Annotated in this window: 48 protein-coding genes and 2 pseudogenes; 29 read left to right on the forward strand and 21 right to left on the reverse strand. The window is 64.0% G+C overall.

The window, feature by feature from the left end; genetic code table 11:
• The 5 genes from N430_RS17110 to N430_RS17130 all read left to right on the forward strand — a co-directional run.
• Positions 1-960 (forward strand): type VI secretion system Vgr family protein (locus N430_RS17110; protein ID WP_116583647.1); only part of this gene is annotated, 960 nt, incomplete at its 5' end.
• Positions 957-1886, forward strand: a complete 930-nt coding sequence (locus N430_RS17115; protein ID WP_110637988.1) for a DUF4123 domain-containing protein — start codon at positions 957-959, stop codon at positions 1884-1886. The genes N430_RS17110 and N430_RS17115, both read left to right, overlap by 4 nt.
• Positions 1879-4857 (forward strand): T6SS effector BTH_I2691 family protein, encoded by a 2979-nt coding sequence (locus tag N430_RS17120; RefSeq protein ID WP_110637989.1) that lies wholly within the window; start codon positions 1879-1881, stop codon positions 4855-4857. Before N430_RS17115 ends, N430_RS17120 begins: the two co-directional genes overlap by 8 nt.
• Positions 4858-4861: 4 nt before the next feature.
• A complete protein-coding gene (locus N430_RS17125; RefSeq protein ID WP_110637990.1) occupies positions 4862-5755 on the forward strand; it encodes a DUF6708 domain-containing protein in 894 nt (297 codons plus the stop codon).
• Between the two features lie 143 nt (positions 5756-5898).
• Complete coding sequence (locus N430_RS17130; protein WP_116583648.1) at positions 5899-6093, forward strand: hypothetical protein; 195 nt, start codon at positions 5899-5901, stop codon at positions 6091-6093.
• A 13-nt stretch (positions 6094-6106) separates the two neighbouring features.
• On the opposite strand, the gene tenA is transcribed toward N430_RS17130, so the two are convergent.
• Positions 6107-6766, reverse strand: coding sequence for a thiaminase II (gene tenA / locus N430_RS17135; RefSeq protein ID WP_110637991.1), 660 nt, complete (start codon positions 6764-6766; stop codon positions 6107-6109).
• Between the two features lie 2 nt (positions 6767-6768).
• Complete coding sequence (locus tag N430_RS17140) at positions 6769-7416, reverse strand: TenA family protein (RefSeq protein WP_110638133.1); 648 nt, start codon at positions 7414-7416, stop codon at positions 6769-6771.
• A 541-nt stretch (positions 7417-7957) separates the two neighbouring features.
• Between N430_RS17140 and N430_RS17150 the strand changes: the two genes are divergently transcribed.
• The 4 genes from N430_RS17150 to N430_RS17165 all read left to right on the forward strand — a co-directional run bounded on the left by N430_RS17150 (position 7958) and on the right by N430_RS17165 (position 15677).
• Positions 7958-11350, forward strand: a complete 3393-nt coding sequence (locus N430_RS17150; RefSeq protein ID WP_110637992.1) for an Ig-like domain-containing protein — start codon at positions 7958-7960, stop codon at positions 11348-11350.
• Positions 11351-11413: 63 nt separating this feature from the next.
• Entirely contained in the window at positions 11414-12409 is a 996-nt protein-coding gene (locus tag N430_RS17155; RefSeq protein ID WP_110637993.1) for an SCO family protein, read from the forward strand.
• Positions 12410-12489: 80 nt separating this feature from the next.
• On the forward strand, positions 12490-14817 hold the full coding sequence (locus N430_RS17160) for a bifunctional diguanylate cyclase/phosphodiesterase (RefSeq protein WP_110637994.1): 2328 nt from the start codon (positions 12490-12492) through the stop codon (positions 14815-14817).
• Positions 14805-15677, forward strand: a complete 873-nt coding sequence (locus N430_RS17165; protein WP_110637995.1) for a phosphate/phosphite/phosphonate ABC transporter substrate-binding protein — start codon at positions 14805-14807, stop codon at positions 15675-15677. The genes N430_RS17160 and N430_RS17165 overlap by 13 nt, the downstream gene beginning before the upstream one ends.
• Positions 15678-15799: 122 nt before the next feature.
• Here N430_RS17165 and N430_RS29735 read toward each other — a convergent pair whose 3' ends face one another.
• Complete coding sequence (locus tag N430_RS29735) at positions 15800-16909, reverse strand: SMP-30/gluconolactonase/LRE family protein (protein ID WP_256592143.1); 1110 nt, start codon at positions 16907-16909, stop codon at positions 15800-15802.
• 3 nt (positions 16910-16912) lie between these two features.
• A pseudogene (locus tag N430_RS29740) lies at positions 16913-17524 on the reverse strand (SDR family NAD(P)-dependent oxidoreductase); the annotation flags it as partial.
• A gap of 126 nt (positions 17525-17650) precedes the next feature.
• Here N430_RS29740 and N430_RS17175 point away from each other — a divergent pair.
• Positions 17651-18667 carry a LysR substrate-binding domain-containing protein gene (locus N430_RS17175; protein ID WP_110637997.1) on the forward strand — a complete coding sequence of 339 codons (1017 nt, stop codon included), beginning with the start codon at positions 17651-17653 and terminating at the stop codon, positions 18665-18667.
• On the opposite strand, the gene N430_RS17180 is transcribed toward N430_RS17175, so the two are convergent.
• Together N430_RS17180 and N430_RS17185 are read right to left on the reverse strand one after the other, a co-directional pair.
• Positions 18605-19747, reverse strand: a complete 1143-nt coding sequence (locus tag N430_RS17180; protein WP_110637998.1) for a glycerate kinase — start codon at positions 19745-19747, stop codon at positions 18605-18607. The genes N430_RS17175 and N430_RS17180 overlap by 63 nt on opposite strands.
• Before the next feature lie 112 nt (positions 19748-19859).
• Complete coding sequence (locus N430_RS17185; protein ID WP_110637999.1) at positions 19860-20957, reverse strand: sugar diacid recognition domain-containing protein; 1098 nt, start codon at positions 20955-20957, stop codon at positions 19860-19862.
• Positions 20958-21120: 163 nt separating this feature from the next.
• Here N430_RS17185 and N430_RS17190 point away from each other — a divergent pair, with 163 nt between their 5' ends.
• From N430_RS17190 to N430_RS17205, 4 genes are all read left to right on the forward strand, one after another.
• The gene (locus N430_RS17190; protein ID WP_110638000.1) at positions 21121-22449 is read left to right on the forward strand and encodes an MFS transporter; all 1329 of its coding nucleotides are present in this window, start codon (positions 21121-21123) and stop codon (positions 22447-22449) included.
• A gap of 452 nt (positions 22450-22901) precedes the next feature.
• Positions 22902-24422, forward strand: coding sequence for an FAD-dependent oxidoreductase (locus N430_RS17195; RefSeq protein ID WP_110638001.1), 1521 nt, complete (start codon positions 22902-22904; stop codon positions 24420-24422).
• Between the two features lie 80 nt (positions 24423-24502).
• Complete coding sequence (locus N430_RS17200) at positions 24503-25513, forward strand: aldo/keto reductase (RefSeq protein WP_110638002.1); 1011 nt, start codon at positions 24503-24505, stop codon at positions 25511-25513.
• 217 nt (positions 25514-25730) lie between these two features.
• Positions 25731-26828, forward strand: a complete 1098-nt coding sequence (locus N430_RS17205; RefSeq protein ID WP_110638003.1) for an alkene reductase — start codon at positions 25731-25733, stop codon at positions 26826-26828.
• A 147-nt stretch (positions 26829-26975) separates the two neighbouring features.
• Here N430_RS17205 and N430_RS17210 read toward each other — a convergent pair whose 3' ends face one another.
• The 13 genes from N430_RS17210 to benA all read right to left on the reverse strand — a co-directional run bounded on the left by N430_RS17210 (position 26976) and on the right by benA (position 40719).
• Positions 26976-27956 (reverse strand): LLM class flavin-dependent oxidoreductase, encoded by a 981-nt coding sequence (locus N430_RS17210; RefSeq protein ID WP_110638004.1) that lies wholly within the window; start codon positions 27954-27956, stop codon positions 26976-26978.
• Positions 27957-28055: 99 nt separating this feature from the next.
• Entirely contained in the window at positions 28056-28967 is a 912-nt protein-coding gene (locus N430_RS17215; RefSeq protein ID WP_110638005.1) for a LysR family transcriptional regulator, read from the reverse strand.
• Between the two features lie 69 nt (positions 28968-29036).
• Positions 29037-30092, reverse strand: coding sequence for a metal-dependent hydrolase (locus N430_RS17220; protein WP_110638006.1), 1056 nt, complete (start codon positions 30090-30092; stop codon positions 29037-29039).
• 94 nt (positions 30093-30186) lie between these two features.
• Entirely contained in the window at positions 30187-31437 is a 1251-nt protein-coding gene (locus tag N430_RS17225) for an OprD family porin (protein ID WP_110638007.1), read from the reverse strand.
• A 54-nt stretch (positions 31438-31491) separates the two neighbouring features.
• Complete coding sequence (locus N430_RS17230) at positions 31492-32691, reverse strand: benzoate/H(+) symporter BenE family transporter (RefSeq protein ID WP_110638008.1); 1200 nt, start codon at positions 32689-32691, stop codon at positions 31492-31494.
• 160 nt (positions 32692-32851) lie between these two features.
• Positions 32852-33766 (reverse strand): catechol 1,2-dioxygenase, encoded by a 915-nt coding sequence (gene catA, locus N430_RS17235; RefSeq protein WP_110638009.1) that lies wholly within the window; start codon positions 33764-33766, stop codon positions 32852-32854.
• Positions 33767-33804: 38 nt separating this feature from the next.
• Positions 33805-34095, reverse strand: a complete 291-nt coding sequence (gene catC, locus N430_RS17240) for a muconolactone Delta-isomerase (RefSeq protein ID WP_003256111.1) — start codon at positions 34093-34095, stop codon at positions 33805-33807.
• Between the two features lie 162 nt (positions 34096-34257).
• A complete protein-coding gene (locus N430_RS17245) occupies positions 34258-35379 on the reverse strand; it encodes a muconate cycloisomerase family protein (protein ID WP_116583649.1) in 1122 nt (373 codons plus the stop codon).
• A gap of 29 nt (positions 35380-35408) precedes the next feature.
• Positions 35409-36731 carry an aromatic acid/H+ symport family MFS transporter gene (locus tag N430_RS17250; RefSeq protein WP_110638012.1) on the reverse strand — a complete coding sequence of 441 codons (1323 nt, stop codon included), beginning with the start codon at positions 36729-36731 and terminating at the stop codon, positions 35409-35411.
• A gap of 79 nt (positions 36732-36810) precedes the next feature.
• The gene (locus N430_RS17255) at positions 36811-37572 is read right to left on the reverse strand and encodes a 1,6-dihydroxycyclohexa-2,4-diene-1-carboxylate dehydrogenase (protein WP_110638013.1); all 762 of its coding nucleotides are present in this window, start codon (positions 37570-37572) and stop codon (positions 36811-36813) included.
• Positions 37573-37782: 210 nt separating this feature from the next.
• On the reverse strand, positions 37783-38796 hold the full coding sequence (gene benC, locus N430_RS17260; protein ID WP_110638014.1) for a benzoate 1,2-dioxygenase electron transfer component BenC: 1014 nt from the start codon (positions 38794-38796) through the stop codon (positions 37783-37785).
• A 70-nt stretch (positions 38797-38866) separates the two neighbouring features.
• Positions 38867-39352: a benzoate 1,2-dioxygenase small subunit gene (gene benB / locus N430_RS17265; protein WP_110638015.1), complete on the reverse strand. Its 486-nt coding sequence runs from the start codon at positions 39350-39352 to the stop codon at positions 38867-38869.
• On the reverse strand, positions 39349-40719 hold the full coding sequence (benA, locus tag N430_RS17270) for a benzoate 1,2-dioxygenase large subunit (RefSeq protein WP_110638134.1): 1371 nt from the start codon (positions 40717-40719) through the stop codon (positions 39349-39351). The genes benB and benA overlap by 4 nt, the downstream gene beginning before the upstream one ends.
• 632 nt (positions 40720-41351) lie before the next feature.
• Here benA and N430_RS17275 point away from each other — a divergent pair.
• The 12 genes and pseudogenes from N430_RS17275 to N430_RS17330 all read left to right on the forward strand — a co-directional run bounded on the left by N430_RS17275 (position 41352) and on the right by N430_RS17330 (position 54086).
• Positions 41352-42413 (forward strand): 3-deoxy-7-phosphoheptulonate synthase, encoded by a 1062-nt coding sequence (locus N430_RS17275; protein WP_110638016.1) that lies wholly within the window; start codon positions 41352-41354, stop codon positions 42411-42413.
• A gap of 81 nt (positions 42414-42494) precedes the next feature.
• Complete coding sequence (locus N430_RS17280) at positions 42495-42776, forward strand: peptidylprolyl isomerase (protein ID WP_110638017.1); 282 nt, start codon at positions 42495-42497, stop codon at positions 42774-42776.
• 13 nt (positions 42777-42789) lie between these two features.
• Entirely contained in the window at positions 42790-44715 is a 1926-nt protein-coding gene (locus tag N430_RS17285) for an extracellular solute-binding protein (RefSeq protein WP_110638018.1), read from the forward strand.
• Complete coding sequence (locus N430_RS17290) at positions 44712-45770, forward strand: microcin C ABC transporter permease YejB (RefSeq protein WP_110638019.1); 1059 nt, start codon at positions 44712-44714, stop codon at positions 45768-45770. Before N430_RS17285 ends, N430_RS17290 begins: the two co-directional genes overlap by 4 nt.
• A complete protein-coding gene (locus N430_RS17295) occupies positions 45770-46786 on the forward strand; it encodes an ABC transporter permease (RefSeq protein ID WP_110638020.1) in 1017 nt (338 codons plus the stop codon). The genes N430_RS17290 and N430_RS17295 overlap by 1 nt, the downstream gene beginning before the upstream one ends.
• 17 nt (positions 46787-46803) lie before the next feature.
• Entirely contained in the window at positions 46804-48186 is a 1383-nt protein-coding gene (locus tag N430_RS17300; protein ID WP_110638021.1) for a sigma-54-dependent Fis family transcriptional regulator, read from the forward strand.
• Between the two features lie 270 nt (positions 48187-48456).
• Complete coding sequence (locus N430_RS17305; RefSeq protein ID WP_110638022.1) at positions 48457-49848, forward strand: GntP family permease; 1392 nt, start codon at positions 48457-48459, stop codon at positions 49846-49848.
• A gap of 11 nt (positions 49849-49859) precedes the next feature.
• Positions 49860-50630 carry a 3-hydroxybutyrate dehydrogenase gene (gene hbdH / locus N430_RS17310; protein WP_110638023.1) on the forward strand — a complete coding sequence of 257 codons (771 nt, stop codon included), beginning with the start codon at positions 49860-49862 and terminating at the stop codon, positions 50628-50630.
• 55 nt (positions 50631-50685) lie between these two features.
• A complete protein-coding gene (gene eco, locus N430_RS17315) occupies positions 50686-51165 on the forward strand; it encodes a serine protease inhibitor ecotin (protein WP_054884559.1) in 480 nt (159 codons plus the stop codon).
• 31 nt (positions 51166-51196) lie between these two features.
• Positions 51197-51298: pseudogene (locus N430_RS30005) on the forward strand (hypothetical protein); the annotation flags it as partial.
• A 36-nt stretch (positions 51299-51334) separates the two neighbouring features.
• On the forward strand, positions 51335-51610 hold the full coding sequence (locus N430_RS17325; RefSeq protein ID WP_008095636.1) for a peptidylprolyl isomerase: 276 nt from the start codon (positions 51335-51337) through the stop codon (positions 51608-51610).
• Between the two features lie 133 nt (positions 51611-51743).
• Entirely contained in the window at positions 51744-54086 is a 2343-nt protein-coding gene (locus N430_RS17330; protein WP_110638025.1) for an autotransporter outer membrane beta-barrel domain-containing protein, read from the forward strand.
• On the opposite strand, the gene N430_RS17335 is transcribed toward N430_RS17330, so the two are convergent.
• Complete coding sequence (locus N430_RS17335) at positions 54083-54706, reverse strand: LysE family translocator (protein ID WP_103447468.1); 624 nt, start codon at positions 54704-54706, stop codon at positions 54083-54085. The two genes, N430_RS17330 and N430_RS17335, sit on opposite strands and share 4 nt — an antisense overlap.
• 131 nt (positions 54707-54837) lie before the next feature.
• Here N430_RS17335 and N430_RS17340 point away from each other — a divergent pair, with 131 nt between their 5' ends.
• Together N430_RS17340 and N430_RS17345 are read left to right on the forward strand one after the other, a co-directional pair.
• Positions 54838-55656: an AraC family transcriptional regulator gene (locus N430_RS17340; protein ID WP_110638026.1), complete on the forward strand. Its 819-nt coding sequence runs from the start codon at positions 54838-54840 to the stop codon at positions 55654-55656.
• A 61-nt stretch (positions 55657-55717) separates the two neighbouring features.
• On the forward strand, positions 55718-56332 hold the full coding sequence (locus N430_RS17345; RefSeq protein ID WP_110638027.1) for a LysE family translocator: 615 nt from the start codon (positions 55718-55720) through the stop codon (positions 56330-56332).
• On the opposite strand, the gene N430_RS17350 is transcribed toward N430_RS17345, so the two are convergent.
• On the reverse strand, positions 56310-57005 hold the full coding sequence (locus N430_RS17350; protein ID WP_110638028.1) for a metallophosphoesterase: 696 nt from the start codon (positions 57003-57005) through the stop codon (positions 56310-56312). The genes N430_RS17345 and N430_RS17350 overlap by 23 nt on opposite strands.
• A gap of 74 nt (positions 57006-57079) precedes the next feature.
• Between N430_RS17350 and N430_RS17355 the strand changes: the two genes are divergently transcribed.
• Positions 57080-57595: a DUF3016 domain-containing protein gene (locus N430_RS17355; RefSeq protein ID WP_110638029.1), complete on the forward strand. Its 516-nt coding sequence runs from the start codon at positions 57080-57082 to the stop codon at positions 57593-57595.
• Positions 57596-57671 lie beyond the last annotated feature (76 nt).

The following is a 57671-nucleotide window of genomic DNA, read 5'->3' on the forward strand; positions in this document are numbered from 1 at the left end:
GAGATCTTTTGCGACCAGTGGGGCCGGGTCAAGGTCAGCTTTCCCTGGGACCGGGAGAGCAAAAGCAACGAGTTCAGTTCCTGCTGGGTACGCGTGTCACAAGGCTGGGCTGGCGGCAGCTGGGGATCGATGGCCATCCCACGCATCGGCCAGGAGGTGATCGTCCAGTACCTCAACGGCGACCCTGATCAGCCGATCATCACCGGCCGCACCTACTGCGGTAACCAGCTGCCGCCATACGACCTGCCGGAACACAAGACCCGCATGACCATCAAGAGCCAGACCCACAAGGGTGATGGCTACAACGAGCTGCGTTTCGAGGATGAACTGGGGCGGCAGGAAGTGTTCATCCATGCCGAGCGGGACCAGAACAATGTGGTCAAGCACGATGAGAGCACGCAGATAGGCAACGACCGGGCCGAGCAGATTGGCCGCGATGAAACGATTTCGATTGGCCATGACCGCTGCGAAACCGTCGGTAACGATGAGCGCGTCACCGTTGGTCAGGACCACTTCCTCAATGTTGGCCGCACCCAAAGGATCAATATTGCCAAGGACCGTTTCGAAACCGTCGGCAACCATCGCCATGACAAGATCACCGCCAACTATCAGGTCCAGGTTGGCGGCAATCTCGAGCAACAGATCGAAGGGCATGCGGAACTGGAGGCACGAACGGAAATCCGCAGGCGCACCCGGCTTTATAGCCTGCGGGCGGCTGAAACCTTGGTTATCCAAGGCCCTGGTGGCTCCATTCGTATCGATGAGTCCGGCATCACGCTGGACAGCCCGACGATACGCCTCAACGGAGCGGTGCACCAATCAATGGGGGGCTCCACTCATTCCTTCACCATCAATGGCGCACCTGTCAGCGGGGCCCCTCTGGATCGGCAGTGCGGGCGACGTCCCGACGGATCGTGCTCGCTGTCTGACTGCAACTGCATAGGAGCACCTGACGCATGACGGGTTCATCTTCCGCGCCTATGCCCGACATCCACTTTGCCAGTGGCTTCCGCTTTCTCTTGCTGCTCAGTCGAGAGCTGGAGCATTCAGCCGTCCGCCCTGCGTCCATTTCACCGCAAGGTGAAGTAGTGCCTCCTTACGCGCCGTCAGTGCTGGAGCTGATCGAGACCGTCACCGATCGCCCCCCTCACTCCTGGCCCTGGAAACGCAGCGTCATGGATGAGGAATACGAGTTCGGCCCATTGCTGGTGGACGTCAGCGATTCGCCAGAACTGCTTCGTCATGCCGTCACTGCCTGGATGCCCATTGGCGGCGCTATCGCCGTGGATGCAGAGGTCAGCGTCGATGAGCTTTCCGACCATTTCCACAGCCTGGTGCAATTCACCATGCCGGATCTGGGGGTGGCCACCCACCACATCACGCCCAATCACCTGAGTGCCTGGCTGGAGGCATTGGATCAGGCCAATCAAGCAGCGTGGCTGGGCCCGGTGTCGCGTTTGGCGTGGCGAGTCGACTGGGGGCCTGTCCATGAGTGGAAGACACTTGAAAACACTCCGACCACAGCGCGTTCGAGGTCTGCCCTTCTGTTGTCGCTGCAAGAGCACGAGCTTGGCCGGCTGCAAGCGGGCTTGCACGAACACTTCGTGCTCAGTCTTGCCCACGAACTGCTGACCACGCCCGCTCATACCGATCGCACGCTGGCGGAGATCCGTGAATGGATCGAAGCCCTGCTACCGCAACTGGATGCACTCAACTTCAGCGACGAGACCGTTGCCGGTGATTTCATTCGCCTGGTCGCAGAGCACAGGTGGCTGATGAGTGATGCGCGGGCCGAGGCTATCTACACCAACCTCGAAGAGTCACCGCAAGGCCGCCTTCGCGAGCTGCAAGCACTCATTCACAGCAAGGAAAACGCCCATGACTGACGCCTCCGTGAGCCGCGCCGCATCGCCCCCTGCCTGCAGTGCACGGGTAGCGATCCTGCCAGTGCGCTACGCCATCGTGCCACGTACCGGCGCTGCCCCGCCCTGCCGCTACAGCGATTCCGGCTTCGACCTGGAGCAAGGCTTCCCTCCACTGCAGCACTCCGCTTACACCCTGCGCGCTTTGCGCCCAGGCTACGTCTACGTGTTTATGAAAGGCAGCCAGGGCGAAAAGCTGGTCATCCACGAGTACGACGGTGAGGGCCAGTACAAGGAATTACGCTACCGATGCCTGGAGCACTATCAGCGGCGCGACCGCTACTTGTCCGGCCGGGCGGTGGGCTGGGTCTGGGCCGACACCGGCGAGGCCTGCGCCAAGGAAGTCTGGATCGCCTATAGCCCGCACCTGTGGACCAACGCTGTGACCGCGCGCATCACCGGTTCGCTGGCCATGCGCAGACGGCACATGCGCCAGCTGAACATGGCCGAGCTGATTGACGGCAACCAGGTGCACTCCACCCAGGCCCATGTGCTGCCGGTCAGCGCCCTGCAAACCTGGGTCGAGGACTTTAAGCCGGACGCCCAACGCATGTCGCTGAGCTGGAGCAGCCAGCCACGCACCTCGGCGCTGTTCGCGGGCAGCCTGCACGCCGTTGCACGCCATTACCCCTACACCCAACCAAAGATTCCCGCCGTGGTGGTGCTCAGCGATGCCGAAGGCCTGGCGCTGGACCTGAGCCTGTCGGTGTCGGCCTACCAGCACCAGATGCGCGATTTGATGCCTTCCGAACAGCTGCCCCACACAAGACCGGCGCAGGGTACCGAGCAAGCCGATGTGCCGATGTGCTACCAGCTGGATGCCGAACGCCTCAGCCCACAGAGCCGCGACTTCCACCACCGCAACCTGGTGGCCACGTTGCTAAACAAGACCCTGGAAAGCATGTACCCGGCCGACAACCCGTCCTTGGGCACGGCAGCCCTGAGGATACGCCCGGACAGCCGACCGAAACCGCCTTACGAGGAACGCTTCCGGGTGCTCACCCACCCAGACTATTCCGAGCAGGGCCATCGACTGGGACAGCGCATCGATACCGCCAAGTACCTTAAGTTTCTGGAGGAACGCGACGAACTGGAGTACCGCATCAGCCAGATGCGTGAACTGGCCTTGCAAGCCAGCAACGATCACGACGCCTGGCTGGCCACCGCCGAAGCCGGCCATCTGGACGATCCGTACAGTCTGGCAGCCGCGCTGGCCTGCTATGACCGCGACGATCTCAGCTCCGCACGCGGGCTGGAAATGTCTCTGGCCCTGCTGATTCACCCGATGGGCCAACCCGTACCCGGGACTGAAGAGCAGGACCTGCGGTTGCAGCGCCTGGAGCGCTGGCTGGACCAGCACGACAGCCCGCTGTACGAAGCGTTGGCGCCGTTCAACCCGTTTCGCGACAAGGCCGACTCGATCGGCACCTTGTTCGGTGCCACCGACAACGTCATCGAAGGTCTGGCTGGCCGATTTCCGGCTTATGCCGGTATCACTGACCTCACGGCTCAATCGGTCAGCACCGTGGTGCTCAAGCGCATGCACGGGAAGACGCGCTGGGATGCCAGCAACAGCCTACGTCAGCAGGTGCAGGCTGCCGCGCGCGAAGCCAATGCCGAAAAAGCGTTGGGGCTGCTGGCGGCGCGGTACAACATCACCGACAAGCTGATTTTGGAGAACCCCTTCAGCCAGGAAGTAGAGAAATACCTGAAAAGCGGGATGGCGCAAGTTGAAGAAATGAAGCAATTGCGCGTCACGGGCAGTAGGAAAGTGATGCTGGAGATGACCACCACTTCTCGGGTAAAGCCAACGCTAATCGGGCTACTCACTTCTGGCGGGGGAGCTGGTTTAAATGCGGTGATGCTGTGGTTCAACATATTCGCATTGAAAGCGGCATACAAAAACTTACAGGATAATGACGAACAAGAATATGTAACAGGGTTTACAGCATCAGTTTTTGGAGTAATCGGCGCTGCGACAGCGACACTAGTGAGCACACGCGCGACACAGAAAGCAATGATATTAAAGCTGGGACCTACTACTCCTGGAATGGCATTTGGTAATGGCGTTTTAAAATTCCTGAGCAGCAATACGTTTGCTAGATTATCTGGATATCCAGCCATTTTACTGGGTTTCGCCTCAGACGTACAAAAATACAGAAGACAAAAAATAAATGGAAACGCGGATGCAGGGATATACACCTTAATGGGGGGATCCTCTGTTGCACTGGGCTCAATTCTGGCATTAGAGGGCGCGCTTGCCATCGCCGGCCCAACAATCTTTATTCCCTTTGCTGGCTGGGGAGCGGCCGCAGTTGTGCTGCTTGGCACCGCGTTGATTGCAGGCGGGATGTACTTCCACCATAAAGCGCATGAAAAATTACACAGCCCGATAGAATTTTGGGCTGTCAGAAGTGTTTTTGGAACTCGTCAAAATGATGGAGAGTCGAGACTGGATGTGCCTTTAGATCATGAAAAAAAACTACCAAGCTTCCGGAGCGAAAACAAAGAAATCAAAGCGTGGTACGCAGCCTTCTATCTGCCACGTCTTCTCTCAAAGAATGACTCAATGAAATTGAACCTGAATGAAATGGATAGTGGCACTTTTAAAGTATGGTCCCCGCCCGATTGGAGGGCAACACTTCACGGCGACATGCCCGGCCACGCCACCCGCTTTGAATTTACTGTGCTCCTACCCGGCTTCGCTCTTGGCCATAGTAGCTGGCAATCAACTGCAAGCATGCTCAGCAGTAATAATACTAGAACCCCCAACGCCATAACACCAACTTGCCACCTCACGCCAGCGGGGCTTGTCCTGAATTACAAAAAAACATGCAGTTCGCACTTCGGAGCAATGTTGGAAATAAGCTATCTCCCAGGCACCGGCATAGACGAAGAAGCCATGTCTACAACAAGCTTTATACTGGAAGGCTAGTAATATGGCGACACTATGGTTATTCACCCCTAATAGCGACTCGAAACACCCGCCAAAAATTGGTGGTCAGGTCACACAAATCGACCAACAGGTACTAACATTGAAAAACCCCTGGGTGACGGACTCCGTATTTATGGGCAAGCTCTATTTAGCCATGACACTAGCCCTCGGCGCCCTGCTCTATCCAGACATTTTAGACGATGAATTTCGGAAAGACATGTTTACCGACATACACTCAATTTTAATTTTTTGGCTGTGCCCTTTCATCTTCTCGCCTTTTTTGATCTACCGTATTTTCTATATCAAGAAGCTGTCCGCAGTTTATTTCAATCGATCAACCAAGAAAATTTATTATAAGCGCATAGGAAGACTATTCGTTTTCGACTGGCATAATGTCTGCGGCGGTGTTTTTAAACGAACCGAATTTGGCGGTTCATCCTTCAGCACCAGCTACGCCTTGGCCTTCGCCCCCCGTCGAGAGGATGGCACTCTCCACCAGCAAGACTGCCTCTGGACCGACAGCAACGAACCTACCGAACCCGACATAAGATATGTCGCCGAAGTCTGGGAATACCTACGCCATTTCATGGATCACGGCCCCGACAAACTCCCTCCTCCAGGCGAACCCAACTGGTGGCACAGGCCGTTACACGCCATATGCCTCACACCAGCAGAGGCCTGGAACCATTACGCCCCTTGGCGCACCGGCGAGCCCGGAGAAATGCAAGGCAAAAAAAACTGGCAACTACCTTTCTGGGCAGTGCTCTTTCCCTACAACCTGTCAGTAGCCATCTGCTGGTACATCATCTGCCGCGTATTCAACGTTCGCGCAGCACCGCCACCGCCAGAGGCGTTCGAACAAGCCCCGATTCAACCCAGCAAGCGAAAACGCAAATGAGCACCGGCTGAGCAAAGCTTGGGCTGCCTGCAGCAGCCCAATCACTCAAAACATTGACCCAGATCGCTAGACTTCGCCTTTATCCCCTGACAAAGTAGGGAAAATCTCACGGACGAGAGCCCATAATCATGCAAGGCGATTCCATGGCAATCGATTCCGTTCTGATCCGCATCCTCCGTGCTTTCACCTCATTCAACCAACGCCTGTTCCTGCGCCGCCTGAACAAGGAAGAGGTCAACCTCATCGACCACTACCGCACCCTGCCCGAACGCGATCGAATCGCCGTACGGTACATGTGCACGGCAATTCACAAAACCTCAATGAAACAGCCCGACTGAAGCCAACCGGCACTCAGTCAACGCCATCCAGCCCCATCTGCCAGAAATCAGCCTCCAGCCGCGAAGCCTGGCCAAAAATCTGTGCCAGCTCCACAAACCGCTGCTCGGTCATGCTCCGTGCCGCCAGTTCATCCAGATGCTTGCGCGCCGCCGCGGCCACGCCCTGGTAGCCCTCGCCGGCATACTCGCCTATCCATTCCCGGTACGGGTGGTCGCTCAGGTCACCAATGCGTTCCGCCAGCGTGCGGCCGATCTCGGCGTAGCCGATCACGCACGGCGCCAACGCCACATGCAGTTCAAGCAGGTCACCGGCCGCGCCGCAGTCGAGCACGTAACGGGTGTACGCCACGGTCGCCTGGTGCTCGGGGGCTGCCTGGATATCGGCCTGCGACAACCCCCAGCGTGCGCACAGGCGCAGGTGCAGTTCGGTCTCGTCGAGAATCGCCGCCAGGCCCGCCTGGGCGGCGCGGATGTCCGCCGGCAGGCGGCTCTTGTAGGCGGCCAGGGCCCAGGCGCGGGCGAACTGGATGAGGAACAGGTAGTCCTGGATCAGGTAGGTGCGGAAGGCTTCTTCCGACAGCGTGCCCTCGCCCATCTGCCGCACGAAGTCGTGATCGACATAGCTGTTCCACTGGCCGGCAGTGGCAGCCTTCAAACGCTCGAAAATATCCATGCTTACGCCTCCTCGGTGTAAATGGCGTCGAAGAAGGCAAGCTCCAGTTCAACGGTACGTGCGTAGAAGTCACTGGCCAGTGCGGCCTCCTGGGGGCCGACACGGTCCAGTTCGGACTTCAGGAACGCAACGAAATCGCAGAACGCCGGGTTGTCGTGCAGGGTGATCCATTCGGCATGGACGAAGTTGGCCGGCAACGGCTTGGGTGCCTTGAGGGCCCAGTCCAGGTACAGGCCTTCGGCAACGTTCAGCACGGCCAGCGCGGCGGCGTAGGAACGGGTGGCGGCAGCCTCGCGCATGATGGCCTTGAAACCGGCGGTAGGTGCGGTGTCTGCGGGCTCGGTGCGCTGCGCCGGGCTGACGTCCAAGGCTTCGAACGCACGCAGGAAATAGGTGTTCTCGTCGCTGGAGATCATCCCCGTGAAGCGGCCGAAACGCAGGCGGGCTTCATAGGTATCAGCGGTGGCGATGGCGGCGCCGAGCAGGGTCAGGAAGCTATCGAGAAAGCGGTGGTCCTGGACCAGGTAGCGGACCATGATCGGGTCGGCGACGCTGCCTGCGCAGAGTTCGGTGACGAAACGGTGGCCAACGGCGGCCGACCAGGTCGGTTGGTTCTGGCGTTGCAGGGTTTCATGGAAGCGTTCGGTCATGGTGTGGCCTCGCAGTGAGGCCGGCAAAGGCAGGTCCGGCAGTCCCATCCCTCCGCCGGCATTATCCGGATCAGGTTCTAGGCTTTGTACGAAAAGTGCCTGCGCGACGATCATGCTGCGTTGAAAACAGGCTCGGAATGCTCATTTGCAACCAGCAAACTCCGCTTCCTCGCCTGTTTTCGCCTTGCCTGATCGCCGCTCGGCGACTTTTCGTACAAACCCTAAGGGTCACCGCGCTGCAGCTGTCAGCGGTTTCTCAGCCCGTTGCCGGGCTCCCCTTGGTGGGCAACATGTATACAGCCCCCATCACCAATTGTCACCCACTCCATCACCGGAGTTGGGCCCCAACCCTGCCCAGTTTCGGGGGCCTACACCCGGTCCTTGACACCCCATTATTTAGCGCACCTCAGGCGCCACAAGGAGTTGTTTAACAAAGTATTACCGAAACATCTGTTGGCACAGCCGTTGCTCAGGCCCTTAAAACCCGGCAATACGCCATTGATGGCCCATAGCCATTTAGCCGCGAGCGAGGCACCAGGCAATGAAAACCCCTGCCGTGATCCACCCCAACAGCCACGCCTTCAAACTGTCTGCCGTGACCTTGCTGATGCTCAGCCTTGGGCTGACCTCAGCCATGGCCTCCTCGCTGGATGATGTCAGCCAGCCGCCGCCGACGGACCCGTCGCATTACGATGACCAGCCGGCCGACCCCGGCCCGGCGCTGCTCAACCTGTTCAACCTGCCTGAAGCCAACGAAGGCTCGCTGGAAGAGCCGAACGGGGTATTCGGCGATCGCTCGAGCAATCGCGTCGACAACGTGTTGCCGCCCGCCCTGCAGACGTCACGCAATTACCCTACCAATGGCAAGCCGAGCCCGTTGTTCGGGGCGCAGCCATTTACCCAGCAATTGCTGCTGTTCGAGGAATTCGGCCCGGAAAAACTCGATCCCAACCTGCCGCCCCCTTCGCTGACCTTCCCGGTCCCTACCCTGGGCCCGGAACCTGCTCAAGACCCTAACGTGGTCGCCCGCAGCAGCCCCAACGGCAATGCCCTGGAGGCCTTCCTCAAGCAACCGGGCCTATACCCGTACCCGACCCAGTACGCCAACACCCTCGACCGCAACCCCTGGAAGGCGCAGATCGAGCTATTCCTCAACCGCAACTCGGTAGGCTCGCCAGCGGAAGGCCGGCCACCAGGAAAGGGCTGGTCGCACCAGCGCTGGAACGAGTTCTACCCCCAGGCGGCGTTCAAGACTGCACAGGCAGGTGCGCGCATCAACCAGGGGCTGCGTGACCGCAAGCAATTGCACAACTATGCCGTGGGCGAGTTCGCACCGGGTGGGCTGTATTACCAGACCTCGGACATCCCAACCACCCTCGGCACCACCAAGGGCATCGACACCCGCTTCCACCCGAACTTCCCGCTGCAGAACCACAAGTCGCTGTGGACCTTCGACGGCACCTTCCCGCCGAAGCTGCTGATGGTTCGCTATGGCCAGCCGGTGCTGATGCGCCACTACAACGCGCTGCCGATCGACCCGGCAGCCAACGCCGGCTTTGGCCTGCACACCATTTCCACCCACGAGCACAACGGTCACTCGCCGGCCGAGAGCGATGGCTTCGCCAACGCCTACTTCTTCCCTGGCCAGTACTATGACTACCGCTGGCCGATCCAGCTGGCCGGCTACGACACCATCAACACCCGTGCCGAAGACCCGCGCGCCGCCTTCCCTTGCTCGCCGGGTGAAACCCTGTTCGTCAACGACGCCAACCCGGGGCTGAAAACCTGCGAGAACGGCAGCATCAAGATTCGTGGCGACTGGCACGAAACCATGAGTACCCACTGGTTCCACGACCACATGATGGATTTCACGGCGCAGAACGTCTACAAGGGCAACGCCGTGATGATGAACTACTACAGCGCCATCGACCGTGGCAACGAAGCGCTGCAGGACGGCGTCAACCTGCGCTTCCCCAGCGGCTCGGCGATGCCGTGGGGCAACCGCGACTACGACGTCAACCTGGTGATCGCCGACAAGGCCTGGGATCAGAACGGCCAGCTGTGGTTCAACCCGTTCAACACCGACGGCTTCCTCGGCGACCAGGTGCTGGTCAACTGGCAGTACCAGCCCAAGCTCAAGGTCCGCGCCCGCGCCTACCGCTTCCGTATCCTCAATGGCTCGGTGTCGCGCTACTTCAAGTTTGCCGTGGTGCGCGAAATCGCTGGCAACGGTGGTGAGTTCAAGGGGCCGTCCGGCTCCAATGTGTCGTACGCCCGGGTGCCGTTCCACATGATCGCCAACGACGGCAACATCATGGAACACGCCGTGCCGTTCGACGGCACCATGGACCTCAACGGCGACGGCAAGACCGACGACAACAACGGCATCCTGCCGCTGCAAGGCATCGCCGAGCGCTACGACATCATCATCAACTTCGCCAAGAACGGCATCAAGGTTGGCGACAAGCTGTACATCGTCAACATCATGGAGCATGAAACCGGCAAGGGCCCGAAACAGCCGATCTCGCTGGCCGACGTGCTGTCCGAGAAATACAAGGCGGTGATCAAGCAGACCAGCAACGGGCCGGAGTGGGACAAGGGCGACCCGGTGGTGGGCAAGGTCATGCAACTGGTCGTGCAGGCCTACAGCGGCCAGGACGTCAGCATGGACCCGACTGCCTATGAGCCGGCCAAACCGGGCAAGGCCGAAGGCCTGAAGATGATCCCGCTGGTGATCGATCGCAATGCCGTGGCCGACCAGGCCAAGATCAAGGCCGCGCGCCACCGCGAGTTCACCTTCGGCCGCTCCGACGGCACCGACACCACCCCCTGGACCATCAAGACCGACGGTGGCTTCGGCTACAGCATGGACCCGCGGCGCATCTCCGCAGCACCGCAACTGGCCAATGAAGCGAGCCAAGGCGGCTTCAGCGGCGACGGCACCCTGGAAGTGTGGAAGATCAAGAACGGCGGCAGCGGCTGGAGCCACCCGGTGCATGTGCACTTCGAGGAAGGCGTGATCCTCAGCCGCGACGGCAAGGCGCCACCAGAGTGGGAAAAATGGGCACGCAAGGACGTCTACCGCATCGGCCCGGACGCCGACTCCTCGTCGGAAGTTGAAATGGCCATTCACTTCCGTGAATTCGCCGGTACCTACATGGAGCACTGCCACAACACCCAGCACGAAGACAACTCGATGCTGCTGCGCTGGGACATCGAGCACCCGGGCCAATTCCAGGTGATGCCGACACCGCTGCCGGGTTGGGATGGTGTGCAATACATGGCGTCGGTAGGCCTGCCAACCTTCCGCACCGCCAGCAATAACAACACCGACACCGCCAACAAGCCACCGGTGGCCAACAACGACAGCGCCGCGACCACGGCCGGCAAGCCGATCGTGATCAACGTGCTGGCCAACGACACCGACCCAGAAGGCAACCTGCCGCTGACCGTCAAGGGCCTTAACCAGCCTGATTCCGGCAAGGGTACGGTCAGCACCGATGGCACTACCGTGACCTACACGCCACCGGCCACGGTCGACACCCCGTTCACCGCCAGCTTTGCCTACACGGCGCGTGATGCCAAGGGTGCCGAGTCGCTGAACCCGGCCACGGTCAGTGTCGCGGTGGGCCCTGCCGTGGTAGCGGACCAGATCGAGGTCAGCAGCGCCGTCGTGCAGGTACGCAGCAACAACCGCTACACCTGGGACATCTCCGGCACTACGTCGGTGGCCAGCGGCAACAGCATCAGCGTGACCGCAGCCACCACCAGTGGCCCGCTGAACCTGGGCGCGGCGACGCTGTCTGCGGCATCCAGCGGGGCCCGCTGGCGGTTGTCGGTGACCACCACCGGTAGCGGCCCGGCTTCACCGGCGACGATCACCGTGAAGTCGGCACTGGGCCAGAGCGTGACGGCGCCAATCAGCATCAAGTGACTGTTCCATCGAAAAGGGGCCGCTTTGCGGCCCCAACTGCATCACCACTGGAGGAATGACATCATGGCCCTGTCATGGCGTGTTCTGCTCGCACTCACCCTGTTCGCTGCCGGCACTCACTACTGGCCGATCAAGCCCGCTGAATCGGCGCAGTCGGCCCCCTCGGCCGAGGCTGCCACGCCGTGGGGCGCCAGCTACTTCCCCAACACCCCATTGGTCACCCAGGACGGCAAGCAGGTGCGGTTCTTCGACGACCTGATCAAGGACAAGGTGGTGGCGATCAACTTCATCTTCACCGGCTGCTCCGACTCCTGCCCGGTGGAAACCGCGCGCCTGCGCCAGGTGCAGAAGATCCTCGGTGACCGGGTGGGCAAGGATATCTTCCTGTACTCCATCAGCATCGACCCCTACAACGACACCCCCGCCACCCTCAAGCGCTATGCCGAAAAGTTCGGCATCGGCCCCGGCTGGACCCTGCTCACCGGCGAACCTGACGACATCGAACAGCTGCGCCGCCGCCTGGGCCTGTACATCGAAGGCCTGGAGAACGGCCGCTCCAAGGACCACAACCTGAGCCTGATCATCGGCAACCAGGCCACTGGCCGCTGGATGAAGGCCTCGCCCTTCGAAAGCCCCTATATCCTCGCCGATCGCCTGGGCAACAGCCTGCACAACTGGAAACAGGCCAGCGCCATGGCCAACGACTACGCCAGCGCCCCGCAGATCCGCCCACCCAGCAGCGGCGAACAGATCTTCCGCACCCGCTGCTCCTCCTGCCACACCGTAGGCAACACCGAACCCGGCCAACCCGGCATCGGCCCCGACCTGCTCGGCGTAACCCAGCAACGCGACCCCAGCTGGCTGATACGCTGGCTGAGGGAGCCAGACCAGATGCTCGCCGAGAAAGAACCACTGGCCACCCTGCTCTTCGAGCAGTACAACCGCCTGGCCATGCCCAACATGCGCCTGGGCGATACCGAGATCACCGCGTTGATCACTTACCTGCAGGAGGAGACTACGCGCATACAGGCGCCCCTGGCGGATCGGGGAAAACCTTAAAGGCAATTAGCCACCAGTCATGAGGCTGTCATCTGCCTGTCGTATTTTTCGACCATCACCCAGGGTCGGGAACAACAGCAGTGATCCGTCGCTCTCTCTCCTCCGCAAGCCTTCTGCGCTTGCTGATCCTGATGCTCTGTGCAGCCACCCTGACCTTCCTCTGGGGGCTGCACGTCACCCAGAAGGCCGCCTCGCGCCAGGATGCACTGGCGGCCAAGGCGGCCGAGCATCTGAACCTGGCCAGTATCGTCGGCGAAAGCCTGCGCCAGCTGGTCGACCGCGCCCAGGCCGTGGGCCGGGTGACACAGGACGACATGAAAACCTTGCGCCAGGGCAGCCTGAGCCTGGCCAGGCTGCTGGCCGAAGACCCAGTGTTCAAGCGCATGAGCCTGTACGACCGCCAGGGCCGGCTGCTTTCCGCCAGCCACAGCGACGAGGCCGCGCAGCTGCCAGCGCAATGGCTGGATCAATTGAAGGTGCATGTCGCCCACTACGGTTTCAAACCTTTCCTGCCACGGAGCGCCCCCGATACCTCGCCACTGACCATGCCCAGCTGGCGCCTGCCCTTCCTGTTGCCGTTGACCGACCTGCCGGGCCGGGAGATCGACAACATCCTCGTGGTGCAGCTCGACATCGGCTACCTGGCGGTGCTGTTCCAGCACATCGACCTCGGTAAAAGTGGCTTGATGCGTTTGATTCAGGACGACGGCGGTGAACGCCTGCGCATCGACAGCAGCGGCGTGGTGGTGGCAGGTGACAGCTTCGAGCCGGACATCGCCGATGCCGACGAAGCCTCCGGGCAGTTGACCCAGTATGCCTCGGGCGTTCCTTACCAGAGCCTGTACCGGCGGGTGCCCGAGCGTGGCTTCAGCGTGGTGGTCAGCCAGCGCTATGACGAGATTCTCGCCCCGTCCACGCTGGCCTATTCGCGGCAGTTCTGGCTGAACCTGAGCATGACGCTGATGATCCTCGCCAGCCTGGCCTGGACCTTGCGCCTGCTGCGCAAGCGCCAGGAGGCGTTCAGCGCTCTGGAGCACGCGCAACAGGTCAACCAGCAATTGATCGGACGTCTGGAAGACGAACACCGGCGCAGCAGCCACGCCGCCGCCACCGACCATCTCAGCGGTCTGCACAACCGCCGCCAGTTCGTCGAAGTCGCCGGCCAGGCGCTGACCCGGCAACGCGGCAAGCGCCGCCTGATGGCCATCCTGTTCATCGACATGGACCGTTTCAAGTCGATCAACGACTCGCTCGGGCACAAGATCGGCGACCTGTTGCTGCAGGCAGTGGCCGGGCGCATTCAGCGTCTGCTCGAACCCGGCGACGAGGCTTCGCGCTTCGGCGGTGACGAGTTCGTCGTGCTGCTGGCAGGCGAGCGCAGTGAGGCGCAGATCAACAGCTGGGTGCGCACGCTGGTACAGAAGCTCTCGGCCACCTACGCCCTCGACGGCCAGGAGGTCAACACCAGCCCCAGTGTCGGGGTCAGCATCTGCCCGCGTGATGGCCAGGACATCGACAGCCTGATCCGCAGCGCCGATGCCGCCATGTACTCGGCGAAGCAGGCCGGGCGCGCCCAGTATCGCTTCTTCGACCCTTCGCTCAACCTTTCCGATATCCAGGCCTTCACCCTGGAGCAGGCCTTCGGCACGGCCCTGACCGAACGCCAGTTCGTGCTGCACTACCAGCCGCAGATCCGCCTGGATAGCCATCGTGTGCTGGGCTATGAAGCCTTGGTGCGCTGGGATCACCCCGAATTCGGGCTGCTTTACCCAGACCGCTTCATCAGCCTGGCCGAACGCAGTGGCTTCATCATCGAGCTGGGTTGGGAGGTGTTGCGCCTGGCCTGCGAAGAACTGGCCCGCTGGGATGCGCAAGGCCGTGAGGCACGGCTGGCCGTGAACGTTTCGGCCATGCAGTTGCGCCAGGCCGACTTCAGCACCCGCCTGCTGGCCAAGTTGCAGCTCTACGGCATCAACCCGCAGCGCCTGGAGCTGGAGATCACCGAAACCACCATCCTCGACCCGGAAGGCACCGCTGTCGATCACCTGCATCGCCTGCGTGCCGCCGGCCTGGGCATCAGCCTGGACGACTTCGGCCGCGGCTATGCCGGCTTTGCGCACCTGCAGTCGCTGCCGCTGAGCAAGCTGAAGATCGACCGCTCGCTGATCGCACCGCTGTCCAACAGCTATGACGACAGCCCGATCGTGTCCTCGACCATCATCCTGGCCAAGCGCCTGGGCCTGGAAGTGGTGGCCGAAGGCGTCGAGACCCGCGAGCAGGTGGTGTGCCTGAAGCTCGCCGGCTGCGATATCGCCCAGGGCTATCACTTCAGCCGGCCGTTGTCGCCGGCGCAGTTGCGTGAGTACCCGCCCTTCAACGGTATCGAGGAAAAGCCATGCGTGTTGTGAAGACCCTGGCCGCGCTGTTGCTGGCCAATCTGCTGGCCACTGCCGCCGTGGCCGATTGCACGCCGCGCAGCCTGCGCCTGGCGGTGATCCCGATCAAGAGCAGCGAGGACATGGTCCGCGAACACCAGCCGCTGCTGCAGCGCCTGAGCCAAGCGGCGGGCGTGCCGGTGGAGCTGGTGATTGCCGCCTCCTACGAAAGCGTGGTGGACGCCATCGTCTCCGGCGGTGCGGATATCGCCCGGCTTGGGCCAGCGTCCTATGTGCTGGCCAACCGTCGCGACCCCGGCATCGAACCGTTCGCGACCTTCACCTTGAGCGCTGGCCCCTACACGCCGGCCGGCAGCCATTACCAGGCGCTGCTGCTGACCCGTGCCAACAGCGTCGAGAACATCGAGCAACTGCGCGGCAAGCGTGTGGCCCTGAGCGACCCGGCCAGCACCTCGGGCAGCCTGGTGCCGAGTGTCGAGTTCCCGGCCGAAGTCGGCTCGCCGTTGCCGCAATTCTTCGGCGCGCTGGTGTATGCCGGGACCCACGACAAGGCACTGGAGGCGTTGCTCGATGGCCGGGTCGATGCTGCCTTCGTCGCCAGCGAGCGGGCCGATGCCTACCTCGCCCGGCATGCGCTGAGCCCGGCTGCACTCAAGGTGCAATGGCGCTCACAGCCGATCTACTACGACCCTTATGTGTTCAGTGCCAGCCTGTGCCCGGCGCTGAAGCAACGCATTCGCGCGGCGATGCTGGACGACCCCAAGGCCATGGCCGCCTTTGTCGCGTCCCAGGATGCCAGCGGACTGGTGCCGGTGAGCCAGGCCGAATATGCGCCGCTGCGGCAGTTGATGGATGCTTCGTTGCCTCGCTGATTCACGGTCATCCTGCCCGCGTTACGTGGGCTGGAAGGACGCCAGGTCGGCTTTGCGCTATATCGACGCCGCACAACGCTTCGGCGAACTGGCCGTGCTACCGGCCAGTCAGGGGCAGGCGCTCATTCCTTGAAGGCATGGCGTGCGATACCACCCACTTCCGGGCGAATCGCGTAAAGGTCGCCCGCATCCGGGTAATGCCGCAGTTGCGCCGGCGCCATGCCGACCCGTGCCGTGGTGATGTACAAGGTATCCAGGTTTTCGCCGCCGAAGCAGCAACTGGTCGGGCGCGGTACCGGCATCACCACCTGTTCGGTCAGGTGGCCATGACGGTCGTAATGCAGCAGGCAGCTGCCATTGAACTGGCAGACCCACAGGCCACCTTCCCGGTCCAGCGCAATACCGTCCGGCCGCCCCAGCTCCGCTGGCGTCTCGGCGAACAGGCTGACTTGTTCCAGGCGCCCTTCTGCGGGGTATTCGGCGCGGTAGATCTTGCGCGCCACGGAGTCGACGAAGAACAACGTCTGGCCGTCGGCTGACCAGGCCAAGCCATTGGGCAATGCCAGGCCGCAATGGATCACCTCGTCACTGAGCTGGCCATCGAAGCGGAACAGCGCCCCGGTCCCGCCACTCGGGACTTCGTCCATCAGGCCGGTGACGAAGCGCCCCTGCGGGTCACAGGCGCCATCGTTGAAACGATAGGTCGAGCGCGGATGCACGGGTACCGAGTACTGGCGAATGCGGCCGCAAGCAAGGTCGAGCAGTACTGCGCTGGAGTCTTCGGTGAAGATCAGGTTGCCGCGGTCGGTCAGCGCCAGTGCGCCAATGCGTGCGGCCGACTCATACAGCCGCTCCACCTCACCCTCGGGCAGCAGCCGGTTGATACGCCCGCCGGTGATATCGACAAAGTACAACGCCCCCGTCTGCGCATCCCAGACCGGGCTCTCCCCCAGGTCGGCGCGGGTATTGGCGACCTTCACCGGCACGTAGTGGCATTCCTTGATTCGGCTCCAGCGCGCGGCCACTTCGGCCAGGCTGGCAGCCTCCACCCGTGCCAGGTCGCGCGGGTAGCTGACCCCGCTGTTCTCGCACAGGCGCGTGGCGGTGAACTGGCCATTGCTGGCCCGCAGGATATAGCCGGTGTCGTGGCACAGCCCGCTGGCCAGGTACAGCACACCCGGGGTCACCCACTCCGGCTTGAGCTCTTGCGGTGCCTGGCTGATACCCCACATGCGAGTCTTGGCCACGGGCGAGATCGCATTGACGAGGATGCCGTGCTCCTGACCTTCCATGCTCAGCGCGTTCATGATGCCGACCTGGGCCATCTTGCCCGCCGCATAGGCCACCAGCCCCGGCTGAGCGTAACGCTGGTACATGGCGCGGTCAGACGTAGTCAGCACGATGCGCGGTGCCGATGAGCGCTTCAGGTGCTGCCAGGCATGCTTGGCCAGCCACACCGGCGCATGCACGCTGATGCCCAGGGCGCGGTCGAGGAAGGCCTGTTCCTGGTTCTCGATGCCCTGGTAGTCCACCCAGCCCGCGTTGTGGATGAGAATGTCCAGTGCGCCGAAGTGTTCGATGGCCAGCTCGACCAGTTGCCGGCAGGCGTCTTCATGTTCCAGCTGGCCGATGTGCGCGACCACGTCGAAGCCCCTGGCGCGCAGGGTTTCGAACGCAGCGCTGACGGCCATCGGGTCCTGCCCTTCACCTGACCGGTCGGTGCCCAGGTCACTGATGACGACCCGGGCGCCACGGGCTGCAAGTGCCATGGCGTAGTCCAGGCCAAGGCCCTGGGCAGCACCGGTGACGATGGCGACTTTGCCCATGAATGGGTCTGTAAATGGCATTGTAGAGCCCTTCCAATTCTCCTTTTTACGATAACAACAAAAAAATCAATGACTTAATATTAAAAGCATGCAACTTTGATATCTCTGGGATATCACCGCCGTCCCGGCTCGTCGAAGGAATTGGGAATGATCGAGACACGCTTGCTCAGGCAGTTCATTGCCGTCGCAGAGGAGCTGCATTTTCACAAGGCAGCCCTGCGCCTGCACATGGCCCAGCCGCCCCTGAGCCAGGCAATCAGCCGCCTCGAAGAGAAGCTGGGCTTCAGCCTGTTCCTGCGCAACAAACGGGCGGTCAAGCTCACCGCTGCCGGCGTGGCCTTCCTGGAAACGGCCTACCGCACGCTCAAGGAACTGGAGCAAGGCATCGAATACGCGCGCAATGTCTCCCAAGGCATCAGCGGCAAACTGACCATCACCGCCATTTCCATCGCCTACTATGCGTCGCTGCTCACCACCTTGAAGCAATTTCGCGAAACCTACCCGAACGTACGCCTGACCATCCGCGAAATGCCTTCGGCCTCCCAGGCCAAGGCCTTGCTGGCCGGGGAAGCGGACGTCGGCTTCATGCGCAAGCTGCCGCTGCCGGCAGACACCCTCGAATCACGCCTGATGCTCAGCGAGCAGATCGTCATGGCCTTGCCGGCCCACCATCCCGAAGCGCGGCAGCCCGTGGTCGACCTGAGCAATTTTGCCGATGAGGATTTCGTCTTCACCCCGCAGGCCCTGGGCAGCGGCTACCACGGCCAGCTGATCGCCCTGTGCGAGTCGGCCGGCTTCCACCCCAGGATCGTCCAGGAGGCCGCGCAGATCCACACCCAGGTCGGGCTGGTGGCCTGCGGCTTCGGTGTCGCCCTGGTACCAGAATCGATCGCCTACTCGAGCCTGCGCGACCGCGTGCAGTTCCGCCCGATCCGGCCGATCAAGGGCCAGCCCACGCCAAGCATGGGCCTGTACATGAACTGGAATGCCGAGAACGCCTCGCCGGCGCTGGGCAGCTTCATTGCCATGCTCGAGCAGGGCGCGCCGCGGCGCTTTGCCGATACCCTGCAGCACCCGCTGATGCAGGAGGATTGCGACGTATCAGCGCTGCCGCCTGGCGCATTGCCAGACACGGGCGATATCACCGGCACGGTCCTGCAATAACTGCGCGGCATTCGCGCACGCCTGCTCCAGGGTCATCGGCCCGTTGGCCAGGGCAAAGGCCGCGTCGATACCGTGGGCATACAGCTGTTGGTAGCCTTCGCCCAGGGTGCCCGCCAGCACCACCACCGGCACCCCGTGACGCTTGGCCACCCGGGCGACTCCCATGGGGGTCTTGCCGCGCAGGGTCTGGGCGTCGAAGCGCCCTTCACCGGTAATCACCAGATCGGCACCTTGCACCAGCGCGTCCAGGCCAGCCAGCTCCGCGACCACTTCCACGCCGGGGCGGAAGCGCGCGCCCATGAAGGCCTTGGCGGCAAAGCCCATGCCCCCGGCCGCACCGCAACCCGGGAAGTCGCGCACGTCTTCACCCAGCAGTTGCGCACAGTGGTCGGCAAAGTGGCCCAGGGCCTGGTCCAGCGCCTGCACCTGCTCGGGGTTGGCGCCCTTCTGTGGGCCGAAGATCGCCGAAGCGCCATTGGCGCCACACAGCGGGTTGTCGACATCGGCTGCCACGTCCACCTGCACCTCGGCCAGCCGTGGGTCCAGGTCACTGGCGTCGATACGGGCCAGCCGGGCCAGGGCCAGGCCACCCTCCTCCAGCGCTTGCCCGTCGGCATCCAGCAGGCGCAGGCCCAGCGCCCGCAGCATGCCGCTGCCGCCATCGTTGGTGGCACTGCCGCCAATGGCCAGGACAATCCGTTGCGCCCCAGCCGCCAAGGCTGCGGCGATCAGCTCGCCGGTGCCCCAGGTGCTGCTGCGGCAGGCATCGCGCTGGCCGCTGGGTACCAGCTGGATGCCGCTGGCCTGGGCCATCTCGATGACTGCGGTGCGGCTTTCTGCCAGCCAGCCCCAACCGGCTTCCACGCGCTGCCCCAGCGGCCCGCGCACGTTCAGCCTACGCAGCTCGCCATGGCTGGCAGCGACGATCGCCTCCATGGTGCCTTCGCCGCCATCGGCCATCGGGCATTCGACCAGTTCGGCAGCCGGCAGCGCCGCGCCCAGGCCAAGGGCGATGGCACGGGCGACACCGGCAGCGTCGAGGCTGTCCTTGAACGAGTCGGGGGCGATGACGATTTTCATGGGGATTCTCCTGTCCTGATAATAGGCATGCTGACAGCTGTGTGGCGCGGTAGCCTCGGTCGGATGCACAAAAGGCCGATGGCGTTGTTTGGGCAAATGCCTTCGGCGGCGCTCAATCGGCCGGCAGCAGTTGCAGCCCCAGGTACAGGCTCAGCATGCCTTCCAGGCGCAACGGGTCTACTTCGCCCAGTTCGGCGATGCGCTCCAGGCGGTAGCGCAGGCTGTTGCGGTGGATCCCCAGGGCATCGGCACAGGCCTGGCTCTGGCCATCGTGCGCGCACCAGGCGCGCAGCGTGGTCAGCAACTGGCCGCTGGCATCCCGGGCGCGAATGCGTTGCAGCGGCTCGAGCAGTTCATCCAGCGCGTCTTCATTGCGATGGCGCCAGAGCAAGGCCGGCAAGCGGTAGCGGCTGAGGCTCAGCAGTTGCTCCTTCGGCAACACCTCGCGGCCATAGGCCAGCAAGTCACGCACCCGCCGGTAGCCCCGGCGCAGCTGTTCCAGGCTCTGCGCCGCGCTGCCCAGCGCCAGGCGTTCGACCTCCCAGCCGTGGCGCCGCAAGCGTTCGATCAGGCGTGCTTCATCCAGCACCAGCCCCGCCGGCCGGCACCACAGCAGCGACTCGCGCGAAGGGCTCACGCACCAGCTTTCCGGGTAGCGACTCATCAACCAGGCCGACAGTGTTTCGGCAGGCGGCCCGGATTGCAGTTCGAACAGGCATGGCACCCGTGGCAACTGGGGCTTCAGGCCCAACTGCTGCGCCTCGTCCAGCAACCGTGGCGAATCACCGCTGCCGCCGAGCAGCAACGCCAGGAGGTCGTCGCAACGCTGGCGCCGCCACTGCTGCTCGACCTGCAGATGGCGCTGCGCCAGGAGCATCTCGGCGGTCATGCGCACCAGCTCGCCATAGGTGCGCAGTTGCTGCGGGTCGCCGGTCAGGCCGAGCACGCCGATCAGGCGCCCGTCGAGCATCAGCGGCAGGTTGACCCCGGGCTGCACGCCCTTGAGGCACTTGGCCGCGTCGACGTCCAGCTCGACCACCCGGCCATTGGCCAACACCAGCTGAGCACCCTCGTGGCGGGTGTTGATGCGCTCCGGCTCGCCACTGCCGAGAATCAGCCCCTGGCTGTCCATGACGTTGACGTTGCAGGGCAGAATGGCCATCGCCCGATCGACGATATCCTGCGCCAGGTCATGGTCCAGTTCGAACATTCAGCGATCCTTAATCGTGTCAGCTTTTGTACGGCAGCACAGCGCCATCCGCGATACGCTGTGCAAAAGCACAAAGACAGGCGCGCCGCCGTCCCCGAGACTCGTCAGGGCGAGCGCCGGCACAGGCGACGCGGCGACAACCATAACAACAGAGACCACGATCATGGCACACAGCCCCGCCCCTGACCAAGGCACGGATATCACCCGCAACGCGCTGTACCGGCGCATCACCCTGCGGCTGATCCCGTTCATTTTCATCTGCTACCTGTTCAACTACCTGGACCGCGTCAACGTCGGCTTCGCCAAGCTGCAGATGCTCGATGCACTGAAGTTCAGCGAAACCGTGTACGGCCTCGGCGCCGGCATCTTTTTCATCGGCTACGTGCTCTGCGGCCTGCCGAGCAACCTGGCGCTCAACCGCTTCGGTCCGCGGCGCTGGATTGCGGCGATGATGATCGCCTGGGGCAGCCTGTCGACCTGCCTGCTGTTCGTCACCACCCCCACCGAGTTCTACACCCTGCGCCTGCTGACCGGCGCCGCCGAAGCGGGCTTCTTCCCCGGCGTGGTGCTGTACCTCTCGCGCTGGTTCCCGGCTGACCGCCGTGGCCGCATCATGGCCCTGTTCATGTCGGCGATCCCGGTGTCGGGCCTGCTCGGCGGGCCGTTCTCCGGCTGGATCCTCCAGCACTTCGCCGCTGGCCAGCATGGCCTGGCCGGCTGGCAGTGGATGTTCCTGATCCAGGGCCTGCCGACCGTCGCCCTCGGTGTACTGGCCATCAAGCTGCTCAGCGATGGCTACCAGAAGGCTGCCTGGCTGAGCCCGGCCGAACGCCAGCTGATCGCCGCCGACCTCGAGGCCGACGCCGCGAGCAAACCGAACGCCACCGGCGACAGCGTGATGGCCGTGTTGACCAACCCGCTGATCTGGACCTTCGGTTTCGTCTACTTCTGCATCCAGAGCGGCGTGTACGCGATCAACTTCTGGCTGCCGTCAATCATCAAGAACATGGGCTTCGACAACCCGCTGCTGATCGGCTGGCTGAGCGCCATTCCGTATCTGCTGGCTGGCGTGTTCATGATCCTCTGCGGCCGCTCGGCCGACCTGCGCAACGAGCGCCGCTGGCACCTTGTGGTGCCGATGTTGATGGGCGCCGTCGGCCTGTTGATCGCAGTCAACTTCGCCGGCAACCCGACCATCGCCATCCTCGGCCTGTCGATCGCCACCATGGGTGCCCTCACCGGCCTGCCGATGTTCTGGCCGATGCCGACCGCGCTGCTCAGCGCCAGTGCCGCAGTGGCGGGCCTGGCGATCATCAACTCGGTGGGCCAGATGGCTGGCTTCCTCAGCCCGTACCTGGTCGGCTTCATCAAGGACCAGACCGGCTCGACCGATGCTGCGCTGTATTCGCTGGCCGCGCTGATCGTGCTGGGTAGCCTGGTGGCCCTGCGGGTTACCCGGGCTCGGGCGCTGAATACTGCACGGGCCAGTTGAGGCTTTGGGGTGCTCGCCGGAAGGTTTGCGGCGCCTGTCAGATCGAGCGCCGCCCGCGCGGCGCATCGCGGGCAAGCCCGCTCCCACATCTGTTTAGGGCCAATCTCTCCTGTGAAGCCAACAGGGACCGCCTTGTTGGCATGGCAATGCATCTCGGTGGGCGCTGATGCCGCTCCACCTATCTCCAGTCATGCGCGCAACCGATTATCATCGGTCTCCAGTCAGGCACCAAGGCGGATCCTGTTGGCGGCACAGGACTAACTGGCCCGAAACAGATGTGGGAGCGGCGGTGCGGCGATCCGACTTGCCCGCGATGCGCCGCGCGGGCGGCGCTCGATCTGACAGGCGCAGAAAATCTCAATGCGAACATACCCCCACCGATCGTCAGGTCAACGCATCCCCCTCCCGCCCCAGGCGTCAAATGGTTCCAAAGGCCCCCTTTGGAGAAGCCCATGACCCAGCACGCCGTGGCCCGCCTCGAACAGCTCGACCCCAAGCGCCCCTTGCGCGTGCAGGCCGGCAACGAAGACATGATCCTCGTCCGCCAGGGCGATCAGGTCCATGCCTACCAAGGCAACTGCCCGCACGAAGGCGCGCCGCTGGAAGAAGGCGTGATCTGCGGCGGGCTGCTGGTCTGCCCCTGGCACAAGGCCGCTTTTGCCGTCGATGAAGGCGCGGTGTGCGAACCGCCGGCGCTGACAGGCCTGCGCAGGTACCGGGCATGGGTCAAGGATGGCGAGGTATGGGTCGATGACCAACCTTTGCCACAGAGCGAGTCACCGCGCCACAGCGATGCCCGCACTTTCGTGGTGATCGGTGCGGGTGCCGCCGGCGCGGCGGCGGTGGCCACGCTGCTCGACCACGGCTTCGGCGGGCACCTGATCTGGCTCGACCAGGAACGGCAGCCCGCATACGATCGCACCGCCTTGAGCAAATTCGTCCTCGCCGGGGAGATGGCGCCCGACGAGGTGTCCGCCTTGCTGGAGCCCGATCAGCTGCGCAAGGGCCATCTGGACAGGCGCTTCGGCAAGGTCCGTGCGCTGGATGCGAAAAAACGCCAGATCACCCTCGCCGACGGCCAGCACATCGACTATGACGCCGCCCTGCTGGCCACCGGCGGCAAACCGTTGCGCCCGCAGCTGCCGGGTGTCGACCTCCCCGGCATCATGACCTTGCGCTCACGCGAGGATGCCGCGCGCCTGCTCGATGCCGCCGAACCTGGGCAGCCGGTGGTGATCGTCGGTGACGGCTTCATTGGCCTCGAAGCCGCCTCGGCACTTCGAAAGTATGGCGCGCAGGTGCATGTGGTCACGCGTCACGAAGTACCGTTGGCCAAACAACTGGGCGAACGTATCGGGCGCTGCATTCGCGAGCTGCATGAGCGCAAGGGCGTGGTGTTCCACGGCCCGACCGAAGTCGAGCGCTTTTTGGGCGAAGACAAGGTCGAAGCCGTGCAATTGGCCAATGGCGAGCGGCTGAGCACCGCTCTGGTGCTACTCGGAACGGGCGTAAAGCCGGCCACGGCGTTCGTGCAAGGTGTGCAATTGGCCAAAGACCAGTCAGTGTCGGTCGATGCCGAATTGCATGCCGCCGATGGGTTGTGGGTCGCTGGCGATATCGCCACCTTCCCCCATGCAGGGCAGCCGGTGCGCATCGAGCACTGGCGGCTGGCTCAGCAGCACGGCGTGATTGCGGCAGCCAACATGCTGGGTGAACAGCGCCGCTACAACGATGTGCCGTTCTTCTGGACCTACCAGCACGGGCGCACCTACGAGGTGCTGGGACATGCCCGGAATTGGGATCGCATCAAGTTCGTCGGTGAGCCGGAGAAAGGCGACTTCATTGCCCTGCAGTGCGTCGGGGAACAGGTCGAGGCGGTGGTAGCCAAGGGCTACTCGGATGCCATGGCGACGCTGTCACAACGGATGAAGCGGCCCTTGAGCCTGATTGAGGCCCTCGAGTTGATTGGCTGAAATCACCGCCCTGGCGGCCTTTCAAACCCCGTCGGTTCTGTGTAAAACAACCGGATCATTCCCCGCAAAGGATACTCGGCATGATCTACCGTCCCCTGGGCCAATCCGGCCTGCAAGTCTCCGCCCTGACCCTGGGCAGCATGATGTTCGGCGAGCAGACCGGCACCGAGGATGCGCTGCGGATCATCGACAAGGCCTGGGACCAGGGCATCAACTTCATCGACACCGCCGACGTGTACAACGCCGGCCGCTCCGAGGAGATCGTCGGTGAAGCGGTGGCGCGCCATCGCCAGGACTGGATCGTCGCCTCCAAGGTCGGCATGGGGCCCACCGATGGCCTGCCCAACCGCAGCGGTTTGTCGCGCAAGCACATCTTCAATGGCATCGATGCCACGCTGACGCGCATGCACCTGGACTACCTGGACATCTACTACTTGCACCGCGAAGACCACAAGGTGCCGCTGGAAGAGACCGTGCGCGCCATCGGCGACCTGCTGCAGCAGGGCAAGATCCGTTACTGGGGAGTGTCCAACTACCGCGGCTGGCGCATCGCCGAGATCTGCAACCTCGCCGAGCGCCTGGGTGTGGCCAAGCCGGTGGTCAGCCAGCCGCTGTACAACATCGTCAACCGCCAGGCCGAGCCTGAGCAGATGACCGCCGCCGCGTATCACGGCCTGGGCGTGGTGCCCTTCAGTCCACTGGCCCGTGGCGTGCTCAGCGGCAAGTATGCGCCGGGGGCCGAGCCCGAGGCTGGCAGCCGTGCCGCGCGCCAGGACAAGCGCATCATGGAGGTGGAATGGCGCCAGGAATCGCTGGCCATTGCCCGGCAGCTGCAGGATTACACCCAGGCCAAGGGCGTGGGCCTGGTCGAGTTCGCGATTGCCTGGGTGCTCAACAGCCAGCTGGTCAGCTCGGCCATCGTCGGGCCGCGCACTGAGGCGCAGTGGGATACCTATGGCGGGGCGCTGGAGGTGAAGATCACAGCGGAAGACGAGGCATTCATTGACTCGCTGGTGACGCCGGGGCATGCGTCTACGCCAGGGTTCAATGATGTGGCGCATTTTGTCAGTGGGCGGTTGGCTCGGCGCTGAGTGTTCTCCTGTCCCGGCCTCTTCGCGGGCTTGCCCGCTCCCACAGGTTCATCACCCTCCTCAAGGAAATGATCCCCCTGTGGGAGCGGGCAAGCCCGCAAAGAGGCCGGGACAGGCTACATCCATTGGGGAGCTCTACGCCGGGGTCCCGGTCCCCCCTTTCCCCAATCATCCCGGTATCGTTCGCGCCATTGGTTTTCCTACCTCTGGAGCAACAATGAAACTCTTGCAACCCCTGCAGATCGGCCCCCTGACCCTGCCCAACCGCGTGTTCATGGCCCCGCTCACCCGCCTGCGCAGCCTGGAGCCTGGCGACGTACCGACACCGATGATGGCCGAGTATTACCGTCAGCGCGCCAGCGCCGGGCTTATCATCACCGAAGCCACGCAAATCTCCTTCCAGGCCAAGGGTTACTCCGGTTCGCCAGGCATCCACAGCGCCGAGCAAATCGCCGCCTGGAAGGTCGTGAACGAAGGCATCCACGCCGATGGCGGTCACAGTGCCGTGCAGGTCTGGCACACCGGCCGGGTTTCGCATACCTCGCTGCAGCCCGCCGGCGAAGCACCGGTCGCACCATCTGCCCTGCCGGCCAACGCCCGCACTACCCTGCGCGATGAACAAGGCAACCTGATGCGGGTGGAAACCTCCACGCCTCGTGCCCTGAACGAAGACGAGATTGCCGCCATCGTTGCCGACTTCGGCCAGGCGGCGGTCAACGCCCGTGAGGCCGGTTTCGATTTCATCGAGCTGCACGCCGCCCATGGCTACCTGCTGCACCAGTTCCTCACCCCGAGTGCCAACCAGCGCGAAGACCGTTATGGCGGTAGCGTGGAGAACCGTGCGCGTATCGTTCTGGAAGCCGTGGACGCTGCAATCGCCAACTGGAGCGCCGACCGCATTGGCATCCGCGTGTTCCCGCTGGGTGGTTTCAACGGCGTGGACAACGGCGAGGACCAGGAAGCCGCCGGCTTGTACCTGATCAAGGAACTGGCCAAGCGCAACCTCGCCTACCTGCACCTGTCCGAGCCGGACTGGGCAGGCGGCAAGCCGCTGCGCGATGAGTTCCGCGAGCAGATCCGTGCCGCGTACCCAGGTGTGATCATCGCGGCGGGTGCCTATACCGCCGAGAAAGGCGAAGACCTGATTGGTCGTGGCCTGATCGATGCCGTGGCCTTTGGCCGCAGCTACATTGCCAACCCGGACCTGGTTGAGCGTCTGCGGCTGCAGGCGCCGTTGAACGAGCATCGGGCGCAGTTCGACTATGCCAATGGGCCTGAGGGGTATACGGACTATCCGTTCCTCAAGCAGGCCTGATGCTGAAAAGGGAGCCCGAAAGCTCCCTTTCTTGTTGCCTGTTCTGGCCTCTTCGCGGGCACGCCCGCTCCCACAGGTATTGCACGCACTTCAAGCACTGTGCAGAACCTGTGGGAGCGGGCTTGCCCGCGAAGAGGCCAGTGAGGTTTAACGCAACTCTGCCAAAGCCCGCGCCGCATAGGCATGCGAGCGCAACCGCGCCAACGGATCGTGGATCCGGCAATCGATCATCAACTCATCCGCTCCGGTCTGCTCGATCAGCGAGCGCAGCCCTTCCCGCACCCGCTCCGGCCCACCGGCAATGCTGCAGGCCATCACCTGCTCCAGCACCGCCCGCTCGTGCCCCGGCAAGTTCTGCACATACCCTTCCTGCGGCTTGGGCAGCAAGCCGAAGCGCCCGACATGCAGGTCCAGCATCCACTTGCGGTGCGAGCTGGCCTGGTAATCGGCCTCGGCATCACTGTCGGCGGCAAACAGGTTCACGCCCACCATCACATACGGCTTGGCCAATTGTGCGGAAGGCTGGAAGTTGGCCCGGTAATGGGCAATCGCCTGCAGCAGGTAACGCGGTGCGAAATGCGAGGCAAAGGCATACGGCAGCCCCAGCTTCGCTGCCAGGTCGGCACCGAACAGGCTGGAGCCGAGGATCCACACCGGCACTTCGTGTGTGCCCGGCACACCGCGGACCTGGCGCTTGCCATTGTCGGCCAGATAGTCGCGCAGTTCGGCGATGTCCTGGCTGAAGTCGCGCTCTGGCGCGGCACCGCGCAAGGCGCGAACCGTGGGCCCCGAAGTACCGGGCGCACGCCCCAGGCCCAGGTCGATGCGGCCCGGATGCAGCGTGTCGAGGGTGCCGAACTGCTCGGCGACCACCAACGGCGCATGGTTGGGCAGCATGATGCCGCCGGCGCCGACGCGAATGTGCTGGGTGGCATTGGCGATCTCGTTGATCACCAGCGAGGTGGCAGCCGAACCGATGCCGGGCATGTCGTGGTGCTCGGCGATCCAGTAGCGGCGGTAGTCATGCTGCTCGACGTGGCGAGCCAGTTGGCGGGATTCTTCGATCGCGTCGGCGAAGGTCTTGCCTTCGCCAATCATGACCAGATCCAGTACGGACAGGGCAGTCATGGGGTCTCCAGAGGGATTATCAGTGACGCCAGTTTCTGCGCTGCAGCGCCAGGGATAAACCCGACCTCAGGCCCCACATAGGGGCCTGGTTGTCCCCAATCAGTCTTCCCAGGGCACGCCCTGCTCCCAGGTCGCTACCAGCAGGTCGATGAACCCGCGCACCCGTGGCGACAGGTGCCGCTTGCTCGGGTAAACCACACGGATCGGGTCCGCCGGTGGGCGATAGTCGTGCAGCACCTCTACCAGTGCACCGGCCCGCAGGTCATCGCCAGTGATATAGGTCGGCAGGTGAATCAGGCCGAAACCGGCCCGGGCGCCATCGAGCATCGCCTCGGAACTGTCGATGTTCAATCGACCGGGCTCCTCGCACAGGTGCAGCCCTTCGTCGGTGTGAAAGCGCCACGGCATCGACTTCTCGCCACTGAGGAAGGCGATCTTGTCATGCCCGTAGAGGTCCGCCGGCACCTGCGGCACGCCGTGCTGCTGCAGGTACTCGGGCGAGGCGCAGGTAACGAACTGCTGCCAGGCGACCGTGCGGGTCAACAGTTGTGAATCTTCCTTGGGCGCACCGATGCGCACGGCGACGTCGACGCCCTCTTCCACCAAGTCGACAAAACGGTCGGTAAAGCGAATGTCGGCGCGCAGCTCCGGCCACTGCTTGAGGTAGGCATCCAGGATCGGCAGCACATGACGCTGGCCGAACGACAACGGCGCGGTCAGGCGCAAGGTGCCAGTTGGCTTGCCCCGACGCAGGGCCATGGTGCTCTCGACCTCGTCCAGGTCATCGAGGATCTGCCGCCAGCGCTCGAAGGCCACCTGGCCCTCGTCGGTCAGGCTCAATTTGCGCGTGGTGCGGTTGAGCAGGCGCACGGCCATGCGTGCCTCCAGGCGGGCGATGCTCTTGCCCACCGCCGAGCGGGTCAGGCCAAGGCTGGCCGCTGCGGCGGTGAAGCTGCCGGCCTTCACGGCGCTGACGAAGGCGGCGATGTCGCCGAAGCGGTTGGGTTCCATGGCAGGTTCCTGGGCATGCGGAAGGCCGGCTTAAATGGGTGCAAATCGCAGTATTGCAAGGGCAAGCACTCAGCGCTCGCTCCAGGCGGCCAACGGCAACGGCGGCCGCTGCTCGAGAATCCGCCGCCAGATCAGCGCCAGGTCACCGTTGTTGAGCATCGCGCCAACCCCTGAGCCGACCCAGCGGCTTGGCGTGTCGGCCACCCACTGCCCCTGGCTATCGCGGTGGGCCATGTTGAAGCGGAAGGTGTAGTTGCCGGGGATACCCATGCGCAGGTCGGTGACCACCAGTTGGTCGTCGATGACGTCGTAGCGTAGCCAGTCACCGGTAAACCAGCGCAGGCGTTCGAGCAAAGGCGCATCGTGCAGGGTATCGCGCGCCACCAGATTCAGTGGCAGGCGCTGCATCTCCGGCGGCTCACGGTCAAACGAGCTGCTGATGCCCTCGTAGTAGAAACCATCCGGGGTCTTGGCCAGCACCCGCCAGACCAGGCTGTTGAAGGCGATGGGCACAGCGCGCACCTCGCTGGCCTGGATACCTTGCTGCTCTAGCGCCAGTTGAAAGCGCTGCTCGGCGGCAATACGACCAGCCAGGCCGAACCCCAGGTAGGCAGTGCTGAAGACCAGTGCCAGGCTCAACACCTGCACGGCCCTGCCCTTCAACCCTTTGCAGGTGGCGTACAGTACAGCCGCCAACAGCGGCACGGTATAGACCGGATCGATGATGAACACCGCCGCCCAGCTCAGCGGGGTGAATGCCAGCGGCCAGAACAGCTGTGTGCCGTAGACCGTGAACGCGTCGAGGATCGGGTGGGTCACCAGCACCAGCCAGAACGCCAGGAACAGCCGGGGCAAGGTGTAGCCCTTGTCGGGCCAGCGCGTTCGGCCAAGCCGGTTGACCAGCCAGGCCAGCAGCAAGGCCAGGCTGGTAAGGACGAAGATCGAATGGGAAAAGCCGCGGTGGTAGGTCATCTGCGACACCGGGTCGGCATAGCGGATGACCACGTCGAGGTCCGGCACGGTGGCCAGCGCAGCGCCGTAGATGAGCGAGCGCCGGCCCTGAATGCGGCCCAGGACCGTACCTTGCAGCGCAGCACCGAGCACGGCTTGGGTGATGGAGTCCAAAGTCAGGCTTCCTCAATGGCAATTGAGGAAACCTAACCCCCGGCACCCGGGTGGCGCAATCGCTGCTGTGTGACAACAAATGGCCGGCGATGCCTTAGAACAGCTGCCAGGTGTACACCAGGGTCAGCCGGTTCTCATCGATGTCACTCCGGTAGTTGGACCGCGCCATGGCATTCCTCACTCGAATTCCCAGCCCTTTGAACACCCCGCTCTGCACCGCATAGCCAATGTCCAGGTCACGCTCGCGGTCCTTGCCCTCGTATCCCTTGCCGGTGTCGACATTGTTGCCGGTGATATAGCGGACCGTCGCGGTCAACCCTGGCACGCCCATGGCCGCAAAGTTGTAGTCATAACGCAGCTGATACGAACGCTCGTCGGTATAGGCGAACTCATAGGTCGGCACTTCGTTGCCCAACGGCGAGATGTTGGCAAACACCCGTGGGAACGGGCTGTCGCCATAGATGCCCTGGTAGCCGGCGCCGAAGCTGTGGCCGCCATGCCGGGCTGTGAACATCGAGAAAAACGCCTGGTTGTCGATCTTGCCCAGCAGCGCATCACCGTCTTCGTGAGCGGTGAAATAGCCAAGGTTGGCGTTCAGCACCCAGTCCCCTATCGGCTTGCTGTGCTTCAGGCCCAGGAAACCCTGGTGGTAGATATCTTCAAGCTGCCCATACCAGAGGCTGACACTGCTCTGGTTGGCGTTGAACGCATAGTCACCGCCCACATAGTTGAACGCATCGCTTTCGGCCTGACGCTGGGGCACATGGCCGAGCATGGCGTTCATCTTGCCGTCGCCCCCCTCGTTGCGCAGGTGGGTGCTGGTCAGGTGCCCGGCCTGCACGGTCAGCCCGTCGATTTCCGCCGAGCTGATGCTGGTGCCCTGGTAGGTCGGCGGCAACAGGCGGATATCACTGAACGTCAGCACCGGCAGGTTGGGCTGCAGCTCGCCCACGCGCAGCTCGGTCTTCGACAGCCGGGCCTTGAAGGTGGGCGCGATACGGTTGTACTCGTCGGCTGCGCGGCCATCGCCTTGCACCGGCAGCAGGCCGGTGTTGACCCGGTCCGGGCTGCTGTCGAGCTTGATGCCAAGCAGGCCCAGCGCGTCGACGCCAAAACCGACCGGGCCCGGTGTATAGCCGGACTTGAAGTCAAGGATGAAGCCTTGGGCCCACTCCTCGGCCTTGGACTGCTGGTTGGCCCCGACGATGTCGGAAAAATCACGGCTGAAGTAGTAATTGCGGGCGCTGAGGCTGGCTTTGGCATCTTCAAAGAAGCCGCCTTCGGCCGCGAACAAGGAGGGGCTGAGCAAAGTCAGCCCGATGGCGACGCAAGGGGTGTGGTTCATTCCGAAGCTCTCTTGATCTTGTTGTTATGGATAAAGCGCGGGGAACACGGGTTTTCAGGGGGTGCGACGCAGCACCTCGTGGGGTTGCGGGCGGCGCAGGCGCAGCAGCCCATGGGCCAGCAGGCCGAACAGCAGCCCCCAGAACGCGGCCGACAGGCCCAGGAAGGACACCCCCGAGGCGGTGACCAGGAAGGTGAACAACCCGGCATCGCGTTCGCTGGGTTCGGCCAGGCTGCGCGCCAGGGCCTCACTGATGGCGCCATACAAGGCAAGCCCGGCCAGCGCGGCGATCAACGCGGCAGGGAACGCAGCGAACAGCGACATCAGCGTCGCCCCGGCAATCCCCAGCAGCAGGTAGAGGGCACTGCCAGCGACCGCCGCGATGTAACGCCGGCGCGGGTTCTCATGGGCTTCATGCCCAGTGCACAGACTGGCGGTGACAGCCGCGAGGTTCAGGCCATGGCAACCGAACGGTGCGAGCAGCGCGCCGGCCAGTGCGCTGGCACTGATCAGCGGGCTGGCCGGCGTGGCGTAGCCGGCGTTACGCAACACCGCCATGCCCGGCATGAACTGCCCGGTCAGTGCGACCAGCACCATGGGCAGTGCCAGGCTGAAGGTTGCTGCCAGGCTGAACTGTGGGGTGATCCACTGTGGCGAGGCCAGCTCCAGCACCAGCGCCTCGCTGCGAAAGGCTCCTCTGGCCACGGTCACCAGGGCGCCGACAGCCAGCACTGCCGCCACGGCGTAGCGCGGTTGCAGCCTGCGCATCAGCACGTAGGTCGCGAACATCGCCAGCACCAGCAGCGGCTGCACCGGCAGTACCCGAAACACTTCGGTGCCGAAGCTGAACAGGATGCCGGCCTGCATGCCCGCCGCGATGGAGCCAGGCAGGTGCGCGATGATGCGGTCGAAGGCCCCGCTGATGCCGATCAGCAGCAGGACCAGGTTGGCGACCAGGTACGCACCTACGGCCTGCTCCAGGCCGAGCTGGGGCAAGGCAGTGACCAGCAGTGCGGAACCGGGGATCGACCAGGCGATCACCACCGGTACCCGGTAATGCAGGCTGAGTGCGGCACCGAGCACGGCGCTGCCCATGGACACGGCCCAGACCCAGGACGACAGCATGCCGTGGGACAGGCCTGCGGCTTCGGCGGCATGGAAGATGATCACCAGGGGGCCGGCGTAGGAAATCAGGGTCGCGATGCAGCCGGCGACCAGGGCTGACAGGGAGCAGTCCTTGATCAGGGTTTTCATGAGACGTCTCGCAAGGCTTCGGCCGGCCTTGGTGGCTGGCTCTTGTTCTGTGTGGCCTTCTTCGCGGGCAAGCCCGCTCCCACTGGCTCGACACAGGTTCTGATACTGACGCGACACCTGTGGGAGCGGGCTTGTCCCGCGAAGAAGCCAGCGCGGTGTTTCAGGCCTCTTGCAGCGCTCGCGGCCGCCCGCTGCGCTGTTCGTCCTCGGTCCCGTGCGCCTTCTGCAGCTGGAAGTCGAACTTCAACTCGGCGTGGCGACCCTCCGCCCCTTCATGGAACACCACCTCGCCCACCAGCCCGTCACGGGTGGCGTAGGCGAAGTCGTCCCACAGGTACTTGTCCCCGGCCAGGTTGATCTGGGTCGTCAGGTGGCGGTGCCCCGGTGCCGAGATGAAGAAGTGCACGTGTGCCGGGCGCTGGCCGTGGCGGCCGAGCAGGTCCAGGCATTCCTGGGTCGGCCCCTGTGGGTCGCAGCCATAGCCGGATGGCACGATGGAGCGCGCGCGATAACGGCCTTCGGCATCGGTGACGATGCGCCGGCGCAGGTTGTACTCGGACTGGCTCTGGTCGAAGAACGAATAGGTGCCACGGGTATTGGCATGCCAAAGGTCGACGATGGCCCCGGCCAGCGGCTGGCCTTGCGGGTCGAGCACCTGGCCCTCGAGCAGCATGACGGTCGCCACGCCCTCCTCGCTGCCATCGTCCATGCGCACTTCACCCTCCGCCAGCGGCGCGCCAGCCACGTACAGCGGGCCTTCGATGGTGCGCGGGGTGCCGCCGGTCAAGCCGACTTCGGCATCCTTGGCATCCTGCAGCAGGTCGAGGAAGTGCTCGATGCCCAGGCCTGCTACCAGCAGCCCGGCTTCACCGCGCCCGCCAAGGCGGTTCAGGTAGTCGACGGCGTGCCAGAACTCGTCTTCGGTGATTTCCAGGTCTTCGATCAGGCGTGCAGTGTCCTGCAGCACGCGCTGAATAATGCGCTTCAGGCGCGGGCTGCCGTCGTCATTGCCAAAGCCGGCGGCCTTTTCGAAGAACGCCTGGATATCGGCAGTCTGGGAAATCTTCACGGTCATGATGCTTACCTCATCTTGTTCTTGTGCAAAGGGTTGAATCAGCGGTCGTCGCTGTGGATCGACGACGGGTGGCGGCACAGGCCGTCAACCTCGATGTCCATGTACGGGAACAGCGGCAGCTGCATCAGCGTGTCGTGCAGCGCCTCGACGCTGGGCACATCGAACACGCTGTAGTTGGCGTAGTGCCCGGCGATGCGCCACAGGTGGCGCCAGGTGCCCTCGCGCTGCAGGCGCTGGGCCAGTTCCTTCTCGTCGGCCTTCAGTTGCGCGGCCTTGGCCGGGTCCATGTCGACCGGCAGTTTCACGGTCATCTTCACGTGGAACAGCATGTTGTTTTCTCCTGTCTTGCAAAGTGTTCAAAGGCTGGCACGGACCCTGTGGGAGCGGCTTTAGCCGCGAACACCGGCGCAGCCGGTGCCATCCTCCGCGTCGCCTGCTTCGCGGCTAAAGCCGCTCCCACAGGGGATTTGTGTGTTCCTTCAGTCCGTGGCTCAGCGGCGGGCAAAGCGCGCCAGGCGTTGTTCGTCGAGGCTCAGGCCCAGGCCCGGGGTGCGTGGCACATGCAGCTGGAAGTCGTGGTACTGCGGTGGCTCGTTGACGATCTCTTCGGTCAGCAGCAGCGGCCCGAACAGCTCGGTGCCCCAGGTCAGCTGGCGCAGGGTGAGGAAGGTATGGGCCGAGGCCAGGGTGCCGATCGAGCCTTCGAGCATGGTCCCGCCGTACAGGGCAATACCGGCCGCTTCGGCGATCTGCGCGGTGCGCAGCACGGCGCGTGGGCCGCCATTCTTGGCAATTTTCAGGGCGAAGATGCTGGCGGCGCCGTCGGCGGCCAGGCTGAAGGCGTCCTCGACGCTCTCGATGGACTCGTCAGCCATGATCGGCGCCGGGCTGCGCTGGTTCAGGCGCACCTGACCGCCGCGGTTGATGCGCGAGATGGGCTGTTCGATCAGGTCGATGCCGTTGTCGCCGAGCACCTGGCAGGCACGGATGGCTTGGGATTCGTCCCAGTACTGGTTGACGTCGACGCGCACGCTGGCGCGTTCGCCCAGCTCACGCTTGATCGCCACCACGTGCTTCAAGTCCTGCTCCAGCGGGTTGGCGCCGATCTTCAGCTTGAACACCCGGTGCCGGCGGATCTCCAGCATGTGCTCGGCTTCGCCGATGTCGCGGGCGGTGTCGCCGCTGGCCAGGGTCCAGGCCACTTCCAGGCTGTCACGCACACGGCCACCGAGCAGTTCGCTGACCGGCAGGCCAAGGCGCTTGCCCTGGGCGTCGAGCAAGGCGCTTTCGATGCCGGACTTGGCGAAGGTGTTGCCCTTGGCCAGCTTGTCGAGCTTGAGCATGGCGGCATTGATGTTGTCCGCGGGCAAGCCGATCAGCGCGGGCGCCAGGTGCGCGTCGATGTTGGCCTTGATGCCTTCGGGGCTCTCGTAGCCGTAGGCCAGGCCGCCGATGGTGGTGGCCTCGCCGATGCCTTCGACGCCGTCGCTGCAGCGCAGGCGCAGCACCACCAGGGTCTGCTGCTGCATCGTGTGCATCGCCAGCTTGTGCGGGCGGATGGTCGGCAGGTCGACGATGATCGCGTCGATACGTTCGATGGTCGGGCTGGTCATGCAAAAGCTCCAGTTCAGTCAGTGAATGATCAGGCCGTCGCCATCTGGGCCTGGCGCCGGCCACTGGCCAGGTGCACGGCCATGGCCAGTGCGGCGATGGCACCGGGGATGGCGAAGGCGATGAAATTGAGTTGCAGCGGCAGGTTGATGCTCATCAAAGCACCGCCGAGCAGCGGGCCGACGATGGCACCGTTGCGGCCGATGCCCGATGCCCAGCCAAGGCCGGTGGAGCGCACCGACAGGCCGTAGAGCTGGGCAGCCCCGGCATACAGCAGGATCTGCGTGCCGATGGTGGTAGCGCCGGCGATGAAGATCAGCAGGTACAGCACCGGCATCGGGCTGTTGACGCCAAGCAGGCTGATCGACAGCGCCGCCGCGATGAAGAACGCCACCTTGACCTTGACCAGGTTGTAGCGGTCGCCCAGCCAGCCACCGAGAATTGCCCCGGCCATGCCTCCGAAGTTCAGGGCCAGCAGGAACGATAGGCTCGAGCCCAGGCTGTAGCCGGCGTTGGCCATCAGTTTCGGCAGCCACGAGCTCAGCGCGTAGACCATCAGCAGGCAGCAGAAGAACGCCAGCCACAGGGCCAGGGTGCGGATGGCCAGGCCATTGCGGAACAGTTCCAGCACCGAGCTGCCGCCACCTTTGCGATCCGCCGCCTGCAGCGCGTCATCCGCCTGCACATCGCAATCCGGGTCCAGGCGCTTGAGCAGCTGGCGCGCTTCTTCTGTGCGCCCCTGCCGCACCAGAAAGCCAATGGACTCCGGCAGGTAATAGAGAATCACCGGCAACAGCAGCAGCGGCACCGCAGCGGCAAAGAACATCGACTCCCAGCCAAAGCGCGGCAGCATGAAGATGCCGACACCTGCCGAGAGCATGCCGCCCAGCGAATAGCCGCTGAACATGATTGCCACCAGGGTGCTGCGCACGCGCTTGGGTGCGTATTCGTTCATCAGCGCCACGGCATTGGGCATCAGGCCGCCGCAGCCGAGGCCGGCGATGAAGCGATAGATGCCGAACTCGCCGGGGCTGCTGGCAAAGCCGTTGAGAATGGTCGCCCCGGAAAACAAGGCAAAACAGATGGCGATCCCTTTCTTGCGCCCGATGCGGTCGGCCAGGCTGCCGAACGCCAGGGCGCCGAACATCATGCCAAACAGCGCGTAGCTGCCCAGCGCACCGGCCTGCAATGGGGTCAGCCCCCACTCTTTCATGATCACCGGCAGTACTACGCCGTAGATGAACAGGTCGTAGCCGTCGAAGATCAGCAGCAGGCCGCACAGGGCCATGACCATCCAGTGGAACGGTGTGAAGCGGGCGTTATCGATGATCGGGTGGACGTCCAGGGTTCGCATGGCATCTGTCTCTCTTGTTGTTGTTTTGGAGGAACGCTTTGCCGGGGGGCTTTGCATGGGGGCTTTGCATGGGAAGGGTTCAGCCGAGGTCACCGCCCCCCACCGGCAAGGTCACGCCGGTGATATAGGAGGCCTCGTCGGAGGCCAGGAAGAGGATCGCGCCGACCTGCTCGTCGATGCTGCCGTAGCGGTGCATGAGGCTGCTGTCGAGGGTCTGGTCGACGATCTGCTGGTACCAGGCCTTGTCCTGCTCGCTCTGCTCGCTGTTGTTGCGCGGCACACGGCGCGGGGGCGCCTCGGTACCACCGGGCGCGGTGGCGTTGACGCGGATGCCGCGGCCGGCGGTTTCGAAGGCCAGGCACGCGGTGAGCGCGTTGACGCCGCCCTTGGCCGCGCCGTATGGCACGCGGTTGACCCCACGGGTGGCGATCGACGAGACGTTGACGATGGCGCCGCTGCCGCGTTCGAGCATGTACGGCAGCGCCGCGTGGCAGCACCACAGGGTCGGGAACAGCGAACGGCGGACTTCGGCCTCGATCTGGTCGACCTGGTAATGCTCGAAGGGCTTGGCCCAGATGGTGCCGCCGACGTTGTTGACCAGGATGTCGAGGCGGCCGAAGGTTTCCACCGCCGTGGCCATGACCCGGGCGCAATCGGCGTGCAGTTCGAGGTCGGCGGTGAGGGTCAGCATGCCCTCCCCGGCCAGTTCGTGGACCAGTTCGGAACGGTCCACGGCCACCACCTGCGCGCCTTCGGCCTTGAGCCGCCAGCACACGCCACGGCCAATGCCCTGGGCGGCGCCGGTGACCAGGGCGACCTTATTGTGGAATCGGTTGTTCATGTCGATCTCCTTTCAATCCGAAATTGCCGGGAGGGCTGCGCCCTCCATCGCGACGCAAGGCCGCTCCCACAAGGGAACGCGGTACATGTGGGAGCGGCCTTGCCGGGGCGCCGGACCGGTCGGAAAGGGCCGCAACGCGGCCCCAGCAATCCCGCAGGCAATAAAAGGAGGCCACCGTCACCCGCACGATGGCGGCGGCCCCAAGGAAACTCAGGCCGCGGCCGCCGCGAACTTCTCGTAGTAGAAGTTCGCCGGGTTGATGTCCTGATCGCGCAAGTACTGGCTCACCGCCTCGACCATCGGTGGCGGCCCGCACAGGTACACATCGACGTCGCCGTCATTGAGGTGCTGCGGCGCGATGTGCTGGGTCACATAACCCTTCTGCGGGTATTGGCTGTCAGGGTTGGCCACGCAGGCACTGAAGGTGAAGTTGGGGATGCACGCCGCCAGGTCCTGCAGGCGGTCCAGTTCGACCAGGTCGAAATCGTTGGTCACCCCATAGATCAGGTGCAGCGGGTGTTCGCTGCCCTGCTCGGCAATCTTCTCCAGCATCGCCGTGAACGGCGCCAGGCCCGTACCACCGGCCAGCAGCAACAGCGGGCGCTGGATCGGCCGCAGGTAGAAGCTGCCCAGCGGGCCAGCCAGGCTCATGCTGTCACCGGCCTTGGCCAGGCTGGTGAGGAAGCTGCTCATCAGGCCGCCCGGCACATTGCGGATCAGGAAGCTGACCTCGCCGTCCTTCTGCAGCGAGCTGAAGGAATAGGCGCGGCTCTGGTCGCTGCCCGGCACCTTGAGGTTGACGTACTGCCCCGGCAGGAAGGCCAGCCGGCTCAGCGCCTCGCCCTTGATCGACAAGGCGATGGTGCTGGCCGACAGTTGGCGCACGTCGCTGATGGCGGCCTCGAAGCTGGCCTGTTCGGTCTTGCACAGCTGCGACGACGCCGGGATGCGTACCACGCAGTCACTTTCGGCGCGCATCTGGCAGGTCAGCACGTAGCCGTCGGCGATTTCGTCTTCGCTCAGGGCGTCTTCGATGAAGTTGTCGCCCAGGTCGTAACGCCCGGATTCGGCCTTGCACTTGCAGGTACCGCAGGCGCCGTCGCGGCAGTCCAGCGGGATGTTGATGCCCTGGCGGTAGGCGGCATCGGCCACGGTTTCATGGCCGCTGGCCTCGATGAAGCGGGTCACCCCGTCTTCGAAATTAAGCGCGATCTGGAAGCTCATGTTGCACCTCGCGGGCGAGCCTGGCCGCAGCGCGCCCAAGGGCACACCGAGCGGCTCGCGTTACCTCGGATCAGATGTGGTAGATGTCGATGACCTGACGCACGTAGTCGTTCTTCAGGACCACCTTCTTGGCCTTGATCAGCGGCTGCTCACCGCGCAGGTCGAGGGTGTAGAAACTGGTGCCGAAGTAGCTGTCGGTGGTCTTGTAGCGGAAGCTCAGGGTGTGCCAGTTGAAGCGCACCCGGCAGCTGCCCTCGCCCTGCTCGACAATCTCGATGTTGCTGATGTTGTGCGAGGTGCGGGTGTCCGGCACGGTCGCACTGGAGCGCTCGGTCTTGATGCGGAACACGCGGTCTTCGAGGCCGCCCCGGTTGCCGTACCAGATCAGCGAAATCTCGCTTTGAGGGTCTTCGGTCAGGGTGTCGTCATCGTCCCAGGACGGCATCCAGAAGGTTGCGTCGCTGGCGTACAGCTCCAGCCACTGGTCCCACTGGGCATCGTCCAGGTAGCGCGCTTCGCGGTAGAGGAAGTCACGCACGGTGTTATGCAGGCTCATTGCACGGCCTCCACGGGAATCAGTTGCTGTTCCTGTTGATGCTCCTGTTTCAGTGCCTTGATCATGGTGTCCTGCCAGTACTTGTGCTGCAGTACGAACAGCCCTTCGTCCTCGGTGCGCACGCCCGACAGCAGCGGCTTGAGTTCGATTTCCTTCGCCGCCTCATCGGCACCTTCGACCCAGTGCTGTGCACCGCGGGACATGTCGTTCCAGCCCGTGCCGCCGCCGTAGCCGGTCTGGCAGGAGCGGAACTCTTCGAGATCGTCCGGGGTTGCCATGCCACTGACGTTGAAGAAGTCTTCATACTGGCGGATGCGCTTGGCCCGGGCATCGGCACTCTCGCCTTTCGGCGCGATGCAGTAGATGGTGATTTCGGTCTTGTTCACCGAAATCGGCCGGGCAATGCGGATCTGCGAACTGAACTGGTCCATCAGGTAGACGTTGGGGTACAGGCACAGGTTGCGCGAGTTCTCGATCATCCAGTCGGCGCGTGCCTGGCCGAAATCGGCGGCCAGCTGATCACGGCGCTCGAAGGCCGGGCGGTCTTCGGGGTTGGCCCAGCGGGTCCACAGCAGCAGGTGGCCATGGTCGAAGGAATAGAAGCCACCGCCCTGCTTGGCCCAGGCGCCGGCGCTCATGGTCTTGATCTCGTCGCCCGCTTCGCGCTGCTTGCGCTGGTTCTGGGTGGCGGCGTAGTTCCAGTGCACGGAGCTGACGTGGTAGCCATCAGCGCCATTCTCGGCGGTGAGCTTCCAGTTGCCCTCGTAGATGTACGAGCTGGCACCGCGCAGCACTTCCAGGCCTTCCGGGGACTGGTCGACGATCATGTCGATGATTTTGGCGGACTCGCCGAGGTGCTCGACCAGCGGCTTGACGTCGGCATTCAGGCTGCCGAACAGGAAGCCACGGTACGACTCGAAGCGGGCGACCTTGGTCAGGTCGTGGGAGCCGTCGCAGTTGAAACTGTCGGGGTAGCCGGCGTTGCTCGGGTCTTTGACCTTGAGCAGCTTGCCGCTGTTGTTGAAGGTCCAGCCGTGGAACGGGCAGGTGTAGCTGGAACGGTTGCCGCGCTTGTGCCGGCAGAGCATGGCGCCGCGGTGGCTGCAGGCGTTGAGAAAGGCATTGAGCTCCCCGTCCTTGTTGCGCGCGATGAAGATCGGCTGGCGCCCCATGGTCAGGGTGAAGAAGTCGTTTTTCTCGGGGATCTGGCTTTCATGGGCCAGGTAGATCCAGTTGCCTTCGAAGATGTGCTTCATCTCCAGGTCGAACAGGCGCGGGTCGGTGAACATCTCGCGTTTGCAGCGATAGACGCCGGTTTCACGGTCGTCCTCAAGCATGGCATTGAGGTAGTCGAATCCCAGGGACATGGCCAGGGTCTCCATTGTTATTGTTCAGACCGGGTCAGGTTAGGGTTCGCCCTGGGGTGGCAATATCCATCGTGTGCAGAGTGCTATCCGTTTTGTGCAATTATCGACGCGATAGCATTTATCCATTGAACAGTGCGCATTGCCTGAAGTAAGCTCGGGCTCATTCACTGGAGAGCAACATGCCGAAACACACCCGCAACCACGCCAACCACACCGGTCGCACCCTGCGCCCTGTGCTGGCCGTTGCCGGCTGCCAGGCTGCTGCCAGCTATTACTTTGGGTATTGGTTTAGCCACTAGGCGCCGATACCCACCCGGCGCCCACCTTCGAGGGGCCGCCGAACATGAGAATACTCAAACCCCCGGTCGGCTCCCCGACCGGGGGTTTTGCTTTTCAGGCCATTGCACTTTTACCGATTCGAACTGAGGACAGATTCATGAACTACGCCACTTATTACTACGCAAGCACCTATGCCTGGCGATTTAGCCAATCCCGTTCGGGCCAGCCTGCCGCCTCCGATCGGTCCATCACGGGTGGCAATGCTGCAGACAATCAATCAACGAATAGTCGAACACCTCGATAGGGCCGACCGCGCGGGCCAGAACCCGCCGTCCGCCCAGGGAACACACGCCATGCAAGCCTCGAACCTCGCTCTGCCCCTGACCCAACCGCACGCTGCCAACACCACCGTCAGCCAGCGCCTGCCCAGCCCGCACCTGCTCAAGCAGCAGATGCCGCTATCCAGCGAACACGCCCAGCAAGTCCACAGCCACCGCCAGGCCATCCGCGCCATCCTCGAAGGCCGCGATGAGCGCCTGCTGGTGATCGTCGGCCCGTGCTCGATCCACGACCCCCGTTCGGCCCTGGAATACGCCGACCGCCTGGCGGCGCTGAGCCGCGAAGTCGATGACAAGCTGCTGCTGGTGATGCGCGCCTACGTGGAAAAACCCCGCACCACGGTGGGCTGGAAAGGCCTGGCCTACGACCCGCACCTGGATGGCAGCGACGACATGCACGCCGGCATCGCCCTGTCCCGCGGCTTGATGCTGAGCATGATCGAACGCGGCCTGCCGATCGCCACCGAGCTGCTGCAACCGATGGCCGCCGGGTACTTCGATGACCTGCTGGGCTGGGCGGCGATTGGCGCGCGTACCACCGAATCGCAGATTCACCGGGAAATGGTCAGCGGCCTGGAGCTGCCGGTCGGTTTCAAGAACGGCACCGACGGCGGCGTCGGTATCGCCTGTGACGCCATGCGCAGCGCGGCGGCCCCGCACCGTCACTTCGGCATGGATGCGCAGGGCTACCCGGCGATCATCGAAACCCTGGGCAACCCGGACACCCACCTGGTGCTTCGCGGTGGCCACAAGGGCCCGAACTACGATGCCGCCAGCATCGCCCAGGCCCGCCAGGGTTTGGCCAAGGCCGGCTTGCAGGCGCGTATCATGGTTGACTGCAGCCATGCCAACAGCGGCAAGGACCCTGCCCGCCAGCCCGCCGTGTTCGAGGACGTGCTGGCCCAGCGCCTGGCCGGTGACCGCTCGCTGGTCGGCGTGATGCTCGAAGGCCACCTGTTCGATGGCTGCCAGGCCCTGGGCAAGGGCACGCTGAAATACGGCGTGTCGATCACCGATGGCTGCCTGGGCTGGAGCGCGACCGAAACCCTGCTGCGCGAGGCCGCAGCGCGTATGTGAAGTGCCTACAGCAAGCCTGGCGAGACATGACCCGATCAAGTGCGCTAGGCTTGCCGTTTTCACCCCCAAGGAGCAGTACCCATGGCACGCGCCACCGCCCGTCACATCCTCGTCGCCACTGAAGAAAAGTGCAACGAACTGAAAGCCCAGATCGAAGCCGGTGCCGACTTCGCTGAAATCGCCAAGGCCAACTCCACCTGCCCGTCCAGCCGCCAAGGCGGTGACCTGGGCTCGTTCGGCCCAGGCCAGATGGTCAAGGAATTCGACACCGTGGTGTTCAGCGCCCCGGTCAACACCGTACAGGGCCCGGTCAAGACCCAGTTCGGCTACCACCTGCTGGAAGTGACCAGCCGCCAGGACTAAGTCATCGCATCCGATGATTATCCCTGTGGGAGCGGGCATGCCCGCGAAGAGGCCTGAGCAGACAACGAGGTTGTCTGAACTGGCGCATTCGCGGGCACGCCCGCTCCCACAGGTCATTTTTGGCGTCGTGCTTTTGTGTATGGGCTGGATGGCTCAAGCCGCGCCCACCCACGCGTTGACTGTCTACGGCGAAGCCCCCCGCTACAGCGAAACCTTCCGCTACTTCGACTACGCCAACCCCGACGCCCCCAAAGGCGGCCTGATGCGCCGCTCGGCCATCGAGATCGGCCAGTTCGACCATATCCTCCCCTACATCGACAAAGGCATCGGCGTCAGCGAGGTCGATGGCTGGCTGTATGCGCCCCTGGCGCAACGCTCGTTCGACGAACCCTATACCGTTTACGGCCTGATCGCCCGGCGCATGGAACGTGGCCCGGACGACGCCTGGTTGCGCTTCGAGATCGACCCCAAGGCGACCTTCGCCGATGGCAAGCCGGTGCGCGCCGAAGACGTGCGCTTCAGCTTCGACAAACTCATGGCCGAAGGCAGCCTCAAGTACCGCACCCAGTTCGCAGAAGTCACCGGCGTCACGGTCGAAGGTCCGCTGCTGGTGCGCTTCGACTTCAAACAGCCCCATGGCCGTACACTGGCGCTGGACCTGGCCAGCCTGCCAGTACTGCCCGAGCACGACTGGGGCAAACGCGACTTCGTCAACGGTGCCGGCTTCGACAAGCCGGTCGGCAGCGGCCCGTACCGTATCGGGCGCATCGACAACGGCCGCAGTATCACCTTCGAACGTGACCCCAACTGGTGGGCCAAGGACCTGCCGGTAAACCGCGGGCGCTACAACTTCGAGCGCATCCGCATCGAGTATTTCGGCGACACCGAAGTGGCGCGCCAGGTGCTCAAGGGGGGCGGCTACGACTACAACCGCGAGTTTTCCGCCACCGCCTACACCCTGGGCTATAACGGCGCGCAGCTGGACGATGGCCGCCTGCAACGTGCCCACCTGGGGCCGGCCAAGCCGCAGGCGGCCCAGGGCTTCGTGTTCAACCTGGATAAGCCACAGTTCAAGGACCGCCGTGTGCGCCAGGCACTGGCCATGCTCTGGGACTTCGAGTGGAGCAACCGGCAGATGATGCGCAACATGTACATCCGCCAGCAGAGCGTGTTCTCCAATACCCCGCTGGCAGCCCGCGAACTGCCGGATGCGGGCGAGCTCAAGCTGCTCGAACCGCTGCGCGGCCGGGTACCGGACGAAGTCTTCAACCAGGTGTTCACGGCGCCGGTCACCGACGGCTCGGGGATCATTCGCCCACAACAATTGCAGGCGCTGGCCTTGTTGCAACAGGCCGGCTGGCACCCCGACGGTGATCGCCTGGTCAACGACCAGGGCGAGCCACTGGAATTCACCTTCCTCAACGGCCAGTCCGGCATGGAGCGCCTGTTGCTGCCGTGGAAGCGCAACCTGGCGCAGATCGGCATCACCCTGAACATCCGCAACGTCGATTCGGCGCAGTACGTGAACCGTCTGATGGCCCGCGACTACGACATGATCGTCACCGGCTATCCGGTGACCCTGTCGCCAGGCGCCGAGCTGTACAACTACTTCGGCTCGGCCGCTGCCAACGACCCGGGCTCGAACAACCTGATGGTGCTCAAGGACCCGGTGGTGGACCAGCTGATCGACGGCCTGGTGCGCGCCGATACCCAGGCCGACATGCTGCACCACGCCCATGCCCTGGACCGGGTGCTGCAATGGAACTACTACTGGATCCCCAACTATTACCCGCCCGGCAGCTCGACAGTGTGGTGGAACCGCTTCGGCCTGCCGAACATCCAGCCCGCCTATGACGAAGGCCTGGACAGCTGGTGGGAAATCAGCCCGACCGCACTGACCAACGCGCAGATGGCCGAACGGCAGAAGGCCCAGCCATGACCAGCTACATCCTGCGGCGCCTGCTGCTGATCATCCCGACCTTGCTGGCGATCCTGCTGGTCAACTTCGCCATCGTCCAGGCCGCGCCCGGCGGCCCCGTCGAGCAGGCGGTGGCGCGGCTGCAGGGCCTGGGCGGCGGTGCGCCCGGCGCCCGGGCCGAAGTGGTACACGGTGAGTCCCGGGCCACCCGTGGCCTGGACCCGAAGCTGATCGAGGAGATCAAGCGCCAGTACGGTTTCGACAAGACCGCCCCGGAGCGCTTGTGGCTGATGCTCGGCCAATACGCCCGGCTGGACTTTGGCCAGAGCTTCTTCCGCGGCGCCAAGGTCACCGACCTGATCCTCGACAAGTTGCCGGTGACCCTGTCGCTGGGCTTCTGGGCCACGCTGATCACCTACCTGGTGTCGATCCCGCTGGGCATCCGCAAGGCGGTACGCCACGGCAGCCGCTTCGATGCCTGGAGCAGCGCGCTGATCGTTGTCGGCTATGCCCTGCCCTCGTTCCTGTTCGCGCTGCTGCTGATCGTGCTGTTCGCCGGCGGCACCTCACTGAACTGGTTCCCGGTCCGTGGCCTGGTCTCGGATGATTTCGACCAGCTCAGCGTGCTGGGCAAGGTCGCCGATTACTTCTGGCACCTGGTGCTGCCGGTCGGTGCCCTGGTGATCGGTGGCTTTGCCACCCTCACCCTGCTGACCAAGAACGCCTTTCTCGATGAAATCTCCCGCCAGTACGTGGTCACTGCACGCGCCAAGGGCCTGAGCGAACGCCGCGTGCTGTATGGGCACGTATTGCGCAACGCCATGCTGCTGGTGCTGGCCGGCCTGCCCCAGGCGCTGATCACGGTGTTCTTCGCCGGCTCGTTGCTGATCGAGGTGATCTTCTCCCTCGACGGCCTTGGCCGCATGAGCTACGAAGCCGCGGTGTCACGGGACTACCCGGTGGTGTTCGGCACGCTGTTCATCTTCACCCTGGCTGGCCTGCTGTTCCGCCTGATCGGCGACCTGGCCTTCACCGTGCTCGACCCGCGCATCGACTTCGACACGAGGGCGCACTGATGCTGTCGCCGGTTTCGCGTCGTCGTTTGCAGCGCTTTCGCCGCAACCGCCTGGGCTGGGTGTCGCTGTGGCTGTTCGCCGGCCTACTGGTGCTGAGCCTGTGCGCCGAACTGGTGGCCAACGACAAGCCGCTGCTGCTGAGCTACAAAGGCGATTTGTACATGCCAGCGCTCAAGCGCTACAGCGAGCAGCAGTTTGGCGGCCAGCTGCCGTTCCAGCCGGACTACCGCAGTGCCTATGTGCGCCAGCTGATCGAGGGTCAGGGCGGCTGGATGCTGTTCGCCCCCATCCCGTTCAGCGCCGACACACCCAACTACGACCTGCTGGTGCCCACCCCGAGCCCGCCGAGCGCGAGCAACTGGCTGGGGACTGACGACCAGGGTCGCGACGTGCTGGCGCGGGTTCTGTATGGCACGCGCACCTCGCTGTTGTTCGCCTTTGCCCTGACGGTGATCAGCGTGCTCATCGGTGTCGGTGCCGGCGCGCTGCAAGGCTATTACGGCGGCTGGGTGGACCTGTTCGGGCAGCGCTTGCTGGAGGTGTGGTCGGGGCTGCCGGTGCTGTACCTGCTGATCATCCTCAGTGGCTTTGTCGAGCCGGACTTCTGGTGGTTGCTGGGCATCATGGCGCTGTTCTCGTGGCTGGCCCTGGTCGATGTGGTCCGTGCCGAATTCCTGCGTGGGCGCAACCTCGAGTACGTGAAGGCAGCGCGTGCCCTTGGGCTGTCAGACACCCTGGTGATGCTGCGCCATGTGCTGCCGAACGCGATGAACGCGACGTTTACCTATGTACCCTTCATGCTCACCGGGGCGATCACCACGCTGACGGCGCTGGATTTCCTCGGTTTCGGCATGCCCGCCGGCAGTGCTTCGTTGGGTGAGTTGGTGACCCAGGGCAAGCAGCACCTGGAAGCGCCGTGGCTGGGCTTTACCGCGTTCTTCGCCCTGGCGGTGATCCTGTCGCTGCTGGTGTTTATCGGCGATGCCTTGCGTGAGGCGTTCGACCCCAGAGGATAGGTTTCAGGATTTTACCCATGCACGACAGCGACAGCCTCAAGGACTACCCCCAGGTACGGCAACTGGCGATCCGCTCGCTGTTCGAGATCATCGAGCAGTCCAGCGAAGGCACGGTGATCGTCGACCGTGATGCACGCATAGTCTGGATGAATGAACGTTACGCCCGGCGCTTCGGCCTGGCCGATGCCGGCAGCGCGATCGGCCAGCCGTGCGAGGCGGTCATCCCGGGCAGCCTGATGCGCCAGGTAGTGAGCGATGGCCGGCCAATCCTGCTGGACATGCTCGATACCCCCAATGAGCCGCTGGTGGTGATGCGCCTGCCGATCCACGATGCCCAGGGCGCCCTGATCGGCGCCATCGGCTTTGCCTTGTTCGAGGAGCTGCGCAGCCTGTCGCCCTTGCTCAAGCGCTATGCAAGCATGCAACAGGAACTGGCCAGCACCCGCTCGCAATTGCGTGCACGCCAGGCCAAGTACAGCTTCGCGCAGTTCGTCGGCAGCAGCCCGGCCAGCCTCGAAGCCAAACGTCGCGCGCGGCGCGGTGCGGGCAGCGATTCGCCGGTGCTGCTGCTGGGCGAAACCGGCACTGGCAAAGAGTTGCTGGCCCATGCCATCCATGCGGCTTCGGCGCGGGCGCACAAGGCCTTTGTCAGCATCAACAGTGCGGCAATCCCCGAAAACCTGCTGGAAGCCGAGTTCTTCGGCACCGCGCCTGGCGCCTTCACCGGTGCCGACCGCAAGGGCCGCAGCGGCAAACTACAACTGGCCGAGGGTGGCACCTTGTTCCTCGACGAGATTGGTGACATGCCCCTGGCGCTACAGAGCAAGCTGCTGCGCGTACTGCAGGAAAAGGAGTACGAACCGGTCGGCTCGAACCAGATGCTGCGCAGCGACGTGCGCATCATCGCCGCCACCTCCATCGACCTGCAGGCGGCCATGGCCCGCGGGGCATTTCGTGCCGACCTGTACTACCGGTTGAATGTGCTGCCGATCGAAGTGCCGCCGCTGCGCGAGCGGCTCGAGGACTTGCCGGCGCTGTGCGAAGCGATCCTGGCCGAGCTGGGCAGCCAGTACGAATTGGAACAGGACGCCCAGGCATTGCTGGCGCGGCATCGGTGGCCGGGGAATATTCGTGAGCTGCGCAATGTGCTGGAACGGGCGACGTTGCTGGCTGACCAGCCACGCCTTGGTGTCGCCGACCTGGCGGCGGCGCTAGGGCCGCTGAGCCCGGTCGCGGGTCAGGAACAACGGATGAGCTATCGTGAGGCGTGTGAACAGTTCGAGCGCAGGCTGATTGCCGGGGCGTTGGCCGAGCATGCGGGCAACGTGCCCGAGGCTGCCAAGGCGTTAGGGTTGGGACGCTCGACCTTGTACAAGAAAATGGTTGCATTCGGTCTCTGATTAGAGACGTGTGTTTCTGTTTTGAGATTGCCGCGAGGGCTTCGCCCTCGATCGCGGATAAATCCGCTCCTACAGGGGGTAAGCGGTCTCCTGTAGGAGCGGATTTATCCGCGATGGGCCGCGCAGCGGCCCCTGCAATCTCAAATTGGAGACACAACCATTAACCAAGAACAAAAAATCCTTTAACTTCATATAGTTACGAAGTTGGCACGATTCCCGCTATCTCCCGGTCACCCATAACAACAAGACTCACCCAGGAGATCCATCCCGATGACCGTGCTCATCGCCCTCGCCGCTCTGGCCCTGCTGATGCTGGCCGCCTACCGCGGTTACAGCGTGATCCTCTTCGCCCCCATCGCCGCCCTCGGCGCCGTCCTGCTCACTGACCCGGCCGCCGTGGCCCCCGCGTTCACCGGGGTGTTCATGGAGAAGATGGTCGGCTTCATCAAGCTATACTTCCCGGTGTTCCTGCTCGGTGCCGTGTTCGGCAAGCTCATCGAGCTGTCCGGCTTCTCGCGCTCGATCGTCGCCGCCGCCATCCGCCTGCTCGGCACCCGCCAGGCGATGCTGGTGATCGTGCTGGTCTGTGCCCTGCTCACCTACGGCGGCGTGTCGTTGTTCGTGGTGGTGTTCGCGGTGTATCCGTTCGCCGCCGAGATGTTCCGCCAGAGCGACATCCCCAAGCGCCTGATCCCGGCAACCATCGCCCTGGGTGCGTTCTCGTTCACCATGGATGCCCTGCCCGGCACCCCGCAGATCCAGAACATCATCCCCAGCACCTTCTTCAACACCACCGCCTGGGCCGCGCCGTGGCTCGGGCTGATCGGCACATTGTTCGTGTTCTGCACCGGCATGCTCTATCTGCAGCGCCAGCGCAACAAGGCCCAGCGTGCGGGTGAAGGCTACGGCAGCAACCTGCGCAACGAACCTGAAACCGCCGCCGACCTGGCCCTGCCCAACCCCTGGCTGGCCCTGTCGCCGCTGGTGCTGGTGGGGGTGATGAACCTGCTGTTCACCCACTGGATCCCGCAGTGGTACGGCCCCAGCCATACCCTGCAATTGCCGGGCATGAGTGCACCGGTCAATAGCGACGTGGCCAAGCTCACGGCAATCTGGGCGGTGCAGGCAGCCCTGCTGGTGGGCATCCTGATGGTGCTGGTGTGTGCCTTCGGGGTGATCCGCGAGCGCCTGGCCGAAGGCACCAAGAGTGCAGTCGGCGGCGCCCTGCTGGCGGCCATGAACACCGCCTCCGAGTATGGCTTTGGCGCAGTCATCGCTTCGCTGCCGGGCTTTCTGGTGCTGGCTGATGCGCTGCGCGGGATTCCCAACCCGCTGGTCAACGAAGCGATCACCGTGACCTTGCTGGCCGGCATCACCGGCTCCGCCTCGGGCGGCATGAGCATTGCCCTGGCGGCCATGAGCGACAGCTTCATCGCGGCGGCCCATGCCGCCAACATTCCCCTCGAAGTACTGCACCGGGTGGCCGCGATGGCCAGTGGCGGTATGGACACCCTGCCGCACAACGGCGCAGTGATCACCTTGCTGGCCGTGACCGGGCTGACCCACCGCGAAGCCTACAAGGACATTTTCGGTATTACCCTGATCAAGACCCTGGCGGTATTCGTGGTCATTGCCACGTTCTACGCCACCGGCATCGTCTAAGGAGTTTCTGCATGACTTTGAAAGGCAAGACGGCACTCGTCACCGGCTCCACCAGCGGCATCGGCCTGGGCATCGCCCAGGTGCTGGCCCGCGCCGGGGCGAATATTGTGCTCAACGGTTTCGGCGACCCGTCGCCGGCAGTGGCAGAGATCGCCAGCCACGGCGTCAAAGTGGTCCACCACCCGGCGGACCTGTCCGATGTGGCGCAGATCGAAGCGCTGTTCGCAATGGCCGAGCGCGAGTTCGGCGGCGTCGACATCCTGGTCAGCAACGCCGGCATCCAGCACGTGGCGCCGGTGGAGCAGTTCCCGCTGGACAGCTGGGACACGATCATCGCCCTCAACCTCTCGGCCGTATTCCATGGCACCCGCCTGGCCCTGCCCGGCATGCGCGCGCGCAACTGGGGGCGGATCATCAACATTGCCTCGGTGCACGGGCTGGTCGGTTCCACCGGCAAGGCGGCCTACGTGGCGGCCAAGCACGGCGTGGTCGGGTTGACCAAGGTGGTGGGGCTCGAAACCGCCACCAGCAACGTCACTTGCAACGCCATCTGCCCAGGGTGGGTGCTGACCCCGCTGGTGCAGAAACAGATTGACGATCGTGCCGCCAACGGCGTCGATCCGCAGCAAGCGCAGCACGATCTGCTGGCCGAGAAGCAACCTTCGCTGGCCTTCGTCACCCCCGAACACCTCGGTGAGCTGGTACTCTTCCTGTGCAGCGAGGCCGGTAGCCAGGTTCGCGGTGCCGCCTGGAACGTCGATGGTGGCTGGTTGGCCCAGTGACGGGCGGCCTGGGCCTGGCAACGGTCTTGCACTCGTTTATCTGCAAGGAGGCCCTATGCGCCCAACCCCTATGACCGCGATCTTTGCCCTGACTCTGGCCGCCGCCGCTCCGGCGATGGCCGCCAGCCTCAAGGACGTCGCGCCCTATCCCGAGGCGGAAAAAGGCTTCACCCGACAGGTCATCCACCTGCCGGCACAAACCGATGAATCGGCCCACAAGCTGGAAATCCTCGCGGGCAAGACACTGGAAGTGGACTGCAACCGCCAGCGCCTGGCCGGCAGCCTCGAGGAGCACACCCTCGAAGGCTGGGGCTACAGCTACTACCGCCTGGACAAGGTCGGTGGGCCAGCCAGCACCCTGATGGCCTGCCCGGATGGCAAGAAGACCCAGGCCTTCGTGCCGGTGGTCGGTGAAGGCTTCATGCTGCGCTACAACAGCAAGCTGCCCGTCGTGGTGTACGTGCCCAAGGGTGTCGAAGTGCGTTATCGCGTGTGGTCGGCATCGGAAGAGGTGCAAAAGGCTAAAGTGGAGTAAGTCACCTCGAGGGCCCCTTCATGGGGCCCCCAACATGGTGCACGGGCTGCCGGTGAAAAATACCGACGCCCTGGCCAACCCGCAGGCGCTGGAGCAGTTTCGTGACCGCACGGAGCTGCGCGATCAGGCATAATGGCGCCCTTTTTTGCCCCGAAGCACAGGTGTACCCATGAAAGCTCAAGCCCGCCACATCCTGGTCAAGACTGCTGACGAAGCCGAAAAGCTCAAGCAGCGCATCGCCAACGGCGAGGCCTTCGACGTGCTGGCGAAGAAGTTCTCCACCTGTCCATCGGGCAAGCGCGGTGGTGACCTGGGCGAAGTGCGCCCGGGTCAGCTGGTAGGCGCGATCGATCAGGTGATCTTCAAGAAGCCCCTGCGCGTGGTGCACGGGCCGATCAAGAGCAAGTTCGGCTACCACCTGGTGCAGACCTTCTATCGCGATTGATAGCCACGGGCCACCTAGCATTTTTGCCAGTTGCCCCGTGTTCGCGCATTACATACAACTCAGGCAGGGCCGACGCGGCGCTTGAAATGCCGCGTCAGGTAGTGGTCCCTCTAATGGACACGGAGACCTGCCTATGCGTTGCCCTCGCCTGCTTTCGTCCGCCGCTTTCCCCCTCCTGACTCTGCCGCTACTGGTCCATGCCCAAAACCTGGTCGTCTCGCCTGGCGACAACCTGGGCGCCGTGGTGCAGACCCCGGCCATCGACGACTTCAGGATGACCGGCGGGACCGTGCAATCGCTCAATCAAGGGCAAGGCTACGACACGTTCTACATGTCCGGCGGGCGAATCGTCGGCGCCTTCGAGGATGGCGACCGGGCATTCTTCGCGGGCGGGCGTATTGGCCGGGTAGACCTCAAACTGGCTGACAACTACTTCGAGATGTCCCAGGACCTGGGCGTTGAAACCCTGATCGACGGCAACCTGGTCAGCGGCTTCAACAACGACACCATCATCCTTCGCGGCGGCACCATAGGCGGCAACATCAGCACCAGCGGTGGCGACGACAGCATCACCATCAGCGGTGGCAGCCTGAAAGGCAATGTGCTGGCCAGCTCGGGCAATGATGTTTTGAACTGGTCGGGGGGCACCATCGGTGGGCGGGTCGACATGGGCGTCGGTGACGATCAGGTCACCATCAGCAACCTCGGCCCGCAAACCCTGAACGTTAACATCGATGGCGGTGCCGGCAACGATCGCCTGCAATTCTTCAACAGCGAGATTGATGGCGGCGCCCGCTACCTGAACTTCGAGGCCGTCGAACTGAACCAGAACAGCCGCCTGACGTTGAACGATACGCTTACGCTTGGCGATGCTGATACCGGCAGCGGCACGCTGACTATCGATGCCAGCAGCACGCTGGCTGCTCGCCAGGGAACAATTGCGCCGTTCACCACGGGGCAACTTGCCAGTGTGCGCAATGTCGGCACGATCGACCTGAGCACGGGCAATGACGCCCAGGGCCGCCTGACCATCAATGGCAACTACCAGGGTGACAATGGCCTGCTGCGCGTGAACAGCGTGCTTGCGGGCGACGATGCAGCATCCGATCGGCTGGTGGTCAGCCAGGGCAGCATCGGCGGCAGCACGCGCCTGGAAGTGAACAATCTGGGTGGCGCGGGTGCCGCCACGAGTCAGAACGGCATCCAGGTCGTTGAAGCCCGCAATGGCGCCACCAGCAGCGCCACGGCCTTTGTCCAGACTCAGACGCTGTCGGTGGGTGCCTATGACTACCGACTGTTCAAAGGCGGTGTGACCGCTGGCAGCGAAAACAGCTGGTACCTGCGCTCGACGCTGGTCGCGCCGCCCGCTCCAGCCCCTGCAACACAGCCTGGGGAGCCGACGCAGCCAACGGATCCGGGCCAGCCGCCCGTGATCGCCCCGGCCGCTACCCCCCCTGTCGCTGCGCCAGCGCCCGGCCAGCCCGACCTGCCAGCGCTGGTGCAAGGCGAAAGCCTGCCGCTGTATCGCCCGGAAGTGCCAGTCTATGCCGCAGCCCCACGGGGCGCAGCCATCATCGCCCGCCAGGCACTGGGCACCTTCCATCAGCGCCAGGGTGACCAGCAATTGCTGAAGGGCGACGGCGCCCTGCCCGCCAGCTGGGGCCAGGCCTACGGCGGCGCGCTGCGCCAGCAATGGAGCGGTACCGTCAGCCCGAGCCTGGACGGCGACCTGAATGGTTTCAAGGTGGGTCAGGACCTGTACGCCAAGGTCAACGATGACGGCTATCGCCAGCACATGGGACTGTACATCAGCCACAGCCGCCTGGATGCCGATGTCAAAGGCTTTGCCCTGGCCATGAAGGACCGCAGTGTCGGTGACCTCAAGCTCGATGGCGACAGTGTCGGTGGCTACTGGACGCTGGTGGGTCCCCAAGGCGGGTACCTCGACAGCGTGCTGCAATACACCAAGCTCGATGGCCGCGCCCGCTCCGACCGGGGCGACAAGCTGAACATCGACGGCCACGCCTGGACTGCCTCGCTGGAGACCGGCTACCCGATCAGCCTTTCCGAGCGCTGGGCCCTGGAGCCACAAGCCCAGCTGATCGCCCAGAAAGTCTCGCTGGACAGCGCCAATGACAGCGTCTCGCACGTTAGCCACGATGCTCAGGTCGAGCTCATCGGCCGGCTCGGCGTGCGCCTCGAAGGCGCCTACAACTCAAGCAACGGGCGCCTGTTGCAACCCTACGCACAGCTCAACCTGTGGCATGGCGACGGCGGTCGCGACACCTTGACGTTCGATGGGGTGGACACGATCAAGACCGACTACCGCTACACCTCGCTGCAGCTCGAGACCGGCCTGGTCGCCCAGGTCAGCGAGGCGCTGAGCCTGCACGGCGGCGTGCAGTACTCAACCAACCTCGACAGCCGCCAGCAGGAAGCCAGTGGGGTGAACCTGGGCGTGCGCTGGCAGTTCTAGCGCCGCGCCGCCAGCAGACCGAGGCCGGCGCAGCCAAGCAGCGAGGCGCTGACCCGGTTGAACAGCCGGCGTGGCCCGGGCTGGCTGAACCAGCGTTGCATATAGGCACCCAAGCCTGAGTAGATGGCGATCGCAGCCCATTCCAGCAACAGGAACAGCACGCCGAGCCAGAGGAACTGCTCGCTCACCGGCGTGGCGCTGCCAACCGAGACGAACTGCGGCAGGAAGGCGGTAAAGATCAGGATGGCTTTCGGGTTGCCCGCTGCCACCCAGAATTCCTGGCGCGCCAGGCGCCATGTGCCGCGCGGGTGATCACTGGCCACCACGGCCTCACCGACCGGGGCGCGCCACAGCTGCCAGGCGATGTAGAACAGGTACGCCGCGCCCACCACCTTGATCGCCAGGAACAGGTACTCGCTGGTGTGCAGCACCACCGCCAGGCCCATGGCGGCCAGGGCGATCATGCCGCTGAAGGCGAGAATCCGCCCACCACCGGCCACGCAGGCAGTGCGCAGGCCATAGCGGCTGGCGTTGTGCAGCGACAACAGGTTGTTCGGCCCCGGCGCCATGTTCAGGGCGAAGCAGGCGGGGATGAATAGCAACAGGCTCGACAGGTCCATTTTGTTCTCCAGGCAATCAGCCGCTACTGTCGATGCCGTGCAGGGGCCGGGTCAAGGTACAGCCAAGGGCAAAAACTGTACGGTCGCTCGCCCGGCGCTGCTAAGCTGCCCAGCTGATCGAGGACCCTGTCATGCCCACTGCCCGCTCCCAGCTCTGGCGCGACCCGGCACTGCCCTGGGTGGAAAGCCGCCGCGCCTGCCATAGCCGCGCCTGCTACAAGGCGCACAGTCACCCAACCTTCTCCATCGGCGCAGTGGATGCCGGCAGCAGCTGTTTCAGCGGGGCTGGCGTAGAGGAGGAGCGACTGACTCCGGGCACCCTGGTGTTGGTGCCGGCCCAGCGGGTACATGCTTGCAACCCCGAACCCGGCCAGGCCTGGAGCTACCAGATGCTGCATGTGGATGCCGGCTGGCTGGCACAGTGGCGCCTGGAATCAGGGCTCGCCGCAGCCAGGCCCGGCGCCCCTGCACGGATCAGCCGGGAACCGGCCATGTACCGTGAATTCTGCGCGTTGAACGACCTGCTCTTCTCTGCCGCGGGCGTCGGCGAGAAGGAAGCGGCGCTGCTGGCATTCCTGGGCGATCACGACTTTTCGGCGCAACCGGCTTCGCTCGCGGCCCCAGCACCGGTGCTGGGGATGCCGACCTTGCGCGGGCTGATCGAGCACATCGAAGCACAAGACCTGGCACAACTGAGCCTCGAACGCCTGGCCGGGCAAGCGGGCCTTGGCCGCTATCAGCTGATCCGCGCGTTTCGCGCCGCCACCGGGCTGACACCCCATGCCTACCTGCTCAACGCCCGGGTCAACCGTGGCCGGCTGCTGCTGCGTGACGGGCTGGCGTTGGCCGAGGTTGCCTACCAGCTGGGGTTTGCCGACCAGAGCCACTTCCAGCGGGTGTTCAAGGCCCATGTCGGGGTCACGCCGGGGCAGTACCGGCACGCGCAATAATCTTCAATACCTGCGCCACGGCAGCCTCCAGACTGCGGCTTTGCAACCGAGAAAGCCCACCATGGAGCAGTTCCTGATCGTCGCCCTTGCCCACTTCCTTGCCCTGCTGTCACCGGGGCCGGACTTTTTCCTGGTAGCCCGCACCTCGGTAGCGGCAGGTTGGCGCGTTGCCAGTGGCGCCTGCCTGGGCATCGCCCTGGCCAACGGCCTGTTCATTGCCATGGCTTTCGCCGGCCTGGCCATCCTGCGCGAAGGCAGTCTGCTGTTCATCACCCTGCAACTGGCCGGTGCCGGCTACCTGCTGTACATCGGCCTGCTGTTCCTGCGCCATGCCGGCAAAAGCGAGTTGACGGCGGTTGCCGGGCCGGGCGCGATAAAGGGTTGGTGGCGTGGCCTGGGCATGGGTTTTCTGTCTGGGGCGCTCAACCCGAAGAACGCGCTGTTCTACGCCAGCCTGGCCGGCATGGTGGCCAGCAGCAGTGCCGGCTGGAAGTGGCTGTACAGCGTCTGGATGTTCAGCATCGTGCTGCTGTGGGACCTGCTGGTGGCTGCGGCCATCGGCAATCAACGCCTGCTACGGCGCTTCGCCCATGCCCTGCCGTGGCTGGAACGGGCCTCCGGGGTCATGCTGATGGGGCTGTCTGTGGCGCTGATCATTCATCTGCTGCCGGGCTGACCAGGCGCAGGCTGGCGAGGTCCATCAGGCTGAAATGGCCACTGGCCCAGCCACCGGTATCCAGGTGCCAGACGTTGCCCAGCTGCTTGGCCCGCAACACCGGCGTATGCCCGACCAGCAAGGCGCGCAAGCCTGCCACGCGCTCGGTGTTGCCGTCCTTCAGGCGCTGGCGCGACCACTGACAGACCTCGCGAACGCCAGGGTCGTCATCGAACAGCAGGCTGTCGCGCAATGCGTTCCAGTCGTTGAACGGGCTGTCGGCGTGCAGCAAGCCGATCAGGCCGGCATCGGTCTGCACTTCAAGGGCTATCGGCAATTGCAGGAACCGTTCGACGAAGACCGCCTGCCGGTCCCTGGGCATATCGATGAACCAGCCGCCCCCAGCGGCACGGTACATCTCCATGTCCAGCCGCCCGCCATGCAGGCAAGTGATCGCCAGCGACTCGTGATTGCCCTGCACGGCATGGAACCAGGGCTGATCCAACCAATCCAGGCACTCTTCACTGTGCGGCCCGCGGTCGACCAGGTCGCCGACGCTGAACAGCCGGTCCACGGCAGGGTCGAAGCCTGCTGCATCCAGGCACTGCTCAAGCCGCCGAAAATGCCCGTGGATATCGCCCACGGCCAGGTCGCGCCCCTTGCTGTTGGCGGCTACCCGCCGAAACCGGCTCATTACAATCTTCCTCTGCTGGCGCGCGGCGGCCGGCGTAAAATGGAGCGACACGCAGCCCACCCCGGAGGTGCATCATGCGTAACGCTCTCGTGTGTGCCGTGCTCATGGCGCTGTCATTCAACAGCATGGCACAAGGCACCCCGCCTGCGCAGGTCGAGGTGCGTTTCGACCACCCGGAAAAATTTCGCGACGCCAGCCTCGATGGCCCTGGCTATGAACGCGGCGCCGACGCTTACGTGATGAAGACCCTGACCGAATACCTGCAGAAGCTAGGCCAGCGCTACCTGAAGCCTGACCAGCAACTGGTCATCGACATTCGCGACATCGACCTGGCCGGCCGTTACGAGCCGTGGCACAGCCAGGCCTACGATGTGCGCTTCATGCGCGACATCACCTGGCCGACCATCGACCTGAGCTACACCCTGCACCAGCCCGGCAAGCCCGACCAACAGGCCCAGGAGCGAGTCAGCGACAAGATGTACCTGAGCCGCCCAGGCCGTGCTTCCCACAGCAGCGACCGGCTGTATGCGGAAAAAGCCATGCTCGACGATTGGTTCCGCCAGCGCTTCGGGCCGCATTCGACATCCTGAGGCAACCCTTTGCTGGTACAGGCGAGTGTGTCGGGGGTATGCTCGGCCCTTCGACCTGTACCAGGGAAGGGACGCA

Origin of the sequence: Pseudomonas sp. CC120222-01a (genome assembly GCF_003097235.1) — a bacterium.
Taxonomy (GTDB): domain Bacteria; phylum Pseudomonadota; class Gammaproteobacteria; order Pseudomonadales; family Pseudomonadaceae; genus Aquipseudomonas.

Excerpts from the sequence above, each read along its gene's own strand:
- N430_RS17115 (WP_110637988.1), top strand. The coding sequence starts at position 957 with ATGACGGGTTCATCTTCCGCGCCTATGCCCGACATCCACTTTGCCAGT.
- N430_RS17120 (WP_110637989.1), top strand. The coding sequence starts at position 1,879 with ATGACTGACGCCTCCGTGAGCCGCGCCGCATCGCCCCCTGCCTGCAGT.
- N430_RS17125 (WP_110637990.1), top strand. The coding sequence starts at position 4,862 with ATGGCGACACTATGGTTATTCACCCCTAATAGCGACTCGAAACACCCG.
- N430_RS17130 (WP_116583648.1), top strand. The coding sequence starts at position 5,899 with ATGGCAATCGATTCCGTTCTGATCCGCATCCTCCGTGCTTTCACCTCA.
- tenA (WP_110637991.1), bottom strand. The coding sequence starts at position 6,766 with ATGGATATTTTCGAGCGTTTGAAGGCTGCCACTGCCGGCCAGTGGAAC.
- N430_RS17140 (WP_110638133.1), bottom strand. The coding sequence starts at position 7,416 with ATGACCGAACGCTTCCATGAAACCCTGCAACGCCAGAACCAACCGACC.
- N430_RS17150 (WP_110637992.1), top strand. The coding sequence starts at position 7,958 with ATGAAAACCCCTGCCGTGATCCACCCCAACAGCCACGCCTTCAAACTG.
- N430_RS17155 (WP_110637993.1), top strand. The coding sequence starts at position 11,414 with ATGGCCCTGTCATGGCGTGTTCTGCTCGCACTCACCCTGTTCGCTGCC.
- N430_RS17165 (WP_110637995.1), top strand. The coding sequence starts at position 14,805 with ATGCGTGTTGTGAAGACCCTGGCCGCGCTGTTGCTGGCCAATCTGCTG.
- N430_RS29735 (WP_256592143.1), bottom strand. The coding sequence starts at position 16,909 with ATGTGGGGTATCAGCCAGGCACCGCAAGAGCTCAAGCCGGAGTGGGTG.
- N430_RS17175 (WP_110637997.1), top strand. The coding sequence starts at position 17,651 with ATGATCGAGACACGCTTGCTCAGGCAGTTCATTGCCGTCGCAGAGGAG.
- N430_RS17180 (WP_110637998.1), bottom strand. The coding sequence starts at position 19,747 with ATGAAAATCGTCATCGCCCCCGACTCGTTCAAGGACAGCCTCGACGCT.
- N430_RS17185 (WP_110637999.1), bottom strand. The coding sequence starts at position 20,957 with ATGTTCGAACTGGACCATGACCTGGCGCAGGATATCGTCGATCGGGCG.
- N430_RS17190 (WP_110638000.1), top strand. The coding sequence starts at position 21,121 with ATGGCACACAGCCCCGCCCCTGACCAAGGCACGGATATCACCCGCAAC.
- N430_RS17195 (WP_110638001.1), top strand. The coding sequence starts at position 22,902 with ATGACCCAGCACGCCGTGGCCCGCCTCGAACAGCTCGACCCCAAGCGC.
- N430_RS17200 (WP_110638002.1), top strand. The coding sequence starts at position 24,503 with ATGATCTACCGTCCCCTGGGCCAATCCGGCCTGCAAGTCTCCGCCCTG.
- N430_RS17205 (WP_110638003.1), top strand. The coding sequence starts at position 25,731 with ATGAAACTCTTGCAACCCCTGCAGATCGGCCCCCTGACCCTGCCCAAC.
- N430_RS17210 (WP_110638004.1), bottom strand. The coding sequence starts at position 27,956 with ATGACTGCCCTGTCCGTACTGGATCTGGTCATGATTGGCGAAGGCAAG.
- N430_RS17215 (WP_110638005.1), bottom strand. The coding sequence starts at position 28,967 with ATGGAACCCAACCGCTTCGGCGACATCGCCGCCTTCGTCAGCGCCGTG.
- N430_RS17225 (WP_110638007.1), bottom strand. The coding sequence starts at position 31,437 with ATGAACCACACCCCTTGCGTCGCCATCGGGCTGACTTTGCTCAGCCCC.
- N430_RS17230 (WP_110638008.1), bottom strand. The coding sequence starts at position 32,691 with ATGAAAACCCTGATCAAGGACTGCTCCCTGTCAGCCCTGGTCGCCGGC.
- catA (WP_110638009.1), bottom strand. The coding sequence starts at position 33,766 with ATGACCGTGAAGATTTCCCAGACTGCCGATATCCAGGCGTTCTTCGAA.
- catC (WP_003256111.1), bottom strand. The coding sequence starts at position 34,095 with ATGCTGTTCCACGTGAAGATGACCGTGAAACTGCCGGTCGACATGGAC.
- N430_RS17245 (WP_116583649.1), bottom strand. The coding sequence starts at position 35,379 with ATGACCAGCCCGACCATCGAACGTATCGACGCGATCATCGTCGACCTG.
- N430_RS17250 (WP_110638012.1), bottom strand. The coding sequence starts at position 36,731 with ATGCGAACCCTGGACGTCCACCCGATCATCGATAACGCCCGCTTCACA.
- N430_RS17255 (WP_110638013.1), bottom strand. The coding sequence starts at position 37,572 with ATGAACAACCGATTCCACAATAAGGTCGCCCTGGTCACCGGCGCCGCC.
- benC (WP_110638014.1), bottom strand. The coding sequence starts at position 38,796 with ATGAGCTTCCAGATCGCGCTTAATTTCGAAGACGGGGTGACCCGCTTC.
- benB (WP_110638015.1), bottom strand. The coding sequence starts at position 39,352 with ATGAGCCTGCATAACACCGTGCGTGACTTCCTCTACCGCGAAGCGCGC.
- benA (WP_110638134.1), bottom strand. The coding sequence starts at position 40,719 with ATGTCCCTGGGATTCGACTACCTCAATGCCATGCTTGAGGACGACCGT.
- N430_RS17275 (WP_110638016.1), top strand. The coding sequence starts at position 41,352 with ATGCAAGCCTCGAACCTCGCTCTGCCCCTGACCCAACCGCACGCTGCC.
- N430_RS17280 (WP_110638017.1), top strand. The coding sequence starts at position 42,495 with ATGGCACGCGCCACCGCCCGTCACATCCTCGTCGCCACTGAAGAAAAG.
- N430_RS17285 (WP_110638018.1), top strand. The coding sequence starts at position 42,790 with ATGATTATCCCTGTGGGAGCGGGCATGCCCGCGAAGAGGCCTGAGCAG.
- N430_RS17290 (WP_110638019.1), top strand. The coding sequence starts at position 44,712 with ATGACCAGCTACATCCTGCGGCGCCTGCTGCTGATCATCCCGACCTTG.
- N430_RS17295 (WP_110638020.1), top strand. The coding sequence starts at position 45,770 with ATGCTGTCGCCGGTTTCGCGTCGTCGTTTGCAGCGCTTTCGCCGCAAC.
- N430_RS17300 (WP_110638021.1), top strand. The coding sequence starts at position 46,804 with ATGCACGACAGCGACAGCCTCAAGGACTACCCCCAGGTACGGCAACTG.
- N430_RS17305 (WP_110638022.1), top strand. The coding sequence starts at position 48,457 with ATGACCGTGCTCATCGCCCTCGCCGCTCTGGCCCTGCTGATGCTGGCC.
- hbdH (WP_110638023.1), top strand. The coding sequence starts at position 49,860 with ATGACTTTGAAAGGCAAGACGGCACTCGTCACCGGCTCCACCAGCGGC.
- eco (WP_054884559.1), top strand. The coding sequence starts at position 50,686 with ATGCGCCCAACCCCTATGACCGCGATCTTTGCCCTGACTCTGGCCGCC.
- N430_RS17325 (WP_008095636.1), top strand. The coding sequence starts at position 51,335 with ATGAAAGCTCAAGCCCGCCACATCCTGGTCAAGACTGCTGACGAAGCC.
- N430_RS17330 (WP_110638025.1), top strand. The coding sequence starts at position 51,744 with ATGCGTTGCCCTCGCCTGCTTTCGTCCGCCGCTTTCCCCCTCCTGACT.
- N430_RS17335 (WP_103447468.1), bottom strand. The coding sequence starts at position 54,706 with ATGGACCTGTCGAGCCTGTTGCTATTCATCCCCGCCTGCTTCGCCCTG.
- N430_RS17340 (WP_110638026.1), top strand. The coding sequence starts at position 54,838 with ATGCCCACTGCCCGCTCCCAGCTCTGGCGCGACCCGGCACTGCCCTGG.
- N430_RS17345 (WP_110638027.1), top strand. The coding sequence starts at position 55,718 with ATGGAGCAGTTCCTGATCGTCGCCCTTGCCCACTTCCTTGCCCTGCTG.
- N430_RS17350 (WP_110638028.1), bottom strand. The coding sequence starts at position 57,005 with ATGAGCCGGTTTCGGCGGGTAGCCGCCAACAGCAAGGGGCGCGACCTG.
- N430_RS17355 (WP_110638029.1), top strand. The coding sequence starts at position 57,080 with ATGCGTAACGCTCTCGTGTGTGCCGTGCTCATGGCGCTGTCATTCAAC.